Below are 56,313 nucleotides of genomic sequence, written 5' to 3'. Positions count from 1 at the left end.
ATCCGTGCGTCGGCATTCGCGCCGTACCGATCGCTGAGGCCATGCTGGCGATCGTTTTAATGGATCATTTTATGCGTCAGCGCGCGCAGAATGGCGACGTGACGACGACAATTCCACGCTGGTAACCATGAAAAACACCGTTATCGCCCTGTTGGCGCTGCTGGCCAGCGCCGGCAGCCTGGCCGCCACGCCATGGCAGAAGATATCCCAGCCAATCGGCGGCAGCGCGCAGTCGATTGGCGCGTTCTCCAATGGCTGTATCGTTGGCGCCGAGGCGCTGCCGCTGAACGCTGTCGGCTATCAGGTGATGCGTACCGATCAGCGGCGCTACTTCGGTCATCCGGATCTGATTCAGTTTATTCAGCGCCTGGGCAATCAGGTGCACAATAAAGGCATGGGGACCGTGCTGATTGGCGACATGGGGATGCCGGCAGGCGGCCGTTTTAACGGCGGCCACGCCAGCCATCAGACGGGCCTCGATGTCGATATCTTCCTCCAGCTGCCGCAGACGCGCTGGACATCGTCCCAGCTGCTGAAGCCTCAGGCCCTGGATCTGGTCGCCAGCGATGGCAAACGCGTGGTACCGTCGCTGTGGAGTCCGCAAATCAGCCAGCTGATCAAGCTGGCGGCGGAAGATAGCGAGGTGACCCGTATCTTCGTCAACCCGGCGATTAAACAGCAGCTGTGCCTGGACGCGGGAAGCGACCGCCAGTGGCTGCGCAAAGTTCGTCCCTGGTTCCAGCATCGCGCCCATATGCACGTCCGTCTGCGCTGCCCGGCAGGCAGCCTGGAGTGCGAAGATCAGGCGCCACCGCCGGCCGGCGATGGCTGCGGAGCGGAGCTGCAGAGCTGGTTCGAGCCACCTAAACCCGGGTCTACCCCACCTGTGAAGAAGACGCCGCCGCCGTTGCCGCCTTCCTGCCAGGCGCTACTGGATGAACATGTGCTGTAATGGATAGTTTTATCGAGTTGTTTTCCGTATCGCCGCTGGTGCTGGTGGTGCTTTTTTTTGTCGCCATCCTGGCCGGTTTTATTGATTCACTGGCCGGGGGCGGGGGCTTACTGACCGTGCCGGCGCTTATGGCGGCAGGCATGCCGCCGGCCCAGGCGCTGGCGACCAATAAGCTGCAGGCCTGCGGCGGATCGCTGTCGGCGACCCTCTACTTTGTCCGGCGCAAGGTGGTCAATCTCGCCGATCAGAAGCTGAATATTCTGATGACCTTTATCGGTTCAACCGCCGGCGCGCTGCTGGTCCAGCACGTGCAGTCCGATATTCTTAAGCAGATCCTGCCGTTGCTGGTGATCGGCATCGGTCTCTATTTTCTGCTGATGCCGAAACTGGGCGAAGCGGACCGGCAGCGTCGGCTCTACGGTCTGCCGTTTGCGCTGGTCGCTGGCGGCAGCGTCGGGTTTTACGACGGTTTTTTCGGCCCCGGCGCCGGTTCGTTTTATGCGCTGGCGTTTGTCACCCTCGCCGGGTTTAACCTGGCGAAGTCGACGGCCCACGCCAAACTGCTCAACGCCACCTCGAACGTCGGCGGCCTGCTGCTGTTTATTATCGGCGGGAAGGTTATCTGGGCCACCGGCTTTGTGATGATGGCCGGACAATTTATTGGCGCCCGCGCCGGCTCCCGGCTGGTGCTGAGTAAAGGGCAATCGCTGATCCGACCGATGATCGTTATCGTCTCGGCGGTGATGAGCGCGAAGCTTCTCTACGACAGCCACGGGGCGGAGATTTTGCAGTGGTTGGGAATTCATTAATGCAACAGCAACACCATTATCAGCAGCTGATCGATCTCTTCGATAGCTGCTTTGCCGCAGATTTTAATACTCGCCTGGTGAAAGGCGACGATGAGCCGATCTACCTTCCGGCAGACGATGGCACGCCATATCACCGTATCGTCTTCGCGCACGGTTTTTTTGCCAGCGCCCTGCACGAGATCTCCCACTGGTGTATCGCCGGCAAAGCCCGCCGCGAGCTGGTGGATTTCGGCTACTGGTACTGCCCGGACGGTCGCGATGCAATGACCCAAAGCCAGTTTGAGGACGTCGAGGTGAAACCGCAGGCCCTGGAGTGGCTGTTCTGCGTGGCGGCGGGATTTCCGTTTAACGTCAGCTGTGACAATCTGGAAGGTGACGTCGAACCCGATCGCATCGCCTTTCAGCGCCGGGTACATGCCCAGGTGATGACTCTGCTTGAACAAGGGATCCCCGAACGTCCGGCGCGTCTTATTCGCGCACTACAACACTATTATCAAACGCCGCCATTGACGGCAGAACACTTTCCGTGGCCGGAAGACCTGCACTAAGGCCACACATTACATGACAAGAGGTAAGACGATGATCGCGGAGTTTGAATCACGCATTCTGGCGCTGATTGACAACATGGTAGACCACGCCAGTGATGATGAACTGTTTGCCGGCGGTTATCTGCGCGGCCACCTGACGCTGGCGGTGGCTGAGCTGGAAGGTGAGGGCGAGCATTCAGCTGAAGCGATACACAGCAAAGTCAGCCATAGCCTGGAGAAAGCCATCGGCGCTGGCGAGCTGTCGCCGCCGGACCAAATTCTGGTGCAGGGCATGTGGGAAAACCTGTATCTGCAGGCAAAAAATCAGGCCTGAGCCATGTTGTAGCCCGGGTCAGGCGTCAGCCGTACCCGGGAAATTGCCTGCCCTCATGGTTTTATTTCACCGCTTTTCCCTTCAGCAGTTTTCTCACCCATAGCCGATTCGGATTCAGCGCCGCCAGGGTGTCGCTATCCAGCGGCAGTGGTTCAGCGCTCATCTGCGCCGCCAGTATCTCAGCGCTTAACGGCGCGGTGCAAATGCCTCGCGATCCGAGGGCGCCAAGCATAAACAGGTTATGAAAGACCGGCGCGCTACCGGCGCTATCCTGCCGTTCGTGGAGGTCGGCGTATTGCGTCAATGTCGCCGCATAGTCCGGGACGTTGCCGACCATCGGCAGATGATCGCGGGTGGCGCAGCGCACGCCGCAGCGGGCGTCACTGGCGCTGATATCCACGTCCTGCGGCCACTCCGCGCCCGGGAAGCAGTCGATCAGCCGTTGCCGGTTGTGCTGCTGATCTTCTTCGCTGAAGGTGGTGTCGGTTTTGCCGCGATGGTAGCTGGCGCCAATACAATGCTGCTGGTTTTGCGGATTCTGCGGCGTCAGGTAGCCATCGTAGCACAGCACCTGGCGCAAGGCGGAAAGCCGCGGGGTGGTGGGTATATGGCTGACCTGGCCACCCACGGGATAGACGGGCAACGGCGCGGTTTGCGCAAAATCCGCGATGCGGTGGCCGTTGGCCAGCACGACCGCCTGATGATAGCGCTGGTGGTTGAGCAGCCAGCCATCGCCTTCTGCACTCAGCGTCTCGACCTGATAACCATAATGCACGTGCAGACCGCGAGTTGCCGCCAGCGCCAGCAGCTCGGCGGTGAGCTGCTGTGGATACAGCCAACCGCCGGCCGGATAGGTTATGCCGCCGCAGCCGGTCTCGACGCCGGTCAGCTCCGCGGCCTGATCCGCCGTCACCGCGCAGGCGATATCAGGGGGCAACTCCAGGGCCAGCATCTGGGCGATTTTGTGCGCGCTTTTTTCATCCCAGCCAAGCTGGGTGACCCCGCACCATTGATGATCGAACAGCACCGGCAGCGCGTCGTAGGTGCGGCGGGCGAAGGTAAAGGCGGCCGGGAAAAAGCGCGCCAGCGCCGGATCGTGCTGGCTTAACAGCGGGTAGAGCGCGCCCTGGCGATTACCGGAGGCGCCCTGCGCCGGGGCGTCGTCCGCGCAGTAGAGGGTCACCTGCCAGCCGCGACGCAGCAGCGCCAGGGAGAGCAGGGCGCTGGCGATACCGCCGCCGACGATGGCCGCTTCGCGGGCCTCGCTGCCTCGGCGGGCGAACCAGGGCGCGCGCGCCGGAAAGGCCAGCGTTTGCGCCATCTCGCCGGTCAGCATCTCCCGTTTGCGGCCGAAGCCCTTGGTTTTACGCAGAGTAAATCCGGCTTCCTGCAGGCCGCGGCGGACAAAACCGGCGGAGGTAAAAGTGGCCAACGTTCCGCCGGGACGCGCCAGGCGCGCCATGGCATTGAACAGATCCTGGGTCCACATGTCGGGATTTTTCGCCGGGGCAAAGCCGTCGAGAAACCAGGCGTCCACCTGCTGATTCAGCGAATCATCCAGCTCTCTGGTCAGCTCGTTGATATCGCCAAACCACAGATCGAGCGTCACCCGTCCGCCGTCGAGCAGCAGACGATGGCACCCGGCGAAGGCCGAAGGCCATTGCGCCTGCAGCTGTTCTGCCCATGGGGCCAGCTCTGGCCAGCGCTGGTGCGCCAGGCGGAGATCTTCCGCCTTCAGCGGATATTTCTCAAAACTGATGAAATGTAACCTTTGCAGGGTAACGTCCGGGTTATCGCGAACAAAAACGTCAAACGCCTGCCAGAGAGTGAGGAAATTGAGCCCGGTGCCGAAGCCGCTCTCCGCGACGATCAACAGCGGGCGAGGGTGGCTGGAGAAGCGCTCCGGCAGGCGATTTCCGCCGAGAAAGACGTAGCGCGTCTCTTCCAGACCGTTGTCATTGGAAAAGTAAACATCGTCGAAATCTCGGGAAACAGGTGTACCCTCAGCATTGAATTCCAGGTTGGCGGGTTGTATAGCGTTTTGTTTCACGTAAGTTACTCGAATCACAAGGCGTAGCGCGATCTTAGCGATGTGTGCCTGAGGGCGCAAATTTATACACAAAATGTCTGATCGGACTTGTTCGGCGTACAAGTGTACGCTATTGTGCGACACGAAACTTAAAATAGTGAGACTTACAGAGGTATTTAATGAAACGTGCAGTGATTACTGGCTTGGGCATCGTTTCCAGCATCGGTAATAACCAGCAGGAAGTCCTGGCATCTCTGCGTGAAGGACGTTCAGGGATCACTTTCTCTCAGGAGCTTAAAGATTCAGGGATGCGCAGCCACGTATGGGGCAACGTCAAACTGGATACCACTGGCCTCATTGACCGCAAAGTAGTGCGCTTCATGAGCGACGCCTCCATCTATGCTTACCTGTCCATGGAACAGGCCGTTGCCGACGCAGGTCTGGCGCCGGAAGCATACCAGAATAACCCGCGTGTCGGCCTGATCGCAGGCTCCGGCGGCGGCTCCCCGAAATTCCAGGTCTTCGGCGCTGATGCCATGCGTAGCCCGCGTGGTCTGAAAGCCGTGGGTCCGTATGTGGTCACCAAAGCGATGGCTTCCGGCGTTTCCGCCTGCCTCGCCACGCCGTTTAAAATCCACGGCGTTAACTACTCCATCAGCTCCGCCTGCGCCACTTCCGCACACTGCATCGGTAATGCGGTAGAGCAGATTCAGCTGGGCAAACAGGATATCGTCTTTGCCGGCGGCGGCGAAGAGCTGTGCTGGGAAATGGCCTGCGAGTTCGACGCCATGGGCGCGCTGTCCACCAAATACAACGACACTCCAGAAAAAGCCTCCCGCACCTATGACGCCAACCGTGACGGCTTCGTTATCGCCGGCGGCGGCGGTATGGTCGTGGTGGAAGAGCTGGAACATGCTCTGGCGCGCGGCGCGCACATCTATGCCGAAATCGTCGGCTATGGCGCAACCTCCGATGGCGCAGACATGGTAGCTCCATCGGGTGAAGGCGCAGTGCGCTGTATGCAGATGGCGATGCACGGCGTGGATACCCCGATCGACTACCTGAACTCTCACGGCACCTCCACGCCGGTCGGCGACGTGAAAGAGCTGGGCGCGATCCGCGAAGTGTTCGGCGATAACAGCCCGGCTATCTCGGCGACCAAAGCGATGACCGGCCACTCGCTGGGCGCGGCGGGCGTACAGGAAGCTATCTACTCCCTGCTGATGCTGGAGCACGGCTTTATCGCGCCGAGCATCAACGTCGAAGAGCTGGACGAGCAGGCAGCCGGCCTGAACATCGTCACCAAACCGACTGACGCTAAGCTGACCACCGTGATGTCCAACAGCTTCGGCTTCGGCGGCACCAACGCCACGCTGGTGATGCGTAAATACAACGCCTAATCAGCACGCGATGCACTGAGGGGAGCCACCGGCTCCCCTTTTTTGTCATCTTGACAGGGTAAGGTCCCGCAGGCACACTGCTGGCGAATCCATTAGTCTCTCCACTAATGCGTAAGCGTTTAACGTCAACCAACGCGCCTTAACCCTGATAGTCAGGTGGAGGGGGCGTGTCGCTTTGCTCGCCTTACTCTGCGAATCTGGAGTAATGCATGTCCGCAGTCACTGAAACAACATCTCATTCTTCCGCGAATTTTTCGCTTTTTCGCATTACATTCGCCGTCTTTTTGACCTATATGACCGTCGGTTTGCCGCTGCCGGTGATCCCGCTGTTTGTCCATCAGGAGCTGGGATTTGGTAATACTGTGGTCGGCGTGGCGGTGGGGATCCAGTTCCTCGCCACCGTTCTGACCCGCGGCTACGCCGGGCGTCTGGCAGACCAGTACGGCGCCAAACGTTCCGTCCTGCAGGGGATGCTGGCCTGCGCCCTGGCCGGTGCGGCCTGGCTGGCCGCTGCGCTGCTGCCGCTGCCGGTGTTCGCGAAGCTGGGCCTGTTGCTGCTGGGCCGCCTGATCCTCGGGTTTGGCGAAAGCCAGCTGCTGACCGGCAACCTGAGCTGGGGGATGGGCCTGGTGGGGCCGGCCCGCTCCGGCAAAGTGATGTCATGGAACGGCATGGCGATGTACGGTTCGCTGGCGGTGGGCGCCCCGCTGGGATTGTTAATATATAGCCATTTTGGCGTGGCGGTCCTCGCCTGCGTCACCATGACACTGCCGCTCGTCGCCTGGCTCATCAACGGGACGGTGCGCAAAGTGGCGGCGCACGGAGGCGAGCGGCCTTCACTGTGGAGCGTCATCGGCATGATCTGGCGGCCGGGGATTGGTCTGGGCCTGCAGGGCGTCGGCTTTGCGGTGATCGGCACCTTCGTCTCCCTCTATTTTGCCAGCCATCACTGGCCGATGGCCGGCTTTACCCTGACGGCGTTTGGCGGCGCTTTTGTGCTGATGCGGGTGCTGTTCGGCTGGATGCCGGATCGGTTTGGCGGCGTTAAAGTGGCGATGGTCTCGCTGCTGATAGAGGCGGTCGGTCTGACGCTGCTGGGGCTGGCGTCGGGCGTCTGGGTAGCGCTGGCCGGCGCGGCGCTGACCGGATGCGGCTGTTCGCTTATTTTCCCGTCGCTTGGCGTGGAGGTGGTGAAGCGCGTCCCGGCGCAGGTGCGCGCACTGCGCTCGGCGGCTATGCGGCCTTTCAGGATATCTCTTATGGCCTGACCGGGCCGCTGACCGGTCTACTGGCCACTTCGCTGGGCTACTCGTCGGTATTTCTTGCCGGCGCCCTCTGCGCGGCGCTGGGGATCCTCGTCACCCTCATCTCATTTCGCCGCTAGGTTGTTGTCCGGCCTGAAACCGCTGTAGTCAACACCGTGGCGTTTGGCATGAAAGGGAGCCGTGAACGCCACCTGTGCCTGCTGGGCTACAGCAGGAGCCACAGCACCAGGAGCAGGACAACCGCGCCCAGCGCCAGCTGCCAGGGCTTAGCGGCCCATGTCCGCCTGGTCACGGGCTCCTCCTGCGGGATCGCCAGCGTCTCCTGGGCGCGGGCTACCCGCAGCACAAACACCTTGTTCAACAGCGCCAGGATCTGCGCCGGGCTCAGCGTGGTCTGCGGCGTAACCTGCCAGTTGCGACGGGCAAAGTCGACAATCTTCTGCCACTCTGCGGCCTCCAGCGGCTGCTTGAGCGCTCCCTGCAGCGAGGTCAGCGTCGGCGCGGTTTGCGCGCTGAGGGTCTGCCGCGCCTGTAGCCAGTAGGAAAGCGGCGTGAAGTGCGTCGCCGGGATCAGCTCCCCGGACTTGACGCCGCAAAGTTCCAGCATGGACTGCCAAATCAGCTTGCTTGGTTCGCCAGTGGCGGCCGCCAGCTTCGTCACCAGCTGATTGAGCGTGTTGTGCTCGGCTGGCAACAGCGGGCGGAGGGTCGGCGGGCGCTGCTGCGGCTGCGGGATAGACAGCTGACCACGCTGCAGCAGATGCAGAATGTGCTCCAGTTGCGTCTGGCTGAGGGCATGCAGCGCCGTTTGCCCATAATGCTGACGAATATAATCGCTCACCGCCTGGCGGTTATTGCCCTGGCCGAGCAGATCGCTGAGCTGCGCCAGGGTCTGGCGATGATGATGATTGTCCTGCGCGGCGGCTAAGCGCTGGTTGAGACTGGCCTCTGCGGCGCTGAAATGGCGGGCCAGCAGGGGCGTGTCGCCTTTTAGTCCGAGATCATGTTTGACGCAGGCCCACACTTCCGCATTCTGCTGCGAGGTCAGCGCCACCAGGCGCGTGATCAATCGCTCCAGGACGGTGCGTTGCTGCATGGAAAGCGAAGGTTCGCCGGTGGCGGCAGTGCCTGATGGGCCTCGCCCAGGAGGACGGTCTGGCATATCTGCAAGGGGGTGCGTCATGATTCATCCTTTCGATATCGCGGTACTGGAACCAGGTGATGAGTATGCCTGGCGGCCAGATTATGGCACACTTCCCCGGTTAACTCTCGTTCTCAGACAGGTACTGAACTGTGAAAATCCTCGTTGATGAAAATATGCCCTATGCCCGTGAGCTTTTTAGCCGTTTAGGCGACGTGCAGGCGATCCCGGGCCGCCCGGTTCCGGCCGATGCCCTGACCGATGCGGATGCCTTAATGGTGCGCTCGGTCACCCGGGTCAATGAAGCATTGCTTGCCGGCAAGGCCATCAGGTTCGTCGGCACCGCGACCGCAGGCACCGATCATGTCGATCAGGCGTGGCTGCAGCAGGCGGGGATTGGTTTCTCCGCGGCGCCCGGCTGCAACGCCATCGCGGTGGTGGAGTATGTCTTTTCAGCGCTGCTGATGCTGGCTGAACGTGACGGCTTCGCGCTGCGCGATCGCACCGTCGGGATCGTCGGCGTCGGTAACGTCGGCGGGCGGCTGCAAAAGCGCCTGGAGGCGTTGGGTATCAAAACCCTGCTTTGCGATCCCCCGCGTGCCGACCGCGGCGACGAAGGCGACTTCCGCTCCCTCGACGATCTGGTCCAGCAAGCTGATGTCATCACCTTCCATACCCCGCTGTATAAAGAAGGGCAATATAAAACCCTGCATCTGGCGGATGAGGCGCTGATTAGCCGCCTGAAGCCCGGAACGATTTTGATCAACGCCTGCCGCGGGCCGGTGGTGGATAACGCTGCGTTGCTGAAACGACTGGAAGCCGGTCAGTCCCTAAGCGTGGTGCTGGACGTTTGGGAGCCGGAGCCGGATCTCAACGTAGAGCTTCTTAAGCGAGTGGATATCGGCACGGCGCATATCGCCGGCTATACCCTTGAAGGGAAGGCGCGCGGGACGACGCAGGTGTTCGAAGCCTATAGCGCCTTTATCGGCCATCCGCAGCAGGTGGCGCTGGATACCCTGTTGCCGGCCCCGGAGTTTGGCCGCATCACCCTGCATGGCCCGCTCGATCAGCCGACGCTGAAAAGACTGGTTCATTTGGTGTATGATGTGCGCCGCGATGATGCGCCGCTGCGGAAGGTGGCGGGCGTCGCCGGTGAATTCGACAAGCTGCGTAAAAATTATCAGGAACGTCGCGAATGGTCTTCGCTGTACGTGCAGTGCAGCGATGAGCAGGCGGCGGCCCTGTTGCGCCAGCTCGGTTTTAACGCCGTGCATCATCCTGTTCGTTAATGTCTTCTTAATGCCCCTGCCGGATACTCCGGCAGGGCCGCTTTATTTCTGGAGTAAACCACCATGTCTGAAGGCTGGAATATTGCCGTACTGGGCGCAACGGGCGCCGTAGGCGAAGCCCTGCTCGAAACTCTTGCTGAACGCCAGTTCCCGGTGGGGGAGATTTTTGCTCTGGCGCGCAATGAAAGCGCGGGCGAACATCTGCGTTTTGGTGGCAAGTCGGTGATCGTCAAGGACGCCGCCGAGTTTGACTGGACCCAGGCCCAGCTGGCTTTCTTTGCCGCAGGCGCAGAAGCCAGTGCGGCGTATGTCGAAGATGCGACAAACGCCGGGTGTCTGGTTATCGATCTCAGCGGCCTGTTTGCGCTGGAGCCGGACGTACCGCTGGTGGTGCCGGACGTGAACCCGTTTGTGTTAGGCGATTACCGCAACCGCAATCTGATTGCGGTGCCCAACAGTCTGACCAGCCAGCTGCTGACGGCGCTCAAGCCGCTTATCGATCAGGGTGGACTGTCGCGCATTAGCGTCACTAACCTGCTCTCCGCCTCAGGGCAGGGGAAAAAAGCGGTGGATGCGCTGGCAGGGCAGAGCGCCAAGCTGTTGAACGGCATCCCCATCGATGAAGACGATTTCTTTGGCCGCCAGCTGGCGTTCAACATGCTGCCGCTGCTGCCGGATCTTGAAGGTAGCGTGCGCGAAGAGCGCCGTATCGTCGATGAAGCGCGCAAAATTCTGCAGGATGACGGGCTGATGATCTCCGCCAGCGTCGTCCAGTCGCCGGTCTTCTACGGCCATGCGCAGATGGTGAACTTTGAAGCAATGCGTCCGCTGGCGGCGGAAGAGGCGCGTGACGCCTTTACCCGCGGCGAGGAGATCGAACTGTCTGAAGAGGGCGAATTCCCCACTCAGGTTGGCGACGCCTCCGGTAACGCCCGTCTCTCCATCGGCTGCGTGCATAATGACTACGGCATGCCGGAGCAGGTCCAGTTCTGGTCGGTGGCGGATAACGTCCGCTTCGGCGGCGCGCTGATGGCGGTGAAGATCGCCGAGAAGCTGATTGAGGAGTACCTGTACTGATGTCTGAGATGGAGCAACAGCCGGTCTCTAAAATCGCGCTGGGCATCGAGTACGACGGTAGCAAATATTACGGCTGGCAGCGGCAAAACGAAGTGCGCAGCGTGCAGGAGAAGCTGGAAAAGGCGCTCTCGCAGGTGGCGAACGAACCGATTACCGTCTTTTGCGCCGGCCGCACCGACGCCGGTGTCCATGGCACCGGCCAGGTGGTGCATTTCGAAACCCGGGCGCAGCGTAAAGATGCCGCCTGGACGCTGGGGGTAAATGCGAATTTACCTGGTGACATCGCGGTGCGTTGGGTCAAACATGTACCGGCGGATTTTCATGCCCGGTTCAGCGCCACGGCGCGCCGCTATCGTTACGTCATCTATAATCATCGCCTGCGTCCGGCGGTATTGAGTCATGGCGTCACGCATTTTCACCAGCCGCTCGACGCCGCGCGCATGCAGCGCGCCGCGCAGTGTCTGCTGGGGGAGAATGACTTTACCTCGTTTCGCGCAGTGCAGTGCCAGTCGCGAACCCCGTGGCGCAACGTGATGCACATTAACGTTACCCGCTACGGCGCTTATGTGGTGGTGGATATCAAAGCGAATGCCTTTGTACATCATATGGTCAGGAATATTGTGGGCAGCCTGATGGAAATCGGCGCCGGAAACCAGCCGGAGAGCTGGATGGCAGAACTGCTGGCAGCAAAAGACAGGACGCTCGCTGCGGCAACGGCAAAAGCGGAAGGGTTGTATCTGGTGTCGGTGGATTACCCGGCCCATTATGATTTACCGGTGCTGCCAATGGGCCCGCTGTTTCTGGCGGACTAATAGGGTCATTAAGGGTAAAGACAAACATGGACTTGATTCATTTTTTAATTGATTTCATCCTGCATATTGATGTGCACCTGGCCGAGCTGGTCGCCCAGTACGGCGTCTGGGTTTATGCCATTCTGTTTTTGATTCTGTTCTGCGAAACCGGGCTGGTGGTGACGCCGTTTCTGCCGGGAGATTCCCTGCTGTTCGTCGCGGGCGCGCTCTCGGCCCTGCCCACCAACGATCTTAATGTCCATCTGATGGTATTGCTGATGGTCATCGCGGCTATCGTCGGCGATGCGGTCAACTACACCATTGGCCGGCTGTTCGGCGAAAAGCTGTTCAGCAATCCGAACTCGAAGATTTTCCGTCGCAGCTATCTGGATAAAACCCATAGCTTCTATGAACGTCACGGTGGAAAAACCATTATCCTCGCGCGCTTTGTGCCGATAGTCCGAACCTTCGCGCCGTTTGTGGCGGGAATGGGGCATATGTCCTATCGTCATTTTGCGGCCTATAACGTCGTCGGGGCGCTGCTGTGGGTGCTGCTGTTCACCTACGCCGGCTATCTGTTTGGCGATCTGCCGGTGGTGCAGGAGAACCTTAAGCTGTTGATCGTGGCGATCATCGTGCTTTCCGTCCTGCCGGGCGTGATTGAGATTATTCGCCATAAGCGGGCGGCGGCGAAGCAGGCGAAGTAGTTTAGCCTGTGTTGCGCGTGACGGTGCAGAGCGTCACGCGCAGCGGTTTGACCACTTTTTTATCCCATGTTCCGGGATGATATGATTTAATGTGCAACATTCATGGTCTGTAAGAGGCAAAAATGGCATTATGCGCCCCTTACGACAAAACTGGCATCGACCAGGTTCAGGCAGAAAGGTTATCAATGAGCTGGATTGAACGAATTAAAAGCAACATCACTCCCACCCGCAAGGCGAGCATTCCTGAGGGTGTATGGACCAAGTGCGACAGCTGCGGTCAGGTACTCTACCGCGCCGAGCTGGAGCGCAACCTGGAGGTTTGTCCTAAGTGCGATCACCATATGCGCATGTCGGCGCGTAATCGCCTGCATAGCCTGTTGGATGAAGGTTCTCTGGTGGAACTGGGAAGCGAACTTGAGCCAAAAGATGTGCTGAAGTTCCGCGATTCAAAAAAATACAAAGACCGCCTGGCGTCCGCTCAAAAAGAGACGGGCGAGAAAGACGCGCTGGTGGTAATGAAAGGTACGCTCTACGCGATGCCGGTTGTGGCCGCCGCCTTTGAGTTCTCCTTTATGGGGGGATCGATGGGTTCCGTCGTTGGCGCACGCTTTGTGCGCGCGGTGGAGCAGGCGCTGGAAGATAACTGCCCGCTGATCTGCTTCTCCGCCTCCGGTGGCGCCCGTATGCAGGAAGCGCTGATGTCGCTGATGCAGATGGCGAAAACCTCCGCGGCGCTGGCGAAAATGCAGGAGCGCGGATTACCGTACATCTCTGTGCTGACCGACCCGACCATGGGCGGCGTATCGGCGAGCTTTGCGATGCTGGGTGACCTGAACATTGCCGAGCCGAAAGCGCTGATCGGCTTTGCCGGTCCTCGCGTCATTGAGCAGACCGTACGTGAGAAGCTGCCGCCGGGATTCCAGCGCAGTGAGTTCCTGATTGAAAAAGGGGCGATCGATATGATCGTTCGCCGTCCGGAAATGCGTCTCAAGCTGGCCAGCATTCTGGCGAAGCTGATGAACCTGCCGGCGCCGGTTGCCGCTTCGGAAACGCCTCATGAAGGCGTGGTGGTGCCGCCGGCACCGGATCAGGAACCCGAGGCCTGATAAAGCAGAGGGCAGGGCCTGGCGGCGCTGCCCTTTTTTATTCATACGCGTTAACCGTCAATTCTTGCGGGCATCATGGAAAAAGATCCTATTCCTCAGGCCACGTCGCCCCTGGCTACGTGGCTTTCTTATCTGGAACATCTGCACAGTAAAACCATCGACCTGGGGCTGGCGCGCGTCAGCGAGGTCGCGCGGCAGATGGATATCGTCAAACCGGCGCCGTTCGTCTTTACGGTCGCGGGTACCAATGGCAAAGGCACCACCTGCCGCACGCTGGAAACCGTCCTGATGGCGGCCGGCTATAAAGTGGGGGTCTACAGCTCTCCGCATCTGGTGCGTTACACCGAACGCGTGCGCATTCAGGGAGCGGAACTGCCGGAGGCGGCGCATACGGCCTCGTTTGCGGAGATTGAAGCGGCGCGGGGCGACATCTCGCTGACCTACTTTGAGTACGGCACGCTCTCTGCGCTATGGTTGTTTAAGCAGGCGCAGCTGGATGTGGTGATCCTGGAGGTGGGGCTCGGCGGCCGTCTCGACGCCACTAATATCGTGGATGCCGATGTCGCCGTGGTTACCAGCATCGCTCTCGATCATACCGACTGGCTGGGACCGGATCGCGAAAGTATCGGCCGGGAGAAAGCCGGTATCTTCCGTGCCGGAAAACCGGCGGTAGTAGGGGAGCCGGATATGCCGCACACCATTGCTGAAGTGGCGAGCGAGAAGGGCGCCCTGCTCCAGCGCCGCGGCGTCGACTGGCGCTATGAGGTGGAAGGCGAGACATGGTCTTTCCGCGACGCGGGCGGGGCGTTAAGCCGCCTGCCTCTGCCTCAGGTGCCGTTGCCGAACGCCGCCACGGCCGTGGCGGCGCTGCGCGCCAGCGGACTTGCCGTGGATGACGCTATCCTGCGCGCGGGGATCCGCGACGCGATGCTGCCGGGACGCTTTCAGATAATCAGCGACGCCCCGCGGGTGATCCTCGATGTGGCGCATAACCCGCACGCGGCGGCTTATCTCGCCGGGCGTCTCAAAACGTTAGCGAAAACGGGACGCGTGCTGGCGGTTATTGGTATGCTGCATGATAAGGACATTGCCGGCACGTTGGCCAATCTGGCACCGGAAGTCGACGCCTGGTACTGCGCGCCGCTGGAAGGGCCGCGCGGGGCGACGGCGGAGCAGCTGGTGGAACATTTGCGTGGCGGCACAGTCTATAGCAGCGTGGCGCAGGCGTGGCATGCGGCCATGGCTGACGCTAAAGTGGAAGATACCGTGCTGGTGTGTGGTTCGTTTCACACGGTCGCACAGGTTATGGAAGAGATAGACGCGGGGAGAATCGGTGGCGAGTAAGTTTCAGAACCGTTTAGTCGGGACAATCGTGCTGGTAGCGCTGGGGGTGATTATCCTGCCAGGGCTGCTGGACGGGCAGAAAAAGCATTACCAGGATGAGTTTGCCGCGATCCCGCTGGTGCCGAAACCGGGCGATCGTGATGAACCGGATATGCTGCCGGCGGCGACTCAGGCGCTGCCTTCGCAGCCGCCGGAAGGGGCGGCGGAAGAGGTGCGGGCGGGCGATGCCGCCGCGCCATCGTTAGATCCGTCGCGTATCCCGGTGAACAGCAACAGCTTCGATGACGTTCAGGAGCCGGTAGTGGCCGCGAAACCCCAGCCTAAACCTCAGCCGAAGCCGCAGCCGCAACAGCAGGCCGCGACGCCAACGCCGCCGCCTGCTAAGCCACAGCAGCAACAACCGCAGCAGCAGGCGGCCCTGCCGGCGCCGACCGGCAAAGCCTATGTGGTTCAGCTGGGCGCGTTGAAGAACGCCGATAAGGTGAACGAGATCGTTGGTAAACTGCGGGCCTCGGGCTTCAAAGTCTATACGTCGCCTTCGACGCCGGTACAGGGTAAAATTACCCGTATCCTCGTCGGGCCGGATGCGTCAAAAGACAAGCTTAAGGGCCAGCTGGGCGATCTGCAACAGATCTCCGGGCTCAGCGGGGTAGTGATGGGCTTCACCCCGAACTGATTGTTTTTTCCGCGATGCGGAAAGAACGCGGCGGGGCTAAACGCCCCGTGAACCCTGTCTCAGCCGCCCTGAAGAGGCGAAAGACAGTCTGGCGTTGAATGTTTTTTCAGCGCCATTTTTATTTCTGTAGGGCAAGGAAATCCCTACGCAAACGTTTTCTTTTTCTGTTAGAATGCGCCCCGAACTGGACGACAGGGCGTAAAATCGTGGGACGTATATGGTCTGGATTGATTACGCCATTATGGCGGTGCTGGGTCTTTCTTGCCTGGTCAGCCTGATCCGCGGCTTCGTTCGCGAAGCTTTATCGTTAGTCACGTGGGGTTGCGCGTTTTATGTCGCCAGCCACTACTACGCTGATCTGTCTGTCTGGTTTACGGGCTTTGAGGATGAACGGGTTCGAAATGGGATTGCTATTGCGGCGCTGTTTATCGTGACGCTCATCGTTGGCGCTATCGTGAACTATGTGATAGGCCAGTTGGTGGAGAAGACCGGTTTGTCAGGTACCGACAGGGTATTGGGGATCTGCTTCGGCGCGCTACGTGGGGTGCTGATCATCGCCGCTATTCTGTTCTTCCTTGACACCTTTACCGGGATGGCGAAGAGCGATGACTGGCATCAGTCGCAGTTTATTCCCTATTTTACCCCCGTCATCAGATGGTTTTTTGAATACCTGCAAAGCTCGTCAAGTTTCTTGCCTAAAGTATAGACTTTAGGTCGTTGCTGAACGAGGAAAAGACGTATGTGCGGTATTGTCGGTATCGCCGGTGTTATGCCGGTTAACCAGTCGATTTATGATGCGCTAACGGTGCTCCAGCACCGTGGACAGGATGCCGCTGGCATCATCACCATTGATGCCAACAACTGCTTCCGGTTGCGTAAGGCTAACGGGCTGGTAAGCGACGTATTCGAAGCCCGCCATATGCAGCGTATGCAGGGCAATATGGGGATTGGCCACGTGCGTTACCCCACGGCGGGCAGCTCCAGCGCCTCCGAAGCGCAGCCGTTTTACGTCAACTCGCCGTATGGCATCACGTTGGCGCATAACGGCAACCTGACCAACGCCCATGAGCTGCGTAAAAAGCTGTTTGAAGAAAAACGCCGCCACATCAATACCACCTCAGATTCCGAAATCCTCCTCAATATTTTCGCCAGTGAGCTGGATAACTTCCGTCACTACCCACTGGAAGCGGATAACATCTTTGCCGCGATTGCGGCGACCAACCGCTTGATCCGCGGCGCGTACGCTTGCGTGGCGATGATCATCGGTCATGGCATGGTGGCCTTCCGCGACCCGAACGGCATTCGTCCGCTGGTGCTGGGCAAACGTGACGTAGGCGATGGCCGCACCGAGTATATGGTGGCCTCGGAAAGCGTGGCGCTTGACACCCTTGGCTTTGAATTCCTGCGCGATGTGGCGCCGGGCGAAGCGGTTTATATTACCGAGAAGGGCCAGCTGTTTACCCGTCAGTGCGCCGATAACCCGGTCAGCAACCCGTGCCTGTTCGAGTACGTCTATTTTGCCCGTCCGGACTCGTTTATCGACAAAATTTCCGTCTACAGCGCCCGCGTTAATATGGGGACCAAGCTGGGCGAGAAGATTGCCCGCGAGTGGGAAGATCTGGATATTGACGTCGTTATCCCGATCCCGGAGACCTCCTGCGATATCGCGCTGGAGATCGCCCGCATCCTCGACAAGCCTTATCGACAGGGCTTCGTGAAGAACCGCTACGTCGGCCGCACATTTATCATGCCTGGCCAGCAGCTGCGTCGTAAGTCTGTGCGCCGCAAGCTCAACGCCAACCGTGCGGAGTTCCGCGATAAGAACGTGCTGCTGGTGGACGATTCCATCGTTCGCGGCACCACCTCGGAGCAGATCATCGAGATGGCGCGCGAAGCAGGGGCGAAAAAAGTGTATCTGGCCTCAGCCGCGCCGGAAATTCGTTTCCCGAACGTGTACGGTATCGATATGCCGACCGCCAACGAACTTATCGCTCATGGCCGCGAAGTGGATGAGATCCGCCAGATCATCGGCGCCGATGGCCTGATTTTCCAGGATCTCAACGATCTGATCGAGGCGGTGCGCGCGGAAAATCCGGATATTCAGCAGTTTGAATGTTCTGTGTTCAACGGCGTGTACGTCACCCGGGATGTCGACCAGCAGTACCTCGACTACCTCGATTCCCTGCGTAACGATGATGCCAAAGCGGTTCAGCTGCAGAACGAAGTCGAAAACCTCGAGATGCACAACGAGGGTTAAGCCGTTCACGCGTCGCGGGCCCGCCGTTCCTGATGGACGGCGGGCCTTTTTTTCGCCCGGCAACGGTGCGTCAATGGTTGCGCCAACGGCTATAATCCGGCAAAGTCTGCGGCACGACGCGCAAGGGGTAACAGAACGTGAAACGACTGATTATTGGCATTTCCGGCGCCAGCGGCGCCATCTATGGCGTGCGGATGCTGCAGGTGCTGCGGGATGTGCCGGATATTGAAACCCATCTGATCCTCAGTCAGGCGGCGCGCCAGACGCTGGCGATGGAGACCGACTTTACCGTGCGTGAAGTGCAGGCGCTGGCTGATGTGGTGCATGATGCCCGCGACATCGCCGCCAGTATCTCCTCCGGCTCGTTTAAAACCGCCGGGATGGTGATTTTACCCTGCTCAATGAAAACGCTCTCGGGTATTGTCCATAGCTACACGGATGGTCTGCTGACGCGGGCGGCGGATGTGGTGCTGAAGGAGCGTCGTCCGCTGGTGCTCTGCGTGCGGGAGACTCCGTTCCATCTTGGCCATCTGCGACTGCTGGTGCAGGCTGCGGAGCTGGGGGCGGTGATTATGCCGCCGGTGCCGGCCTTCTACCATCGGCCGCAAAGCCTGGATGATGTTATCAACCAGACCGTCAACCGGGTACTCGATCAGTTCGACATTAGCCTGGAACAAGACTTATTTACGCGCTGGCAAGGGTCACAGGATTGCACCAACCAGGTGCGATAAATGTACGCTTGCGCTGCGCTGGTGCAAATTTGTCGTCCCGATCAAATCCTCGACATTTATTTCGTCTTTTTGCGCTCAGGCGCTGCGGTTTCGCCAGTAATGCTGGTATCTTCCCTTTTAAGACAATCCTGCAACTTTATTTTAACAAATTTAACCCTGTTCCCGGCACGCACCGGGAAGATGGCACAAAAACTGCAGGATTGATCGGCAATCACCATAACAAGCAACGCACCACATCACGACACTTAAGGGTACTGTATGAAGAAGACGATTCTGGCTCTCTCTTTACTCGTGGGAATGAGCAGCACGGCCAGTGTGTTTGCTGCTCTGCCGCAGAGCATTCGTATTGGCACTGACGCGACCTATGCGCCCTTTTCGTCGAAAGACGCGAAAGGGGACTTTGTTGGCTTTGATATCGATTTAGGCAATGAACTGTGCTCCCGTATTAAGGTGAAATGTACCTGGGTCGGCAGTGATTTTGACTCCCTGATCCCCTCCCTCAAGGCGAAGAAAATTGACGCCATCATCTCCTCGCTCTCCATCACCGAGAAGCGCCAGCAAGAGATCGCCTTCTCTGACAAGCTTTATGCCGCCGACTCCCGGCTGATCGCGGCCAAAGGCTCGCCGATCCAGCCGACGCTGGAGGCGCTGAAAGGTAAGCACGTCGGCGTGCTGCAGGGCTCCACGCAGGAAGCCTATGCTAACGATCGCTGGCGCAGCCAGGGCGTTGACGTGGTGGCATATCAGAACCAGGACCTGATCTATTCCGACCTCTCCGCTGGTCGTCTGGATGCGGCGCTGCAGGATGAAGTCGCCGCCAGCGAAGGCTTCCTGAAGCAGCCTGCCGGGAAAGATTTCGCCTTTGCCGGCCCGTCCGTTAAAGACAAAAAGTACTTTGGCGACGGCACCGGTATCGGCCTGCGTAAGGACGACGCCGAGCTGAAAGCCGCGTTTGATAAAGCGCTGGGCGAGATGCGCAAAGACGGCACCTACGACAAAATGGCGAAGAAATACTTCGATTTTAACGTCTACGGCGACTAAGACTGCCGCAGGCCCGCGCTATCGGGTGGGCCTGCCGCCATGCTCGTGTAAAAGCCCTGAAAAGGTGCATCGCCAGACGCTGTGGATCATTTTAGTGCAAAGGCAGGCGCTTTTGCGGCTAAAAAATGCATAGTTAAGCGTTTGTGATGCAAAAAAATGGCCTTTCTGGTGCATAAATCTTTGCCCTCAAGGGGCGAATAATGGCACGATAACTGGTGTTAATAGTTCTAATAAACCCGTTAGAATGACAGTCTGTCGAGGATAGTTATGAAAAAACTGGCGTTGTCTCTCTCTTTAGCGCTGGCCCTTTCCAGCGTTTCCACGGTCTTTGCCGCTATTCCGCAAAAAATTCGTATCGGTACCGATCCGACTTATGCTCCCTTCGAATCGAAGAATGCGCAGGGGGAATTGGTGGGTTTTGATATCGATCTGGCAAAAGAGCTGTGTAAGCGTATTAATACCCAATGTACCTTTGTGGAAAACCCGCTGGATGCGCTGATCCCCTCTTTAAAAGCGAAGAAAATCGACGCGATTATGTCTTCGCTGTCGATTACCGAAAAGCGTCAGCAGGAAATCGCTTTCACCGACAAACTGTATGCGGCTGATTCGCGTCTGGTGGTGAAAAAGGGCAGCCCGGTAACGCCGGATCTTGCCACCCTGAAGGGTAAGCGCGTGGGCGTGCTGCAGGGTACGACGCAGGAAACTTATGGTAATGAGCACTGGGCGCCGAAAGGTATCGAAATTGTCTCCTATCAGGGGCAGGACAATATCTATTCCGACCTGACCGCCGGCCGTATTGACGCCGCTTTCCAGGATGAGGTCGCGGCCAGCGAAGGGTTCCTGAAACAGCCTATCGGTAAAGATTATCAGTTTGGCGGTCCGTCGATTAAGGACGAAAAGCTGTTCGGCGTCGGCACCGGTATGGGGCTGCGTAAGGAAGACAACGAACTGCGCGAAGCGCTGAATAAAGCGTTTGCAGAGATGCGTAAGGACGGCACCTACGACAAGCTGGCGAAAAAATATTTCGATTTTAACGTATACGGCGAATAATTCTCACGCCTCACCATTGCGCGTCCGATTCACGCGCAATGGTGGATGACAGACAGGGTAGGCAGCATGCTGTATGGGTTTTCACAGGTTATTTTGCAGGGTGCGCTTGTCACCCTGGAGCTTGCGCTCAGCTCGGTCGTTCTCGCCGTCCTGATTGGGCTAGCGGGCGCTGGCGCAAAGCTATCGAGCAATCGTCCTCTGGCGCTGGTATTTGAAGGCTATACCACACTGATCCGCGGCGTCCCCGACCTGGTGCTGATGCTGTTGATTTTCTACGGCCTGCAGATTGCGCTTAACAGCGTTACCGACGCGCTGGGCATGGCGCAGTTTGATATTGACCCGATGATCGCCGGGATTATTACCCTTGGCTTTATCTATGGCGCCTATTTTACGGAAACCTTCCGCGGCGCCTACCTGGCGGTGCCGAAGGGGCATATCGAAGCGGCCACCGCCTTTGGCTTCAGCGGCGGGCAGACGTTCCGGCGCATCCTGTTCCCGGCGATGATGCGCTACGCGCTGCCGGGGATCGGCAACAACTGGCAGGTTATCCTCAAGGCGACGGCGCTGGTCTCGCTGCTGGGGCTGGAGGATGTGGTCAAAGCCACGCAGCTGGCGGGCAAAAGCACCTGGCAGCCGTTCTACTTCGCCATCGTCTGCGGCCTGATTTATCTGGTATTTACCACCCTTTCTAATGGCGTACTGCTGCTGCTCGAACGCCGCTATACCGTTGGCGTCAAGAGGGCTGACCTGTGATTGAAATTATTCAGGAATACTGGAAATCCCTGCTGTGGACCGACGGCTATCGCTTTACCGGCGTGGCGATTACCTTATGGTTGCTGATCTCTTCGGTGGTCATGGGGGGCATCCTGGCGGTCTTTCTGGCAATCGGCCGCGTTTCGAGCAATAAGTTCATCCAGTTTCCCATCTGGCTGTTTACTTACATATTTCGCGGCACGCCGCTGTATGTGCAGCTGTTGGTCTTTTACTCCGGTATGTACACCCTGGAAATCGTCAAAGGCACTGAACTGCTGAACGCCTTTTTCCGCAGCGGGCTAAACTGTACGGTGCTGGCGCTGACCCTGAACACCTGCGCTTATACCACCGAAATTTTCGCCGGCGCGATCCGCTCGGTACCGGCGGGCGAAATTGAAGCGGCGCGGGCCTACGGCTTCTCTTCGGTCAAACTGTACCGCTGCATCATCCTGCCTTCCGCGCTGCGGATTGCGCTGCCGGCCTACAGTAACGAAGTGATCCTGATGCTGCACTCGACGGCGCTGGCGTTTACCGCTACGGTGCCGGATCTGCTGAAAATCGCCCGCGATATCAACTCGGCCACCTATCAGCCGTTCACCGCCTTTGGCATCGCCGCGGTGCTCTATTTAATTATCTCGTATGTGCTGATTAGCTTGTTCCGCAAAGCGGAAAAGCGTTGGTTGCAGCATATCAAACCTTCTTCGACGCATTGAGAACGCCATGTCCGACAATAAATTAAACGTTATCGATCTGCATAAACGCTATGGGGAACACGAGGTGCTGAAGGGCGTCTCGCTGCAGGCGAAAGCCGGGGACGTTATCAGTATCATCGGTTCATCGGGTTCCGGGAAAAGTACCTTTCTACGCTGTATTAACTTCCTTGAAAAACCGAGCGAAGGCACGATCGTCGTCAGCGGCCAGAATATTGGCCTGGTACGGGACAAAGACGGTCAGCTGAAGGTGGCCGACAAGAACCAGCTGCGCCTGCTGCGCACCCGGTTGACCATGGTGTTTCAGCATTTCAATCTGTGGAGCCATATGACGGTGCTGGAGAACGTCATGGAGGCGCCGATTCAGGTGCTGGGCTTAAGCAAACAGGAAGCGCGCGAACGGGCGGTAAAATACCTGGCCAAGGTCGGGATAGACGAACGTCAGCAGGCGAAATACCCGGTGCATCTTTCCGGCGGCCAGCAGCAGCGTGTCTCTATTGCCCGCGCGCTGGCGATGGAGCCGGAAGTGCTGCTGTTCGATGAGCCGACCTCCGCGCTGGATCCGGAGCTGGTGGGCGAAGTGTTACGCATCATGCAGCAGTTGGCGGAAGAGGGGAAAACCATGGTGGTGGTGACCCACGAAATGGGCTTTGCCCGCCACGTCTCTTCGCATGTCATTTTCCTGCATCAGGGAAAAATCGAAGAGGAAGGGCATCCGGACGCGCTGTTCGGCGCGCCGAAAAGCCCGCGCCTGCAGCAGTTTCTGAAAGGTTCGCTGAAATAAACGGCTTACCCGGCGTCTGCGGGCGCCGGGTGGGATTCACGCTCCAGCCGGTAAATCCAGTCATCGTAATCGACGCCGTTCAGATGATAGGCTTTCTCCAGCACCTGCGTGCGCACAAAGCCTTGCTTCTCCAGCAGGCGCGATGATCCACGATTCTCTCCCAACACCCAGGCATTGATGGCCTGTACCCCCAGCGTGCTGAAACCATAATCGCAGATCGCCCGCAGCGCTTCGCTGGCATAGCCTTTTCCCTGAGCCTCGGGCAGCAGCGCATAGCCGACGTCGGCCTCGTGCGGATTTTTAGGGCTGATGCGAAGCCCAATATCGCCCAGCGCATCGCCGCGCTTATTACGCAGAACATACACGCCGGGATCGGCGCAGCGACTGGCGAACACGCTGCGCAACGCCTCCTCGCTTAACACTTCGCCCATAAAACGCATCACCTGCGGATCCTGGCGCAGGCGCAGAAAAAAGGGCCAGTCATCGGTAACAAAGCGGGTAAGCGAAAGGCGAGGCGTGGTGATGGTCGTCATAAAGCAGTCAATTCGAAGAAGGAAAGGCCTACCTTAGCACTTTGCTTCGCCAGGTAACACCGGCGAACCGGCCGGCTGGCGATGAACTCAGGCGCTTCAGGGCGCTGGCTGTCCGGGATATGGCGATGCTGCAGCGCCAGGCTGAGGCCATCCAGGCGTGGAGCATGAGCCAGCAGAATGGAATCAGGGGAGCCAATGCTCCCCTGTGTCAGCCATTAACTCAGCACATCCTTTAGCGCTTCGTCGAGATCGTACCAGCGGAAGGCGAAGCCGGCGGCTTCCAGTCGCTTAGGCAGCGCGCGCTGGCCGCCGAGCACCAGCACAGCGGATTCGCCCATCAGCAGGCGGATGGCGGCGGCGGGAACGCGGAAAATCGCCGGTCGATTGAGCGCATGACCCAGCGCGTGGGCGAACTGCTCGTTATGCACGGGATAGGGCGAAACCATATTGAATGGGCCGCGCAGATCGTTATCCAGCAGCCACAGAATGCCGTTAACCATATCGTCGATATGGATCCAGGCCAGGTACTGTCTGCCGCTGCCGATAGGCCCACCGAGGCCGAGCTTAAAGGCCGGGGTCATTTTGCCAAGAATACCGCCCCGCGGCGCCAGTACCACGCCGGTGCGCAGCAGACAGACGCGGGTGCGCTCGCTTTGCGCTTCGCAGGCAATTTGCTCCCAGCGGGCGCAGAGCTTATGGGTAAACTCATTGTGCGGCGGCTCTTCTTCAGTCACCACCACTTCGCCGAGGTCGCCGTAATAGCCGGTGGCTGACCCGCTGATCAGCACGGAGGGAGGGGTGTCGCTGGCGTGGATCAAGCCCACCAGCCGCTGAGTGAGATCCCAGCGACTATGGCATAAGCGCTGTTTCTGCTCGGCGGTCCAGCGTTTATCGGCGATGGGCTCGCCCGCCAGATTGATGACGGCATCGATGTCATTGAGGTGGTGATGGCCCTCGAAATCGCGCCACAGCGTGACGCGCGGATCGAGACGGGCGCGGGCGGTATCCGGATGTCGGGTGGAGACCGTGACGCTATGCCCAAGCTCCAGCAGTCTGGGTATCAGATGTCGGCCAATCAGGCCGGTACCACCAGTAAGCAGGATCTTCATACCACCTCCCTGACATGGTTAGCGCCGCCAGCTCATGGTCATGGATACCGAGTCGGCATAGCGCAGCGCGTGAAGTTTATCGATCTCCACTTCAGCATATGTGACCCAGTGATGTTCGCATGCGATATTCAGCACATCCTGAGTTAATTTTTCCAGCAGCGAGAAACGACCATTCTCAAGATGGCTAATGATGCGTTTGGTAATGGTGCGGTAGTTCAACGCATCATTAATGTCCTCGCTGTCGCGCGCTTTATCGGCAGGGTAGTGAATGGCCACATTCACTACCACATCCTGGCGGTTGGCGATCTCTTCCTCTTTAATACCAATAAAAGTACGCAGGCGCAGGTTCTTAATACGAATAATGGCGTCTGGTTGAGACATTGCAGGCTTCCTCCGTGGTTTAAGTCCTGCAATCATACAACAAAGCGCGACGGGCGAGCAGGGGGTTAATAAGGCTGAATTTTTAGCATCGCTTCCACCGTCGCCGGCCGCTGCTTAATGCGCTCATACCAGTTATGCACCGCCGGATAGTTCGCCAGATCGATCCGCTGGCGGACATGGCAGTTCACCCAGGGCCAGGCGGCGATGTCGGCGATGCTGTAGTGGTCCCCGCCCAGCCACGGGCTGGATCCCAGGCGATGATTCAGTACCCCATAGAGTCGCTGGGTTTCCACCTGAAAACGCTCAATCGCGTAGGGCACGGTTTGCGGCGCTGAGTGGGAAAAATGCTGATTTTGCCCCAGCATCGGCCCCAGGCCGCCGACCTGCCAGAACAGCCACTGCAGGGTGGTATAGCGCGCCCGCAGCTCCCCGCTCAGCAGCTTGCCGCTTTTTTCCGCCAGATAGAGCAGGATGGCGCCGGACTCGAAGACGCTCAACGGCGCGCCGCCGTCGGCAGGCATGTGGTCGACGATAGCTGGAATTTTGTTATTCGGCGAAATCGCCAGAAACTGCGGATGAAACTGCTCCCCTTTGCCAATATCGACCCGAATTAGCCGATAGGCCAGCTGCGCCTCTTCGAGAAACAGGGTGATTTTGTGGCCGTTTGGGGTGGGTGCATAGTAGAGATCGATCATAATATTTCCCGCCGTCGTGGGTCGCAAACTGATCGAGTATAGGTGAAGCTGCGCGACCCGGGAAAAAATCCGCGAGCGGGGCGCCAGCCACGCAGCGGACGAGCAGTGACATCGCCGGTAAGACAGGCTATGTTGGTTTATTGCCCTGTCTACCAACCCTGAGGAAGTTATGAGCCAGCCTGTGATTACCCTGTGGTCCGATGCCGATTTTTTCTCACCGTACGTGATGTCTGTTTATGTCGCGCTGCAGGAAAAGAGCCTGCCTTTTAGCCTTAAAACCATCGACCTGGGCAGCGGCGAACATCTGCAGGCCGGCTGGACGGGCTATACTGCCACCCGTCGCGTACCGCTGCTGGAGGTTGACGATTTCGCGCTGAGCGAGTCTTCGGCGATTACCGAATATCTGGATGAGCGTTTCGCGCCGCCTGAGTGGGAGCGCCTTTATCCACACGATCTGCAAAAGCGGGCCCGCGCTCGGCAGATCCAGGCCTGGCTACGCAGCGATCTGGTGCCCATTCGTGAAGAGCGATCCACCGCCGTGGTGTTTGGCGGGGTGAAAATGCCGGCGCTCAGCGAGGCAGGCAAGCGGTCGGCGGAAAAACTGTTTGCCACCGCTACCACGCTGCTGGCCCACGGCGGGCAAAATTTATTCGGCGAATGGTCTATTGCCGATGCCGACCTGGCGCTGATGCTCAATCGTCTGGTTCTCAATGGCGATGAGGTGCCGGAGGCGCTGGCGGATTATGCGACTTTCCAGTGGCAGCGGGGCTCAATCCAGCGTTACGCGGCGCTTTCCGCCAAACGCGGAGGCTGATAACCCGCCGCGCTTCCGCTATCATAGAGGCATCGTAACCAGTGGAGATGGAACCTATGAAGCTGATGTTTGCCTCCGATATTCATGGTTCGCTACCTGCGACGGAACGCGTGCTTGAGCGGTTCGCGCAAAGTGGCGCCAGGTGGCTGATCATCCTCGGCGATGTGCTTAATCACGGGCCACGCAACGCGCTGCCGGAAGGCTATGCGCCGGCGGAGGTGGCCGAGCGGCTGAACAGCGTGGCGGAGCGCATCATTGCGGTTCGCGGTAACTGCGACAGCGAAGTGGATCAAATGCTGCTTCGTTTTCCCATGACCGCGCCCTGGCAGCAGGTGCTTGGCGAAGGCTACCGCCTGTTTCTGACCCACGGTCATCTTTATAGCCCGGACAATTTGCCGCCACTTGCCGCTGGCGATGTCCTGGCGTATGGCCATACTCATATTCCGGTTGCTGAAAAACGCGGGGCGTTCTCTCTGTTTAATCCAGGCTCAGTGAGTATCCCAAAAGGGGGATATTCCGCCAGCTATGGGCTACTGGATGAGGGGCGTCTGCAGGTTTTAGCACTCAATGATAATCAGGTTATTGCAGAGGTCGCAATTTACCCGTAATTTAGCCCTCAATCATAAAGACGCGCCGCAAGAGCGCTTTTAAAGTAAGGTTTCCTGATGGCGGAACAGAATCATTTGGCAAGCACAGAATGGGTCGATATTGTTAATGAAAACAATGAGGTGATAGCACAGTCCAGCCGCGAGCAGATGCGCGCGCAGTGCCTGCGCCACCGGGCGACCTATATCGTCGTTCACGACGGAATGGGGAAAATTCTGGTGCAGCGACGCACCGAGACAAAAGACTTTCATCCGGGCATGCTGGATGCCACCGCCGGCGGCGTCGTGCAGGCTGATGAGCAGCTGCTGGAGTCGGCCCGTCGCGAGGCAGAAGAGGAGTTAGGCATCGCCGGGGTGCCGTTTGCCGATCACGGCCAGTTCTACTACGAAGATAAATTCTGCCGCGTCTGGGGAAGCCTGTTCAGCTGCGTCTCCCACGGGCCGTTTGCCCTGCAGGAAGAGGAGGTGAGCGAGGTGTGCTGGTTAACGCCGGAAGAGATCACCGCCCGCTGCGATGAGTTCACGCCCGACTCGCTGAAAGCGCTGGCGCTGTGGATGACCCGTAACGCCGGCAACGAGTATGATGACGAGGAAGAGAGCGAGCGCGAATAAACGCGCTAACGCGTGGCAGCAACTGCTGTTCGCCTCCTGACAAAAAAGGCAGCCATCTGGCTGCCTTTTGCTTTCTCTCAGCGGGCGATTACTTCTGCTGCTGAGCTGACTGGATCGCGGTCAGTGCGATGGTGTAGACGATATCGTCAACCAGCGCGCCACGAGACAGATCGTTGACCGGCTTGCGCATACCCTGCAGCATCGGCCCGATGGAGATCAGGTCGGCAGAGCGCTGTACCGCTTTGTAAGTGGTGTTACCGGTGTTCAGATCCGGGAAGATGAACACGGTCGCGCGGCCAGCTACCGGCGAGTTCGGCGCTTTGGATTTCGCGACGTCAGCCATCACCGCGGCGTCATACTGCAGCGGGCCGTCGATCATCAGGTCAGGACGTTTTTCCTGCGCCAGACGGGTCGCTTCGCGGACTTTTTCTACATCGCTACCCGCGCCGGAAGTACCGGTGGAGTAGGAGAGCATCGCCACGCGCGGTTCGATGCCGAAGGCAATCGCGGAGTCAGCGGACTGAATCGCGATTTCCGCCAGCTGCTCTGCGGTCGGATCCGGGTTGATCGCGCAGTCGCCGTAAACATAAACTTGTTCCGGCAGCAGCATGAAGAACACGGAAGAGACCAGCGAGCTGCCCGGTGCGGTTTTGATCAGCTGCAGCGGCGGACGAATGGTGTTGGCGGTGGTGTGTACCGCGCCGGACACCAGGCCATCGACTTCGTCCTGTTCCAGCATCAGGGTGCCGAGAACCACGTTATCTTCCAGCTGCTCGCGGGCGACGGCTTCGGTCATGCCCTTGTTCTTACGCAGTTCGACCAGGCGAGCCACGTAGCTTTCGCGCACCACTTCCGGGTCGACGATTTCGATACCGGCGCCCAGCTCAACGCCCTGCGCTGCTGCAACGCGGTTAATCTCATCCGGGTTGCCCAGCAGCACACAGGTGGCGATCCCGCGTTCGGCGCAGATGGCTGCGGCTTTCACGGTACGCGGCTCGTCGCCTTCCGGCAGAACGACGCGTTTGCCGGCTTTGCGCGCCAGCTCGGTCAGCTGGTAGCGGAAGGCTGGCGGAGAGAGACGACGGCTGCGCTCGGAGGTCGCGGTCAGCGATTCGATCCAGTCGGCGTTGATGTAGTTGGCAACGTATTCCTGAACTTTCTCAATGCGCTCGTGATCGTCAACCGGTACTTCCAGGTTGAAGCTCTGCAGGCTCAGGGAGGTCTGCCAGGTGTTGGTGTTGACCATAAACACCGGCAGGCCGGTGGCGAAGGCGCGTTCGCACAGCTTGCTGATGCGCGCGTCCATTTCATAGCCGCCGGTCAGCAGGATGGCGCCGATTTCCACGCCGTTCATCGCTGCCAGGCAGGCGGCAACCAGCACGTCAGGACGATCTGCGGAAGTAACCAGCAGCGAACCTGCGCGGAAGTGCTCCAGCATGTGCGGGATGCTGCGCGCGCAGAAGGTCACGGATTTCACGCGGCGGGTGTTGATATCGCCTTCGTTGATGATGGTCGCATTCAGGTGATGGGCCATGTCGATCGCACGGGTGGCGATCAGATCGAAGCTCCACGGTACGGCGCCCAGCACCGGCAGCGCGCTGCCTTTTTGCAGCTGAGCCGGGTCGATCTTCACGACTTTCGCTTTGGATGAGTCGTCGAAAATTTCCGACAGGTCAGGACGGGTACGGCCCTGCTCGTCGACCGGCGCGTTCAGTTTGTTGATGATAACGCCGGTGATGCTGGTGTTTTTCGCGCCGCCAAAGCTGTTACGGGTCAGTTCAATACGCTCGTTCAGCTGTTCTGGCGTATCGGTGCCTTGCGACATGACGAAGACGATTTCCGCGTTCAGGGTTTTGGCTATTTCAAAGTTCAGCGCCTGGGCGAACTGATGCTTACGGGTCGGCACCAGGCCTTCCACCAGCACCACTTCCGCGTCCTGGGTGTTCGCGTGATAGTTGGCGATGATCTCTTCCATCAGCACATCTTTCTGATTGCTGGAGAGCAGAGATTCAACGTGGTTCATCTTCAGCGGTTCAGCAGCGGTGGTGGTGGAGGAGCTGGCGCGAACGATGGTGGTGGTCTGGTCCGGGGCATCGCCGCCGGAGCGCGGCTGGGCGATAGGTTTAAAGACGCTCAGACGAACGCCTTTGCGTTCCATAGCGCGGATCACACCGAGGCTGACGCTGGTCAGACCTACGCTGGTACCGGTAGGAATTAACATGATAGTACGGGACACGGTATATCCTCTTTCGTTACCGCCAGTATCAGGCGGGATACAAAACAGCACCACCAGCGACCCGTCATACTCCACGTTGCACGTGCGTTGGCTCTACTTGCTCACCCCGGTCGCGTATGCGCCGGGGATCTGCTGTGTCGCCGCCTTCCTGCAGCGCGAAGTATTGCGGGTCAGGGCTGGCGGTGTGGAATTATGCGGTCAGACGGCTGGCGTCTTGCGCGATGACCAGCTCTTCGTTGGTCGGGATAACCACGGCAGGACGGGTGCCTTCTTTGTTGATGAAGCCAGACTTGCCGAAGCGGGCAGCCAGGTTACGCTCATGGTCAACTTCGAAGCCCAGTACGCCCAGTTTGCCCAGCGACAGCTCACGCACCATCGCGGCGTTTTCACCAATGCCACCGGTGAAGACCACGGCGTCGAGACGGCCGTCCATCAGCGCGGTGTAGGAGCCGATGTATTTCGCCAGGCGGTGGCAGTAGACGTCCATCGCGCGTTTAGCGTCGGCTTTTTCCTGGTAGTTGTCTTCCACGTAGCGGCAGTCGCTGGTGACTTCGGTCAGGCCCAGCAGGCCGGACTCTTTGGTCAGCATTTTGTTGATGGCGTCAACGCTCATGCCCAGGGTGTCGTGCAGATGGAAGATGATTGCCGGATCGATATCGCCGGAGCGGGTACCCATCACCAGGCCTTCCAGCGGGGTCAGACCCATGGAGGTGTCAACGCATTTGCCGTTACGAATAGCGGAAACCGAACCACCGTTGCCAAGGTGGCAGGTGATGATGTTCAGCTCTTCAACCGGCTTGTTCAGGATCTTAGCGGCTTCCTGAGTCACGTAGAAGTGGCTGGTGCCGTGTGCGCCGTAACGACGAACGCCGTGCTCTTTGTACAGGCTGTACGGCAGGGCGTAGAGATAGGATTCTTCCGGCATGGTCTGGTGGAACGCCGTATCGAATACTGCCACGTTTTTGTCTTTCAGGTGCGGGAAGGATTTCAGCGCTTCAGCGATGCCGATCAGATGTGCCGGATTGTGCAGCGGTGCGAAGGACGCCGCGTCTTTAATGCCCTGAATCACGGACTCGTCGATGACGACGGAGCTGGTGTATTTTTCACCGCCGTGGACGATACGGTGGCCAATTGCGGTCAGCTGAGCAGACAGTTCTGGTTTTTGTGCCAGAATAGTGTTAACGATAAAGTTCAGTGCTTCGCTGTGCGCGGCGCCCGCGCCTAATTCGGCTTCTTGTTTGCCGCCGTCAATTTTCCATTTGATACGGGCTTCTGGCAGGTGGAAGCATTCCGCTAAACCGGACAGGTATTCGTCGCCGTTAACGGCGTCAAGGATAGCAAATTTCAGAGAGGAGCTACCGCAGTTCAGAACCAGTACTAACTTACTCGACATGGAAGTACCTTTTTATGATACGTGGCTAAAAAAACGTCAGTGTGTCATTAGCGTAGCGCAGGATGACCTCGACATTTATGATTAACATCATGCCTTGTTCTGTTTTCAGGCACGATGAGATAAGTACATTTGATTTTATGCCATTTTGCATAATTTTCAGCCAATGGCAGAATATGCGATAATTTGACTAGCCTGGCAAAAGAGTCTATCCGCCCTTTCAGGCGGGCACAGGATACCTGATTGCGGCATCCTTTGCCAAAATCTTTTGAACGATGTCATGCATAGTTGGTGTTTTGCACGAATTTTTTAAGTTTTATATGTAAAGTTGAGGTAAAGCCATGTCGACCCCTGAGAAACGCCCCGTTAGCTTCTTTAGCTTGTTCAACCGCGGGCAGCACTACGCGAAGACCTGGCCTCTCGACAAGCGCCTCGCGCCGGTATTTATTGAAAACCGCATCATTCGTGCCACCCGCTACGCCATCCGCATCATGCCGCCGATCGCCATTTTCACCCTCTGCTGGCAGATAGCGCTGGGCGGCCAGCTGGGGCCCGCCGTGGCCACTGCGCTGTTTGCACTGAGCCTGCCGATGCAGGGGTTATGGTGGTTGGGTAAACGTTCAGTGACGCCGCTGCCGCCTTCCATTCTTAACTGGTTCTACGAAGTACGCGGCAAACTGCAGGAGGCGGGGCAGGCGCTGGCGCCTGTCGAAGGCAAGCCCGATTATCAGGCGTTGGCTGACACGCTTAAGCGCGCCTTCAAACAACTCGATAAAACTTTCCTTGATGATTTGTAATTCACTACGGAAAACGCATATAAAAGAAGGCGCATGATTTATGCGCCTTCTTTATTTCACGCCCTACCGTGCTACAGGAGTCACAACATGGAAATGACCAATGCGCAGCGTCTGATTTTATCCAATCAGTACAAGATGATGACGATGCTCGACCCGGACAATGCGGAGCGCTACCGTCGTCTGCAAACCATCATTGAGCGTGGGTATGGGCTGCAGATGCGTGAACTGGACCGCGAGTTCGGCCAGCTGACGGAAGAAACCTGCCGTACCGTAATCGACATCATGGAGATGTACCACGCGCTACACGTCTCCTGGACCAACCTGAAAGATGCGGCGGGTATCGACGAGCGTCGGGTCACCTTCCTCGGATTTGATGCCGCCACCGAAGCGCGTTTTCTCGGCTACGTGCGCTTTATGGTCAACGTTGAAGGCCGTTACAGCCACTTTGACGCCGGCACCCATGGCTTTAACTCGCAGACCCCGATGTGGGAGAAATATCAGCGGATGCTGAGCGTCTGGCACGCCTGCCCACGCCAGTATCATCTGAGCAGTAACGAAATTAACCAAATCATCAATGCCTGAGGGAGGTGCCCGTGCAGTGTAAAGGTTTCCTGTTCGATTTAGACGGGACGCTGGTGGATTCCTTGCCGGTGGTGGAGCGTTCATGGTGCAAATGGGGGGATCGTTTCGCCATTGACCATGATGAAATTCTCAGTTTTATTCACGGCAAGCAGGCCATTACCTCCATTCGCCATTTTATGCCGGGTCGCAGCGAGGAGGATATCCAGGCCGAATTCCGTTATCTCGAGCAGATGGAAGCCACTGATATCGAAGGCATCGTCGCTCTACCGGGGGCGTTAGCCCTGCTGAATACGCTCAATGAGGCCGGGATCCCGTGGGCGATTGTCACCTCCGGCTCGATTCCGGTTGCCCATGCGCGTCACCGCGCGGCGGGCCTGCCGATGCCGGAGGTGTTTGTCACCGCTGAGCAGGTGAAGCATGGCAAGCCGGCGCCGGACGCCTATCTGCTGGGCGCCGAGCGGCTGGGTCTGCCTGCCGGGGAGTGCGCGGTGGTGGAAGACGCGCCGGCGGGGCTCCTCTCCGGACTGGCGGCCGGCTGTCGCACTATCGCGGTCAACGTGCCCGCCGATGCCCCCCGTCGGGATGAAGCCGACCTCGTGCTGAGCAGCCTGGAAGATCTGGTGGTTGAACGCCAGACTGACGGCGTGGTAAATGTGCGTCTTAAAGCGTAAACCCATGATTTCGCCCCGCGTCGTCGGGGCTTTTTTATGCCACTATGTCGACTCCCACTTGTGACAAGGAAACGTTGTGAACGGTGAATTGATTTGGGTTTTATCCCTCCTGGCCATCGCGGTTGTGCTGTTTGCTACCGGTAAGGTGCGCATGGATGCTATCGCCCTGATGGTCATTGTCGCCTTTGTCCTCAGCGGCACGCTGACGCTGACTGAAGCTTTTTCCGGGTTCAGCGATCCTAACGTGATCCTGATTGCCGCCCTGTTTATTATCGGCGACGGCCTGGTGCGTACCGGGGTGGCCACCAAGATGGGCGCCTGGCTGGTGAGCGTGGCAGGCAACAGCGAAACCAAAATGCTGATCTACCTGATGCTCACCGTCGCCGGGTTGGGCGCGTTTATGAGCTCCACCGGCGTGGTCGCCATTTTCATTCCGGTGGTCCTTAGCGTCTCGGCGCGGATGAATACCTCACCCTCGCGGCTGATGATGCCGCTGAGCTTCGCCGGGCTTATCAGCGGGATGATGACCCTGGTGGCGACACCGCCCAACCTGGTGGTCAACAGTGAACTGCTGCGCGAAGGACTGCACGGCTTCAGTTTTTTCAGCGTCACGCCGATTGGCCTGGTGGTGCTGATCCTGGGCATCGTCTATATGCTGGCGGTGCGCTTTATGCTGAAGACGGATAATGGCGATTCCGCGCGCGATGGGCGAAAAAGAAGTACCTTTCGCGATTTGATCCGCGAATATCACCTCACCGGCCGCGCTCGCCGGCTGGCGATCCGACCCGGTTCGCCGATGATCGGTCAGCGGCTGGATGATTTAAAGCTGCGTGAGCGCTACTGTGCCAACGTCATCGGCGTTGAGCGCTGGCGGCGGTTCCGCCGGGTGATTGTTAACGTCAATGGGGTCTCGGAATTTCGCGCCCGCGACGTCCTGCTGATCGATATGTCTGCCTCCGATGTCGACTTGCGCCAGTTCTGCGGCGAGCAAATGCTCGAGCCGATGGTGCTGCGCGGGGAGTATTTTGCCGATCAGGCGCTGGATGTGGGGATGGCGGAGGTGGCGCTGATCCCGGATTCAGAGATGATAGGCAAAACGGTGCGTGAGATAGCCTTCCGCACCCGGTTTGGTCTCAATATCGTCGGCATGAAGCGCGATGGCAAAGCGATGGATGGTTCCGTGGTCGATGAGCCTCTGCAGCTCGGCGATATTCTGCTGGTGGTCGGCAACTGGCGGCAAATTGCCCTGCTGGCGAAGCGCGGCCGGGATTTCGTGGTGCTCAATATGCCGGTTGAGGTCGATGACGCTTCGCCGGCCCACAGCCAGGCTCCGCACGCGATTTTCTGTCTGGTGCTGATGGTGGCCCTGATGCTGACGGATGAAATCCCCAACCCCATCGCCGCGATCATCGCCTGTCTGCTGATGGGCAAATTCCGCTGTATCAACGCCGAAAGCGCCTACAAGGCGATCCACTGGCCGAGCATCATTCTGATTGTCGGGATGATGCCGTTCGCCCTGGCGTTGCAGAAAACCGGTGGGGTGGATCTGGTGGTTAAGGGACTAATGGACGTCGCCGGAGGCGAGGGGCCTTATCTGATGCTCGGCTGCCTGTTTGTGATGTGCGCGGCGATAGGCCTGTTTATCTCTAACACGGCCACCGCGGTGCTGATGGCGCCTATTGCCCTGGCGGCGGCGAAGTCGATGGGTGTGTCGCCTTATCCCTTTGCCATGGTGGTGGCGATGGCGGCTTCGGCGGCGTTTATGACCCCGGTCTCTTCGCCGGTTAATACTCTGGTGCTTGGCCCGGGTAAGTACTCATTTAGCGATTTTGTCAAAATCGGCGTGCCCTTTACCGTGCTGGTGATGGTGGTCTGCGTTCTGCTGATCCCGGTGCTCTTCCCGTTTTAAGATATGCAGGCCGGGTAGGGGGCGACCGCTGCCCGGCCTGAAAAATTACAGCGGCGAATCCTGGCTGATTTCATCCAGCGACAGCTGGAAGCTCGGGACAAACACCTGCATAAAGTAATCCATCTCCGCGCTGCGCCGCGACGCCAGCGTTTTTTCCAGACGGCCTTTGGCCAGCAGAAATTCGTTGTTGCCCGCCGACAGCTCTTCGAGGCATTTCAGGTAGGCGCAGAGAGCGTCAGCCTGTTTGACGATCGACTGCTCTTCCTCACTGTAATGATGCTCGTCAATCAGCGGTTCGAAAATATCGCGCAGCTCGTCGGGCACCATATCCACCAGCTTCTGCTGGGCGATTTTCTCAATCGCCTTATATTCCTGAGCAATCTGTGAATTAAAATATTTCACCGGGGTAGGGAGATCACCGGTTAAAACCTCGGAGGCGTCGTGGTACATCGCCAGCAGGGCGATACGCTCTGGGTTGACCTGGCCGCCAAATTTGCGGTTTTTAATCGCCGCCAGCGCGTGGGCGACCATCGCCACCTGCAGGCTGTGCTCGGAGACATTTTCGGTGCGCACGTTGCGCATCAGCGGCCAGCGGTTAATCAGTTTCAGACGGGAGAGGTGGGCAAAGAAATGACTCTGACTCATAGGAACCCTTAATCAGTGACAACATCGGGTTCCATTGTGCGCAGGGATCGCCGCCGGATGCAAATGCCGGCGGCAGCACGACTAAAGCTGATGGTAGCCGGAGAGGAAGCGGCCAAAGCGGGAGATCGCCATCTCCAGGTCGTCTTCGCGAGGCAGGGTCACAATACGCACGTGATCCGGCCACGGCCAGTTAAAGGCAGTACCCTGCACCAGCAGCACTTTCTCCTGCAGCAGGAAATCGAGCACCATTTTCTGGTCGTCGTGAATATTGAAGCGTTTGGCGTCAATTTTCGGGAACATGTACAGCGCGCCTTTTGGCTTCATGCAGGAGACGCCCGGAATATCGTTGATCAGCTCCCAGGCGCGGTTGCGTTGTTCATACAGACGCCCGCCGGGAATGATGAATTCGCTGATACTCTGGTAGCCGCCCAGCGCGGTCTGGATAGCATGCTGGGCCGGCACGTTGGCGCACAGACGCATTGAGGCCAGCATTTCCAGTCCTTCGATATAGCCTTTCGCGTGTTTTTTCGGGCCATTCAGCACCATCCAGCCCTGACGGAAGCCGGCGACGCGGTAAGTTTTCGACAGTCCGTTGAAGGTCACCGTCAGCAGATCCGGCGCCAGAGCGGCAATCGAGTGATGCTGGGCTTCGTCGTAGAGGATCTTGTCGTAGATCTCATCGGCGAAAATAATCAGGTTGTGCTGGCGGGCGATCTCCACGATCTCCTGCAGCAGCTCTTTGGAGTAGACCGCGCCGGTGGGGTTGTTGGGGTTGATGATCACGATCCCGCGGGTGCGAGGCGTGATTTTGGCGCGGATATCGTCAAGATCCGGAAACCAGTCAGAGGATTCGTCACACAGATAGTGCACCGCTTTACCACTGGAAAGAGACACCGCCGCCGTCCACAGCGGGTAGTCCGGAGCGGGAACCAGCATCTCATCGCCACTGTTTAACAGCGCCTGCATCGCCTGCACAATCAGCTCGGACACGCCGTTGCCGATGTAAATATCTTCCACGGTGACATCGCGCATTCCCCGCGCCTGGTAATGCTGCATGATAGCTTTACGCGCCGAGTACAATCCTTTCGAATCGCAGTATCCCTGGGCGGTAGGCAGATTGCGGATGACGTCGACGAGGATCTCGTCAGGGGCCTCGAAGCCGAAGGGTGCCGGGTTGCCGATGTTCAGTTTCAGAACCTTATTGCCTTCTTCTTCAAGACGTTTCGCTTCTTTCAGAACCGGTCCGCGGATGTCATAACAGACGTTCTCTAACTTGCTGGATTTTTCGATGGGGGACATGAATCTTGACCTTTTAGCTGTTATCGCCACTCCCTGCCGTGGAAGTCAGCACGGAACAATGTACTCCGCCTCCCCGCTGTTTTGAAGGCTTTGCAGGAGAAGATTTTGCTAATGCAGGATTTTAAGCGTAATTGATTTATCTGTTGGTTGCTGGTTTTTCCTATTGTTTATGCCTTTTCATGGCATTTTTTCGGTCGTCTATGTTGATGTAGTGCCTTTTTTACCATCATTTATCTGGTTTGTTGGTTAGGTAAACGGGGCGCTGGAGAATGGGGGGCGGCTAGAAAACGCTATTCTTAATCTCATAGCGGTTGATTTGTAATTTTGATGTTAAATAATTTTAATAAAAAACTGCGCGTAAGCGCATTATTATTATTTTTGACAGGTAATAATCTGAGGTTTGTTAATTTATATAAAATGTTGAAAAAAATTTAAAATTATCTCAGTTAATCCTTATTAAGGCTTATAAAAAGGATGGGAATCGGTTAGAATATCGCCGTTAATATCAGTGGTAGTCGGCATGAATTATGGCTGAATTGATATTTAATATATTGTTATTACAGGATTTTATTGTTCGTTGTTCGCCAAAAAGAAGTCCGGCGAAAGAGAGGCTTTCTCACCACTACTGCGCGATTTTCCGGGGCGACGTAAGACGCCTGGCTGGCCGTGGTAATAAATAATAATGAGAAATACGAACAATATATTACTCCGGTGTTCTGCGCATTTGCTCAGACGAGTACTTTGGCATGTAATAACGTTCGTCCAGTTGTTTATCCGCCATCAGACGGTGAGCACGAGGCTCAGGGAATAGCCGGAAACCTGGCGTAAAGCATCAACAAGGCAGGTCAGCGTTAGCCACCTGTAAGTGAAGAAAGATGATTAATACAACACGTCCGATACTCAACCTCGATCTCGATCTGCTGCGCACCTTTGTAGCAGTCGCTGATTTGAACACCTTCGCCGCCGCCGCCGCCGCAGTGTGTCGTACCCAGTCCGCGGTCAGCCAGCAAATGCAACGCCTGGAGCAACTGGTTGGCAAGGAGCTTTTCGCTCGTCACGGACGCAATAAACTGCTGACCGAGCAGGGCATCCAGCTGCTGGGCTATGCCCGCAAAATCCTGCGCTTTAACGATGAAGCCTGCATGTCGCTGATGTATGGCAGCCTGCAGGGGGGACTGACCATCGGCGCGTCGGAAGAAACCGCTGATACTATCCTGCCGTTTCTGTTAAACCGCATCGGCTGCTTCTATCCCAGAATGACGCTGGAGATTAAAGTCCATCCCCATGCCGTCATCATGGCGATGCTGAGCGCGGGAGAGGTCGATCTGGCATTAACCACCCATCAGCTTCCCGGTTTTACCGCTTTCACGCTGAGAACGTCGCCTACCCTCTGGTACTGTGCAGCGGACTACGTGCTGGCGAAAGGGGAATCGATCCCCCTCATCTTGCTCGAAGAGCCTGGCCCGTTCCGTGAGGACATCATCGCCGCGCTGGAGGCTGCCCGCGTCTCCTGGCATCTGGCCCACGGCGCCTCGTCGCTCTCCGGGGTGAAAGCGGCGGTGAAAGCCGGGCTGGGGGTCACCGCGCGTCCGGTCGAAATGATGAGCCCGGATTTGCGCGTGGCCGGTATCAGCGATGGCCTGCCGGTCCTGCCGGATACCCGGTACGTCGTTAGCTGCAATCCGCAGACGGTGGGCGAACTACCGCAGGCGATTTTTCAATCACTGAGCCAGGAGAGCGATCCCTGGCGCGCCGGGCCGGCACTTACTCCGGAAGAGGGAGGAAGCACCTTTATTTTGTGAGGTTATTTTGCTAACAAAGATCACAAAAACTGGTAACAGAATGTAAGTGCCCAAAAAGAGCCTCAAGGGTGGGTTTCCCGTCTGGTGGCTCTTTTTTTTGCACTATTATTGATGTTTTGAATCTTTTTTTTATTTCTTTGCAAGAAAATCAGCATATTGGCGTGACATGGCGCTCACCTTGCCGACTTTTCCCAGCACTTTCAACACTTCCTGCTAATGTTAAAAAACCGGATGGATTGTTGCCGATTTCCTGGGGTAATTAACAAAACCGTGTCGCAGATCAAGAAAATACCCCTCTTTGGGGGGAGGAATCGAGGCTAAATCCTGTCAAAATAGCAGGGATTTTTGATTTACGACGGAAACGGACACGATTCAACAACACTAAAACCGAACAGTATGCAAGGTTATTTCGCATAAAAGGGCATTTAATGTTAATGAAAAGATTCCAATGTAAATTAATGTTATGAAAACTTTTGTTAAAGTTGACAAAAGGTTAAAGAAAGGGGTAAAAAGCCACGGCATCTGGGCTTCTCACATCTTCCAGGGACGCTTTTTTGCACGGTTATTTTTTATTCCTCCCGTGAAACGCTGTGGCGTTCATCTGCCAGTAAGAGCAGAGGGTTTTGGCGCTACACTTTTTTGGTTAAGCAATGCGTATGTCAACATCCACTGAAGTCATCGCTCATCACTGGGCATTCGCTATATTTCTCATCATCGCTATCGGCCTGTGCTGCCTGATGCTCGTCGGCGGCTGGTACCTTGGCGGTCGCGCGCGCGCGCGTAGCAAAAACACGCCGTTTGAATCGGGGATCGACTCCGTTGGTTCGGCCCGCTTACGTCTTTCTGCGAAGTTTTATCTGGTTGCCATGTTCTTCGTTATCTTCGACGTGGAAGCCCTGTATCTCTACGCATGGTCGACCTCTATCCGCGAGAGCGGTTGGGTCGGCTTTGTGGAAGCCGCAATTTTCATTTTAGTGCTACTGGCTGGTCTGGTTTATCTCGTTCGCATCGGCGCACTGGACTGGACGCCTGCGCGTTCCCGTCGCACGCTGGTTAACCCGGAAACAGACAGTCCCACTAACCGTCATATGCAGTAAAAGCGAGGCAATAAGATGGATTATACGCTCACCCGCATAGATCCTAACGGTGAGAACGACCGTTACCCCCTGCAGAAACAGGAGATCGTTACCGACCCCCTGGAGCAGGAAGTCAACAAAAGCGTGTATATGGGGAAACTCGAACACGCGCTGCATGACATGGTGAACTGGGGCCGTAAGAACTCAATTTGGCCGTATAACTTCGGCCTTTCTTGCTGTTATGTGGAAATGGTGACGTCATTCACTGCGGTGCATGACGTTGCGCGCTTTGGGGCCGAAGTTCTGCGCGCCTCTCCGCGTCAGGCGGACCTGATGGTGGTCGCCGGAACCTGCTTCACCAAAATGGCGCCGGTGATTCAGCGTCTCTATGATCAGATGCTGGAGCCGAAGTGGGTGATTTCCATGGGCGCCTGCGCGAACTCCGGCGGCATGTACGACATCTATTCCGTCGTCCAGGGCGTGGATAAATTCATCCCGGTCGATGTGTACATCCCGGGCTGCCCGCCGCGTCCGGAGGCCTATATGCAGGCGCTGATGCTGCTGCAGGAGTCCATTGGTAAAGAACGTCGTCCGCTCTCATGGGTGGTTGGCGATCAGGGCGTCTATCGCGCCAATATGCAGTCGGAACGCGAGCGTAAACGCGGCGAACGTATTGCAGTGACCAATCTGCGGACGCCGGACGAGATTTAATTTGCGCCTGCGGGCGGGAGAAACACTTCGCAAATCAATCTACAACAGCGCGAAGTCTCGCCCGGCAGTCACCACGGACCTTTTGCAATGGTGAACAATATGACCGATTTAACCGCGCATGACGCCGCACCAGCCTGGCAAACCCGCGATCACCTTGATGACCCGGTGATCGGCGAACTGCGCAACCGCTTTGGGCCGGATGCCTTTACCGTTCAGCCAACCCGCACCGGCGTACCGGTGGTATGGGTCAAGCGCGAGCAGCTGCTTGAGGTGGGTGATTTCCTGAAGAAATTGCCGAAGCCTTACGTGATGCTGTTTGACCTGCACGGTATGGACGAACGTCTGCGCACGCACCGCGATGGCCTGCCCGCCGCGGATTTTTCCGTTTTCTATCACCTGATTTCCATCGACCGCAACCGCGACATCATGCTCAAGGTGGCGCTGTCTGAAAACGATCTGCATCTGCCAACCTTCACCAAACTGTTCCCCAACGCCAACTGGTATGAACGTGAAACCTGGGAAATGTTTGGTATTACCTTCGATGGCCACCCAAATCTGCGTCGCATCATGATGCCGCCGACCTGGGAAGGCCACCCGCTGCGTAAAGACTACCCGGCGCGCGCCACCGAATTCGATCCGTTTGAGCTGACCAAAGCCAAACAGGATCTGGAGATGGAAGCGCTGACTTTCAAACCGGAAGAGTGGGGCATGAAACGCGGCACCGACAACGAGGACTTCATGTTCCTCAACCTCGGTCCGAACCACCCGTCCGCGCACGGTGCCTTCCGCATTATTCTGCAGCTGGATGGCGAAGAGATCGTCGACTGCGTGCCGGATATCGGTTACCACCACCGCGGCGCCGAGAAGATGGGCGAGCGCCAGTCCTGGCACAGCTACATCCCGTACACCGACCGTATCGAATACCTTGGCGGCTGCGTCAACGAGATGCCGTACGTGCTGGCCGTAGAAAAACTGGCCGGGATCACCGTGCCGGATCGCGTCAACGTGATCCGCGTGATGCTCTCCGAACTGTTCCGCATCAACAGCCACCTGCTGTATATCTCAACCTTTATTCAGGACGTCGGCGCGATGACGCCGGTCTTCTTCGCCTTTACCGATCGGCAGAAAATCTACGATCTGGTGGAAGCGATCACCGGTTTCCGTATGCACCCGGCGTGGTTCCGCATCGGCGGCGTCGCGCACGATCTGCCGCGCGGCTGGGATCGTCTGCTGCGTGAGTTCCTCGAGTGGATGCCGAAGCGTCTGGACTCCTATGAAAAAGCCGCCCTGCGCAACACCATTCTGAAGGGCCGTTCCGTCGGCGTGGCAGCCTATACCGCTAAAGAGGCGCTGGAGTGGGGCACCACCGGCGCAGGCCTGCGCGCCACCGGTATCGGCTTCGACGTGCGTAAATGGCGTCCTTATTCTGGCTACGAAAATTTCGACTTCGAAGTCCCGACCGGTGGCGGCGTTTCTGACTGCTACACCCGCGTGATGCTGAAAGTCGAAGAGCTGCGCCAGAGCCTGCGCATTCTTCAGCAGTGCCTCGACAATATGCCGGAAGGGCCGTTCAAAGCGGATCACCCGCTGACCACGCCGCCGCCGAAAGAGCGCACGCTGCAGCATATCGAAACCCTGATCACCCACTTCCTGCAGGTATCGTGGGGCCCGGTCATGCCGGCCAACGAATCCTTCCAGATGATTGAGGCGACCAAGGGGATTAACAGTTACTACCTGACCAGCGACGGCAGCACCATGAGCTACCGTACCCGCGTCCGCACGCCGAGCTTTGCGCACCTGCAGCAGATCCCGTCGGCGATCCGCGGCAGCCTGGTATCCGACCTGATCGTCTATCTGGGTAGTATCGATTTTGTTATGTCAGACGTGGACCGCTAATTATGCACGAGAATCAACAACCACAAACCGAGGCTTTTGAGCTGAGTGCGGCAGAGCGTGAGGCTATTGAGCACGAGAAGCACCACTACGAAGACCCGCGTGCGGCGTCCATCGAAGCGCTGAAAATCGTTCAGAAACAGCGCGGCTGGGTGCCGGATGGCGCGATCTACGCCATTGCCGATGTGCTGGGCATCCCGGCCAGCGACGTCGAAGGCGTGGCGACGTTCTATAGCCAAATTTTCCGCCAGCCGGTTGGCCGTCACGTGATCCGCTACTGCGACAGCGTGGTGTGTCACATTACCGGCTATCAGGGGATTCAGGCCGCCATCGAGAAGAAGCTGAACATCAAGCCAGGGCAGACCACCTTTGATGGCCGCTTTACCCTGCTGCCGACCTGCTGCCTGGGCAACTGCGACAAGGGACCGACCATGATGATTGATGAGGACACTCACAGCCATCTGACGCCGGAGGCAATTCCTGACCTGCTGGAGCAGTACAAATGAAAACCGTAATTCGTACTGCGGAAACGCATCCGCTCACCTGGCGCCTGCGCGACGACAAGCAGCCGGTCTGGCTGGACGAGTATCGCAGCAAAAATGGCTATGAAGGGGCGCGAAAAGCGCTGACCGGCATGGCGCCGGACGAGATCGTCACGGCGGTAAAAGACGCTGGCCTGAAAGGGCGCGGCGGCGCGGGCTTCTCCACCGGTCTGAAGTGGAGCCTGATGCCGAAAGACGAATCCATGAACATCCGTTACCTGCTGTGTAACGCCGATGAGATGGAGCCGGGCACCTATAAAGACCGCCTGCTGATGGAGCAGCTCCCGCACCTGCTGGTGGAAGGCATGCTGATCTCCGCCTTTGCGCTGAAGGCTTATCGCGGCTACATCTTCCTGCGCGGAGAGTATATCGAAGCGGCCCAGCATCTGCGCCGCGCGATTGCCGAAGCCACCGAGGCGGGCCTGCTGGGGAAAAATATCCTCGGCACTGGTTTTGACTTCGAGCTGTTTGTCCACACCGGGGCAGGACGCTATATCTGCGGCGAAGAGACGGCGCTGATCAACTCCCTGGAAGGCCGCCGCGCTAACCCGCGCTCCAAGCCGCCGTTCCCGGCGAGCTCCGGCGTGTGGGGTAAGCCGACCTGCGTCAACAACGTGGAAACCCTGTGCAACGTGCCGGCGATTCTGGCTAACGGCGTCGAGTGGTACCAGAACATCTCCACCAGTAAAGATGCCGGCACCAAGCTGATGGGCTTCTCCGGCCGCGTGAAGAACCCGGGCGTCTGGGAGCTGCCGTTCGGCACCACGGCCCGCGAGATCCTTGAAGATTACGCCGGCGGTATGCGCGATGGCCTGAAGTTTAAAGCCTGGCAGCCGGGTGGGGCAGGGACCGACTTCCTCACCGAAGCGCACCTCGATCTGCCGATGGAGTTCGAAAGCATTGGTAAAGCGGGCAGCCGTCTGGGCACCTCGCTGGCGATGGCCGTTGACCACGAGATCAACATGGTCTCGCTGGTGCGCAACCTCGAAGAGTTCTTTGCCCGCGAGTCCTGTGGCTGGTGTACGCCGTGCCGCGATGGTCTGCCGTGGAGCGTGAAGATCCTGCGCGCCCTGGAGCGCGGCGAAGGTCAGCCTGGCGATATCGAAACGCTTGAGCAACTGTGTCGATTCCTGGGCCCAGGGAAAACCTTCTGCGCGCACGCGCCGGGCGCGGTTGAGCCGCTGCAGAGCGCGATTAAATATTTCCGCGAAGAATTCGAGGCTGGCATTAAGCAGCAGTTCAGCAATACCCATGCAATCAACGGGATTCAGCCGAACCTGCTTAAGACGCGCTGGTAATCTAAAGGTTTTTTTATTTTTGGAAGCACGCTAATGGCTACGATTCATGTAGACGGCAAAGAATACGAGGTCAACGGAGCGGACAACCTGCTGGAGGCTTGTCTCTCTCTTGGGCTTGATATTCCCTACTTTTGCTGGCATCCGGCGCTAGGGAGCGTCGGTGCTTGCCGCCAGTGTGCGGTGAAGCAATATCAGAACGCGGAAGACACGCGTGGTCGCCTGGTGATGTCCTGTATGACTCCGGCATCCGACGGCACCTTTATTTCTATCGACGACGGCGAAGCGAAGCAGTTCCGCGAAAGCGTGGTGGAGTGGCTGATGACCAACCACCCGCACGACTGCCCGGTCTGCGAAGAGGGCGGCAACTGCCACCTGCAGGATATGACGGTGATGACCGGCCATAGCTTCCGCCGCTATCGTTTTACCAAGCGTACCCACCGCAACCAGGATCTGGGGCCGTTTATTTCTCACGAAATGAACCGCTGCATCGCCTGCTACCGCTGCGTGCGCTACTACAAAGATTATGCCGACGGCACCGATCTGGGCGTCTATGGCGCCCACGACAACGTCTACTTCGGCCGCCCGGAAGATGGCACCCTGGAAAGCGAATTCTCCGGCAACCTGGTGGAAGTCTGCCCGACCGGCGTCTTCACTGATAAAACGCACTCTGAGCGTTATAACCGTAAGTGGGACATGCAGTTTGCGCCGAGCATCTGCCAGCAGTGTTCCATTGGCTGCAACATCAGCCCGGGCGAACGCTATGGCGAGCTGCGTCGTATCGAAAACCGCTATAACGGTACCGTTAACCGCTACTTCCTCTGCGACCGCGGTCGTTTCGGCTATGGCTACGTAAACCTCAAAGATCGTCCGCGTCAGCCGGTTCAGCGCCGCGGCGACGATCTGATCGCGCTCAACGCCGAACAGGCGATGCAGGGGGCGGCGGATATCCTGCGCCAGTCGAAGAAAGTGATCGGCATCGGCTCCCCGCGCGCCAGCATTGAAAGCAACTTCGCGCTGCGCGAGCTGGTGGGTGCCGACAACTTCTATACCGGCATCGCCAAAGGCGAACAAGCGCGCCTGCAGATGATGCTGAAAGTGCTGCGCGAAGGTGGGATCCACACCCCAAGCCTGCGCGATATCGAATCCTACGACGCGGTACTGGTGCTGGGCGAAGACATTACCCAGACCGGCGCGCGCGTCGCGCTGGCGGTGCGTCAGGCGGTGAAAGGGAAAGCACGCGAAATGGCGGCGGCACAGAAAGTGGCCGACTGGCAGATTGCGGCGATCCTCAACATCGGCCAGCGCGCCAAGCACCCGCTATTCGTCACCAACATCGATGACACCCGCCTGGATGACATCGCCGCGTGGACCTACCGCGCGCCGGTAGAAGATCAGGCGCGTCTCGGCTTCGCCATCGCCCATGCGCTGGACGACAGCGCGCCGGTGGTTGACGGCCTGAGCCGCGAACTGCAGGGTAAAGTCGATGTCATCGTCCAGGCGCTGGCCGGGGCGAAAAAACCACTGATTATTTCCGGGACCAACGCCGGCAGCATGGAGATCATCCAGGCCGCTGCTAACGTGGCGAAAGCCCTGAAAGGCCGTGGCGCCGACGTCGGCGTGACCATGGTTGCCCGCGCGGTGAACAGCGTCGGTCTGGGTATGATCGGCGGCGGCTCGCTTGAGGAGGCGCTCGACGAACTGGAAAGCGGCGCCGCAGACGCAGTTATCGTGCTGGAAAACGACCTTCACCGTCATGCTTCCGCCGCCCGCGTCGACGCAGCGCTCTCCAAAGCGCCGCTGGTGATGGTGGTTGACCATCAGCGCACGGCGATTATGGACAAAGCGCACCTGGTGCTCTCCGCGGCAAGCTTTGCGGAAAGCGACGGTACCGTGGTGAACAACGAAGGCCGCGCCCAGCGTTTCTTCCAGGTCTACGACCCGGCCTACTACGACGCGAAAACCGTGATGCTGGAAAGCTGGCGCTGGCTGCATTCTCTGCACAGCACCGTTAACAACCGTCAGGTTGACTGGACGCAGCTGGACCACGTTATCGATGCCGCGATTGCCGCACTGCCGCAGCTGGCGGGCATAAAAGATGCCGCGCCGGATGCGACCTTCCGCATTCGTGGGCAGAAACTGGCGCGTGAACCGCACCGCTACAGCGGCCGCACGGCGATGCGCGCTAACATCAGCGTCCACGAGCCGCGTCAGCCGCAGGATAAAGACACGATGTTCGCCTTCTCCATGGAAGGGAACAACCAGCCGTCTGCCCCGCGTTCGCAGATCCCGTTCGCCTGGGCGCCGGGCTGGAACTCCCCGCAGGCATGGAACAAGTTCCAGGATGAAGTGGGCGGGAAACTGCGCCATGGCGATCCGGGCGTCCGCCTGTTTGAAGCTTCCGCCAGCGGGCTGGAATACTTCACGGCGGTGCCGGCCAGCTTCCAGGCGGAAGAGGGGAAATGGCGTATCGCACCTTATTATCACCTGTTTGGCAGCGATGAGTTGTCACAGCGCGCGCCGGTGTTCCAGAGCCGGATGCCTGAGCCGTACATCAAGCTGAACCCGGCGGATGCCGCGAAGCTTGGCGTCAACGCCGGGGCGATGCTCTCCTTTAGCGTGGAAGGCCAGACCCTGCGTCTGCCGCTGGTTATCTCTGAAGGTCTGACCGCAGGGCAGGTTGGCTTACCGATGGGCATGCCGGGCATTGCGCCGGTACTGACCGGATCGCGTATTGATTCACTGCAGGAGGCGAAAGCATGAGCTGGTTAACGCCGGATCTTATCGACATTCTGTTAAGCATCCTGAAGGCCGTGGTCATTCTGCTGGTGGTGGTCACCTGCGGCGCGTTCATGAGCTTCGGCGAGCGTCGTCTGCTCGGTCTGTTCCAGAACCGCTACGGGCCAAACCGGGTGGGCTGGGGCGGTTCGCTGCAGCTGGTCGCCGACATGATCAAGATGTTCTTTAAAGAGGACTGGATCCCGCGCTTTTCCGATCGCGTGATCTTTACTCTGGCGCCGGTTATCGCCTTTACCTCGCTGCTGCTGGCCTTCGCTATCGTGCCGGTCAGCCCGACATGGGTGGTGGCTGACCTGAACATCGGGATCCTGTTCTTCCTGATGATGGCAGGCCTGGCGGTTTACGCGGTGCTGTTCGCCGGTTGGTCGAGCAACAACAAATACTCCCTGCTGGGGGCGATGCGTGCTTCCGCGCAGACCCTAAGCTACGAAGTGTTCCTCGGCCTCTCCCTGATGGGCGTGGTGGCGCAGGCGGGGTCATTCAATATGACCGATATCGTCAACAACCAGGCGCATCTGTGGAACGTTATCCCGCAGTTCTTCGGCTTCGTGACGTTCGCCATCGCCGGCGTGGCGGTGTGTCACCGTCACCCGTTCGACCAGCCGGAAGCGGAGCAGGAGCTGGCCGATGGTTACCACATTGAATACTCCGGCATGAAGTTCGGTCTGTTCTTCGTGGGTGAATACATCGGTATCGTCACCGTTTCAGCGCTGATCGTCACGCTGTTCTTCGGCGGCTGGAATGGCCCGTGGTTACCTCCTTTCATCTGGTTCGCGCTGAAAACCGCGTTCTTCATGATGATGTTCATTTTGATCCGCGCATCATTACCGCGTCCGCGCTATGACCAGGTAATGTCCTTTGGCTGGAAGGTATGCCTGCCATTAACGCTGGTCAACTTGTTGGTAACGGCGGCTGTCATTCTCTGGCAGGCGCAATAAGGGGTGAATTGAACATGACCTTAAAAGAATTATTGGTGGGGTTCGGCACCCAGGTCCGGAGTATCTGGATGATTGGCCTGCATGCCTTCGCCAAACGTGAAACCCGGATGTACCCGGAAGAGCCGGTCTATTTGCCGCCGCGTTATCGCGGCCGCATCGTGCTGACGCGCGATCCGGACGGTGCAGAGCGCTGCGTCGCCTGTAACCTGTGTGCGGTAGCTTGCCCGGTGGGCTGTATTTCGCTGCAGAAAGCAGAGACGGTAGACGGCCGCTGGTACCCTGAGTTCTTCCGCATCAACTTCTCACGCTGCATCTTCTGCGGTCTGTGCGAAGAAGCGTGCCCGACCACGGCGATCCAGTTGACCCCTGACTTCGAGCTGGGTGAATACAAACGTCAGGATCTGGTGTACGAAAAAGAGGATCTGCTGATTTCCGGTCCGGGCAAATACCCGGAATATAACTTCTACCGGATGGCGGGTATGGCAATCGACGGCAAAGATAAGGGCGAAGCGGAAAACGAAGCTAAGCCGATCGACGTCAAGAGCCTGTTACCGTAAGGAGAGGGCAATGGAATTCGCTTTTTATATCTGTGGCCTGATCGCCATCCTCGCAACCTTGCGGGTCGTCACCCACACCAATCCGGTGCATGCGTTGCTGTACCTGATCATTTCGCTGTTAGCGATTGCCGGGGTGTTCTTCTCGCTGGGCGCGTACTTCGCCGGGGCGCTGGAGATTATCGTCTACGCTGGGGCCATTATGGTGCTGTTCGTCTTCGTGGTGATGATGCTCAACCTGGGCGGCAGCGAAATCGAACAGGAACGCAAATGGCTGCAGCCGGGGATCTGGATTGGCCCGGCCATCCTCTCCGCAGTGCTGCTGGTGGTTATCGTTTACGCCATTCTGGGGATTAACGACCAGGGTATCGACGGCGCGGCAATCAACGCTAAAGAAGTGGGTATTGCGCTGTTTGGGCCGTACGTCCTGGCGGTGGAGCTGGCCTCCATGCTGCTGCTGGCGGGCCTGGTGGTCGCCTTCCACATCGGTCGCGAAGAGCGCGCCGGCGAGGTGCTGAGCAACCGCGTGAACGACAGCGACAAAAGAAAAACGGAGGAACACGCATGATCCCCTTAACACATGGACTGATCCTCGCGGCCATCCTGTTTGTGCTTGGTCTGACGGGGCTGGTGATCCGCCGCAATCTGCTGTTTATGTTGATCAGCCTGGAAATCATGATTAACGCCGCCGCGCTGGCCTTTGTGGTGGCGGGCAGCTACTGGGGCCAGGCAGATGGTCAGATTATGTATATCCTCGCCATCAGCCTTGCGGCTGCGGAAGCGAGTATCGGTCTGGCGCTGCTGCTGCAGCTCCATCGTCGCCGCCAGAACCTGAACATCGATTCAGTAAGTGAGTTGCGTGGATGAACATGCTTGCCTTAACCATTCTTTTGCCATTGATTGGCTTTGTGCTGCTGGCCTTCTCCCGCGGGCGCTGGTCGGAAAACCTTTCCGCCACCGTTGGCATGGGCTCGGTAGGCCTGGCGGCGTTGGTCACCGCCTATGTCGGCGTCGACTTTTTCGCTAACGGCAAACAGGCGGTCAGCGTGCCGCTGTGGACCTGGATGTCGGTAGGGGATTTCAACATCGGCTTCAACCTGGTGCTGGACGGCCTGTCGCTGACCATGCTCTCCGTGGTGACCGGCGTCGGCTTCCTGATCCACATGTTCGCCTCCTGGTATATGCGCGGTGAAGAGGGCTACTCCCGCTTCTTCGCCTACACCAACCTGTTTATCGCCAGCATGGTGGTTCTGGTACTGGCCGACAACCTGCTGCTGATGTACCTGGGTTGGGAAGGGGTGGGTCTTTGCTCTTACCTGCTGATCGGCTTCTACTACACCGATCCGAAGAACGGCGCCGCAGCGATGAAAGCGTTTGTGGTGACCCGCGTCGGCGACGTGTTCCTCGCCTTCGCGCTGTTCATCCTCTACAACGAACTGGGTACCCTCAACTTCCGCGAAATGGTTGAGCTGGCGCCGCAGCACTTTGCTAACGGCAGCACCACGCTGCAGTGGGCGACGCTGATGCTGCTCGGCGGCGCGGTCGGTAAATCCGCCCAGCTGCCGCTGCAAACGTGGCTTGCCGATGCGATGGCGGGTCCGACGCCGGTTTCCGCGCTGATCCACGCCGCGACCATGGTCACCGCCGGCGTCTACCTGATCGCCCGTACCCACGGTCTGTTCCTGATGACGCCGGAAGTGCTGCATCTGGTCGGGATCGTCGGGGCGGTTACCCTGGTGCTGGCGGGCTTCGCCGCGCTGGTGCAGACCGACATTAAACGCGTTCTCGCTTACTCCACCATGAGCCAGATTGGCTACATGTTCCTCGCGCTGGGCGTGCAGGCATGGGACGCGGCGATTTTCCATCTGATGACTCACGCGTTCTTTAAAGCGCTGCTGTTCCTGTCGTCTGGTTCGGTGATTCTCGCCTGCCATCACGAACAGAACATCTTCAAGATGGGCGGCCTGCGCAAATCTATTCCGCTGGTGTACGTCTGCTTCCTGGTGGGGGGCGCGGCGCTGTCCGCTCTGCCGCTCATTACCGCAGGCTTCTTCAGTAAGGATGAGATTCTGGCGGGGGCGATGGCCAACGGCCATATCAACCTGATGGTGGCGGGCCTGGTCGGCGCCTTTATGACCTCGCTGTACACCTTCCGCATGATTTTCATTGTGTTCCACGGTAAAGAGCAAATTCACGCGCACGCAGGGAAGGGGATCACCCATCATCTGCCGCTGATTGTGCTGCTGGTGCTGTCCACCTTCGTTGGCGCGCTGATCGTGCCGCCGCTGGACGGCGTCTTACCGCAGACCACTGAACTGGCGCACGGCAGCGTGATGACGCTGGAGATTGCCTCCGGGATCATCGCTATTGCCGGCATCCTGATCGCCGCATGGCTGTGGCTGGGCAAACGCACCCTGGTGACCTCTATCGCCAACAGCGCGCCTGGCCGCTTCTTCGGTACCTGGTGGTTCCATGCCTGGGGCTTCGACTGGTTATACGACAAAGTATTCGTTAAGCCATTCCTCGGCATTGCCTGGCTGCTGAAGAGCGATCCGCTGAACTCGTTGATGAACATCCCGGCGCTCCTCTCCCGCTTCGCAGGTAAAGGCCTGCTGGTGAGCGAGAACGGCTATCTGCGCTGGTATGTGGCGTCAATGAGCATTGGCGCGGTGGTGGTGCTGGCGCTGCTGATGGTATTGCGTTGAGTTTGAGAACGATTGTGTTGCCCGGCGGCGCGGTGCTTGCCGGGCCTACGGGAGCGTAGGTCGGGTAAGCGTTAGCGCCACCCGACAAAACAAGCCTCAAACCGAAGTGAATTTTCTGTGAGAATTCGTTGAAAATCAGGTCGTAAAGGACAGGCGTTATCGGCGAAGTCAAAGTGGACGCCGCCTGCGCGGGGCAATCGGAGCGTACTAAAGTACGTGAGGATTGTGAGCACAGCCGGAGTTCGTTATGACGAGTAAGATAGCCTGAACCGGACTTAAATAAGGAATAAAAATCACCATGTTATTGCCTTGGTTGATATTAATCCCCTTTATCGGCGGCTTCCTGTGCTGGCAGACCGAACGCTTTGGCGTGAAAGTGCCGCGCTGGATCGCGCTGATTACCATGGGACTGACGCTGGTGCTTGGCCTGCAGCTGTGGATGCAGGGCGGCTATTCTCTGACGCAATCCGCGGGTATTCCGCAGTGGCAGTCTGAGTTCGTGCTGCCGTGGATCCCACGCTTCGGCATTAGCATTCATCTGGCGATCGACGGCCTGTCGCTGCTGATGGTAGTGCTGACCGGCCTGCTCGGCGTGCTGGCGGTGCTCTGTTCCTGGCGCGAAATCGAAAAATACCAGGGCTTCTTCCACCTCAACCTGATGTGGATCCTGGGCGGCGTCATCGGCGTGTTCCTCGCCATCGACATGTTCCTGTTCTTCTTCTTCTGGGAAATGATGTTGGTGCCGATGTACTTCCTGATTGCGCTGTGGGGCCACAAAGCCTCTGATGGTAAAACGCGTATCACGGCGGCCACCAAGTTCTTCATCTATACCCAGGCGAGCGGCCTGGTGATGCTGATTGCCATTCTGGCGCTGGCATTCGTCCACTTCAACGCCACCGGCGTGTGGACTTTCAACTATGAAGAGCTACTGAAAACCCCGATGTCCCACGGCGTGGAATATCTGCTGATGCTCGGCTTCTTCATCGCCTTCGCGGTGAAAATGCCGGTGGTGCCGCTGCACGGCTGGCTGCCGGACGCCCACTCCCAGGCGCCGACCGCCGGTTCCGTCGACCTTGCGGGGATCCTGCTGAAAACTGCGGCCTACGGTCTGCTGCGCTTTGCGCTGCCGCTGTTCCCGAACGCCTCCGCCGAGTTTGCGCCTATCGCCATGTGGCTGGGCGTGATCGGGATCTTCTACGGCGCGTGGATGGCCTTTGCCCAGACTGATATCAAACGTCTTATCGCCTACACCTCCGTGTCCCACATGGGCTTCGTGCTGATTGCTATCTACACCGGCAGCCAGCTGGCGTATCAGGGGGCGGTGATCCAGATGATTGCTCACGGTCTCTCCGCGGCGGGTTTGTTTATTCTCTGCGGCCAGCTGTACGAACGTCTACATACCCGTGACATGCGTCAGATGGGCGGTCTGTGGAGCAAAATTAAATGGCTGCCGGCGATGTCGATGTTCTTCGCCGTCGCCACCCTGGGGATGCCGGGCACCGGTAACTTCGTCGGCGAATTTATGATCCTGTTCGGCAGCTATAAAGTGGTGCCGGTGATCACCGTGATCTCGACCTTTGGTCTGGTATTCGCGTCCGTTTACTCGCTGTCGATGCTGCATCGCGCTTACTTCGGTAAAGCGAAAAGCGAAATCGCGGCGAAAGCGCTGCCGGGGATGTCCCTGCGTGAACTGTCTATCATCCTGCTGCTGGTGGTGCTGCTGGTGCTGTTGGGCTTCTTCCCACAGCCGATCCTCGACACCTCGCATGCTGCGATGAGCAACATTCAGCAGTGGTTTGTTAATTCTGTTTCTACTACAAGGCCGTAATTCGCCATGACAATAACTCCACAACAACTGATCGCACTGCTACCGCTGCTGATCGTCGGCTTGACGGTGGTGGTTGTGATGCTCTCCATTGCGTGGCGACGCAATCATTTTCTCAATGCCACGCTGTCGGTTCTCGGGCTTAATGCCGCGCTGGTCTCGCTCTGGTTCGTCGGCCAGAATGGGGCAATGGACGTCACGCCGCTGATCCGCGTTGACGGCTACGCGATGCTCTACACTGGGCTGGTGCTGCTGGCGAGTCTCGCCACCTGTACTTTCGCCTATCCGTGGCTTGAGGGTTACAAGGACAACAAAGAAGAGTTCTACCTGCTGGTGCTGATCGCCGCCCTGGGCGGCATTCTGCTGGCCGGTGCGAATCATCTGGCGGCGCTGTTCCTCGGCATTGAGTTAATCTCGCTGCCGCTGTTCGGCCTGGTCGGCTACGCCTTCCGCCAGAAGCGTTCGCTGGAAGCGAGCATCAAATACACCATCCTCTCCGCGGCAGCCTCCTCTTTCCTGCTGTTCGGTATGGCGCTGGTGTATGCGAACTCCGGCAACCTGTCCTTCCTTGCGCTGGGCAAGAGCCTGGCGGACAACACGCTGCACGAGCCGCTGCTGCTGGCGGGTCTCGGCCTGATGATCGTCGGTCTTGGCTTTAAGCTGTCGCTGGTGCCGTTCCACCTGTGGACGCCGGACGTTTACCAGGGGGCGCCTGCGCCGGTCTCCACCTTCCTGGCGACCGCCAGCAAGATCGCCATCTTCGGCGTGGTGATGCGTCTGTTCCTGTACATGCCGGTGGGCAACAGCGAAGCGGTGCGCGTGGTGCTGGGGCTGATCGCCTTCGCCTCTATCATCTTCGGTAACCTGATGGCGCTGAGCCAGACCAATATCAAACGTCTGCTCGGTTATTCTTCTATCTCCCACCTCGGCTATCTGCTGGTGGCGCTGATCGCCCTGCAAAGCGGCGAAATGTCGATGGAAGCCGTTGGCGTCTACCTGGCCGGCTACCTGTTCAGCAGCCTCGGCGCGTTCGGCGTGGTCAGCCTGATGTCCAGCCCATACCGTGGCCCGGACGCGGACTCGCTGTTCTCCTACCGCGGTCTGTTCTGGCACCGTCCGATCCTGTCGGCGGTGATGACGGTGATGATGCTCTCCCTGGCCGGTATCCCAATGACTCTCGGCTTTATCGGTAAGTTCTACGTGCTGGCCGTCGGTGTTCACGCCCATCTGTGGTGGCTGGTTGCCGCGGTGGTTGTCGGCTCGGCGATCGGTCTCTACTACTACCTGCGCGTGGCGGTGAGCCTGTACCTGAGCGCGCCGGAGCAGCTGAACCGTGATGCGCCGTCGAACTGGCAGTACAGCGCTGGCGGTATCGTGGTGCTGATCTCTGCCCTGCTGGTGCTGGTGCTCGGTATCTGGCCGCAGCCGCTGATTAGCATCGTGCAGCTGGCGACGCCGCTGATGTAAGTGGATTGACTCAATAAAAAAACCGCCGGAATGGCGGTTTTTTTATGCCCGGAATGTTACGCCACCGTGTAAACCATAAAGTCTTCCGCCAGCAGGGTGTCCGGGAAAATCTCCCGGCATTCCGCCAGCATCCGCAGGCAGCCCTCGGCATCGTAGCGTGAGCTAAAGTGGGTGGCGATAAGCGTGCCGACGCCTGCCTCTTTAGCCAGCGTCGCGGTCTGCTGACTGGAGGAGTGGCCGCGGCTATTGGCTTTCTCCGCCATCGCCTGCTCCAGGGTGGTCTCGTGGACCATCACATCCGCGCCGCGCGCCATCTCCAGCGCCTGCGGGCAGGGAGCGGTATCGCCAAAGATGGCCAGCGTTTTACCCGGCGTGGCGGGCCCCAGGTAGCGGCTGCCGTCGATCACCCGGCCATCCGCCAGCGTCACCCGTTCACCGCGCTTAAGGCGGTGAAACAGCGGCCCGGGAGGCACGCCGTCGGCAATCAGCTGGGCGGCGTCGAGGGCGCCGGGCTTGTCGTGTTGCTCAATGCGATACCCGTAGCACTCCACCGGATGGCTAAGCGGGAACGCGGTGACCCGATAGCCCTCTTCGTCGAACACCAGACCGGGGCCGACTTCGATGATGGTCAGAGGATAGTCGGTCCACGAGCCGCTGAGGCGCAGCGCGGTGTCAATGAATTCTTTTATTCCTGTTGGTCCGTAGACCGTCAGCGGCAGCGAATTCCCCTGCATCGAGCGGCTGCACAGCAGCCCGGGCAGGCCGAACAGATGGTCGCCGTGCAAATGGGTAATAAAGATCTTATTCAGTTTGCCAGGATGATGGGGCGTATGCAGAAACTGATGCTGGGTCCCTTCGCCGCAGTCAAACAACCACATTTCGGCGCGGGTTGGCTGTTGCAAATTGAGTATTATCGACGTCATATTACGCGTGCGGGTCGGCACCCCGGCGGATGTCCCCAAAAAAGTTAATTCCATCGTCCAGTGTCCTCAGGGCGAGTCGCAAAACATCAGTATATCAATAAGGAGCAGCAGATGATGACCTGGCAGGATCTCCATCATAGTGAACTCACCGTTCCCCAGCTGTATGCGCTGCTGAAGCTGCGCAGCGAAGTCTTTGTCGTGGAGCAGCAGTGCGCCTATCAGGATGTCGACGGCGATGATTTGGTCGGGGAAAATCGCCATCTGCTCGGCTGGCGCGATGGCGAACTGGTGGCTTATGCGCGGATCCTTAAAAGCGAAGAGATGTACGATCCGGTGGTGATTGGCCGGGTTATCGTCAGCCCCGCCGCGCGCGGCGAAAAGCTCGGTCATCAGCTGATGGCGCAGGCGCTGGCCAGCTGTCAGCGGCACTGGCCGCAAAAGTCGATTTACCTTGGGGCGCAGGCGCACCTGCAAACTTTTTACGCCCACTTCGGTTTTACGCCGGTGACTGAGGTCTATGATGAGGATGGCATTCCGCACATCGGCATGGCGCGGGAAAGCCGCGCTGTTTGACCCCTCAACACTCACATTCCAACCCTGTTCCGGGCCGGCGAGCAGGTGAGATAAAACCCGCTCCCTCGTCATGGGTACTGCTATTCCGCCGTCGAACCCCTTATAATGTGGGGTTTTACTACCGTGGAGGTTTGCGTGCTGTCTGTTTCCACTGCGCTG

The 56,313-nt window shown here is 58.4% G+C and carries 57 protein-coding genes and 1 pseudogene (2 of these 58 only partly in view); 46 read left to right on the top strand and 12 right to left on the bottom strand.

The window, feature by feature from the left end:
* The 5 genes in view from aroC to CE636_RS07960 are tightly spaced (at most 31 nt apart) and all read left to right on the top strand, a layout consistent with a single transcriptional unit that may run on beyond the window.
* Positions 1-125: the final stretch of a chorismate synthase gene (aroC, locus tag CE636_RS07980; RefSeq protein ID WP_017899506.1), read on the top strand. 961 nt of this gene lie to the left of the window's left edge; the window shows 125 of its 1,086 coding nt (coding positions 962-1,086); its start codon lies beyond the left edge, outside the window; its stop codon occupies positions 123-125.
* Positions 126-127: 2 nt separating this feature from the next.
* Entirely contained in the window at positions 128-952 is an 825-nt protein-coding gene (mepA, locus tag CE636_RS07975) for a penicillin-insensitive murein endopeptidase (protein ID WP_017899507.1), read from the top strand.
* The gene (locus CE636_RS07970) at positions 952-1,761 is read left to right on the top strand and encodes a sulfite exporter TauE/SafE family protein (RefSeq protein WP_004201787.1); all 810 of its coding nucleotides are present in this window, start codon (positions 952-954) and stop codon (positions 1,759-1,761) included. Before mepA ends, CE636_RS07970 begins: the two co-directional genes overlap by 1 nt.
* Positions 1,761-2,309: an elongation factor P hydroxylase gene (locus CE636_RS07965; protein ID WP_017899508.1), complete on the top strand. Its 549-nt coding sequence runs from the start codon at positions 1,761-1,763 to the stop codon at positions 2,307-2,309. The genes CE636_RS07970 and CE636_RS07965 overlap by 1 nt, the downstream gene beginning before the upstream one ends.
* A 31-nt stretch (positions 2,310-2,340) precedes the next feature.
* A complete protein-coding gene (locus CE636_RS07960; RefSeq protein WP_017899509.1) occupies positions 2,341-2,622 on the top strand; it encodes a YfcL family protein in 282 nt (93 codons plus the stop codon).
* Positions 2,623-2,683: 61 nt separating this feature from the next.
* Here CE636_RS07960 and mnmC read toward each other — a convergent pair whose 3' ends face one another.
* Positions 2,684-4,672, bottom strand: coding sequence for a bifunctional tRNA (5-methylaminomethyl-2-thiouridine)(34)-methyltransferase MnmD/FAD-dependent 5-carboxymethylaminomethyl-2-thiouridine(34) oxidoreductase MnmC (gene mnmC / locus CE636_RS07955; protein ID WP_025999169.1), 1,989 nt, complete (start codon positions 4,670-4,672; stop codon positions 2,684-2,686).
* A gap of 158 nt (positions 4,673-4,830) precedes the next feature.
* On the opposite strand from mnmC, the gene fabB reads away from it, so the two are divergent.
* Both fabB and CE636_RS07945 read left to right on the top strand, forming a co-directional pair.
* Positions 4,831-6,051, top strand: coding sequence for a beta-ketoacyl-ACP synthase I (fabB, locus tag CE636_RS07950; protein WP_002913291.1), 1,221 nt, complete (start codon positions 4,831-4,833; stop codon positions 6,049-6,051).
* A 209-nt stretch (positions 6,052-6,260) separates the two neighbouring features.
* Positions 6,261-7,435, top strand: a pseudogene (locus tag CE636_RS07945) (MFS transporter).
* Between the two features lie 86 nt (positions 7,436-7,521).
* Here the strand turns inward: CE636_RS07945 and flk are convergent.
* Positions 7,522-8,499, bottom strand: coding sequence for a flagella biosynthesis regulator Flk (gene flk, locus CE636_RS07940; protein WP_017899511.1), 978 nt, complete (start codon positions 8,497-8,499; stop codon positions 7,522-7,524).
* Between the two features lie 110 nt (positions 8,500-8,609).
* Here flk and pdxB point away from each other — a divergent pair, with 110 nt between their 5' ends.
* From pdxB to CE636_RS07890, 10 genes are all read left to right on the top strand, one after another.
* Entirely contained in the window at positions 8,610-9,746 is a 1,137-nt protein-coding gene (pdxB, locus tag CE636_RS07935) for a 4-phosphoerythronate dehydrogenase PdxB (RefSeq protein WP_004201779.1), read from the top strand.
* A 63-nt stretch (positions 9,747-9,809) separates the two neighbouring features.
* Positions 9,810-10,823 (top strand): aspartate-semialdehyde dehydrogenase, encoded by a 1,014-nt coding sequence (locus CE636_RS07930; protein ID WP_017899512.1) that lies wholly within the window; start codon positions 9,810-9,812, stop codon positions 10,821-10,823.
* Positions 10,823-11,635, top strand: a complete 813-nt coding sequence (truA, locus tag CE636_RS07925; protein ID WP_017899513.1) for a tRNA pseudouridine(38-40) synthase TruA — start codon at positions 10,823-10,825, stop codon at positions 11,633-11,635. The genes CE636_RS07930 and truA overlap by 1 nt, the downstream gene beginning before the upstream one ends.
* Before the next feature lie 26 nt (positions 11,636-11,661).
* On the top strand, positions 11,662-12,321 hold the full coding sequence (locus CE636_RS07920) for a DedA family protein (RefSeq protein WP_002913221.1): 660 nt from the start codon (positions 11,662-11,664) through the stop codon (positions 12,319-12,321).
* Positions 12,322-12,506: 185 nt separating this feature from the next.
* Entirely contained in the window at positions 12,507-13,427 is a 921-nt protein-coding gene (accD, locus tag CE636_RS07915) for an acetyl-CoA carboxylase, carboxyltransferase subunit beta (protein WP_004201773.1), read from the top strand.
* 75 nt (positions 13,428-13,502) lie between these two features.
* On the top strand, positions 13,503-14,771 hold the full coding sequence (folC, locus tag CE636_RS07910) for a bifunctional tetrahydrofolate synthase/dihydrofolate synthase (RefSeq protein ID WP_017899514.1): 1,269 nt from the start codon (positions 13,503-13,505) through the stop codon (positions 14,769-14,771).
* Positions 14,761-15,447 carry a cell division protein DedD gene (gene dedD, locus CE636_RS07905; RefSeq protein ID WP_004201770.1) on the top strand — a complete coding sequence of 229 codons (687 nt, stop codon included), beginning with the start codon at positions 14,761-14,763 and terminating at the stop codon, positions 15,445-15,447. Before folC ends, dedD begins: the two co-directional genes overlap by 11 nt.
* Before the next feature lie 217 nt (positions 15,448-15,664).
* Positions 15,665-16,153: a colicin V production protein gene (gene cvpA / locus CE636_RS07900; protein ID WP_002913214.1), complete on the top strand. Its 489-nt coding sequence runs from the start codon at positions 15,665-15,667 to the stop codon at positions 16,151-16,153.
* A gap of 33 nt (positions 16,154-16,186) precedes the next feature.
* Positions 16,187-17,704 (top strand): amidophosphoribosyltransferase, encoded by a 1,518-nt coding sequence (gene purF / locus CE636_RS07895; protein ID WP_004180758.1) that lies wholly within the window; start codon positions 16,187-16,189, stop codon positions 17,702-17,704.
* A gap of 137 nt (positions 17,705-17,841) precedes the next feature.
* Positions 17,842-18,435 carry a UbiX family flavin prenyltransferase gene (locus tag CE636_RS07890; protein ID WP_017899515.1) on the top strand — a complete coding sequence of 198 codons (594 nt, stop codon included), beginning with the start codon at positions 17,842-17,844 and terminating at the stop codon, positions 18,433-18,435.
* Between the two features lie 56 nt (positions 18,436-18,491).
* On the opposite strand, the gene CE636_RS28610 is transcribed toward CE636_RS07890, so the two are convergent.
* Entirely contained in the window at positions 18,492-18,653 is a 162-nt protein-coding gene (locus tag CE636_RS28610) for a hypothetical protein (RefSeq protein WP_004140952.1), read from the bottom strand.
* A gap of 40 nt (positions 18,654-18,693) precedes the next feature.
* Here CE636_RS28610 and argT point away from each other — a divergent pair, with 40 nt between their 5' ends.
* The 5 genes from argT (at position 18,694) to hisP (ending at position 22,773) form a co-directional block, all read left to right on the top strand.
* Complete coding sequence (argT, locus tag CE636_RS07885; RefSeq protein ID WP_004180753.1) at positions 18,694-19,476, top strand: lysine/arginine/ornithine ABC transporter substrate-binding protein ArgT; 783 nt, start codon at positions 18,694-18,696, stop codon at positions 19,474-19,476.
* A 267-nt stretch (positions 19,477-19,743) separates the two neighbouring features.
* Positions 19,744-20,526, top strand: coding sequence for a histidine ABC transporter substrate-binding protein HisJ (gene hisJ / locus CE636_RS07880; RefSeq protein WP_002913209.1), 783 nt, complete (start codon positions 19,744-19,746; stop codon positions 20,524-20,526).
* A gap of 66 nt (positions 20,527-20,592) precedes the next feature.
* Complete coding sequence (locus CE636_RS07875) at positions 20,593-21,279, top strand: histidine ABC transporter permease HisQ (RefSeq protein WP_004201769.1); 687 nt, start codon at positions 20,593-20,595, stop codon at positions 21,277-21,279.
* Positions 21,276-21,992 carry a histidine ABC transporter permease HisM gene (hisM, locus tag CE636_RS07870; protein WP_002913207.1) on the top strand — a complete coding sequence of 239 codons (717 nt, stop codon included), beginning with the start codon at positions 21,276-21,278 and terminating at the stop codon, positions 21,990-21,992. The genes CE636_RS07875 and hisM overlap by 4 nt, the downstream gene beginning before the upstream one ends.
* A 7-nt stretch (positions 21,993-21,999) precedes the next feature.
* The gene (gene hisP, locus CE636_RS07865; RefSeq protein WP_002913206.1) at positions 22,000-22,773 is read left to right on the top strand and encodes a histidine ABC transporter ATP-binding protein HisP; all 774 of its coding nucleotides are present in this window, start codon (positions 22,000-22,002) and stop codon (positions 22,771-22,773) included.
* Between the two features lie 5 nt (positions 22,774-22,778).
* Here the strand turns inward: hisP and CE636_RS07860 are convergent, their stop codons facing one another.
* Positions 22,779-23,306: a GNAT family N-acetyltransferase gene (locus CE636_RS07860; protein WP_017899517.1), complete on the bottom strand. Its 528-nt coding sequence runs from the start codon at positions 23,304-23,306 to the stop codon at positions 22,779-22,781.
* A 119-nt stretch (positions 23,307-23,425) separates the two neighbouring features.
* Between CE636_RS07860 and CE636_RS28605 the strand changes: the two genes are divergently transcribed.
* Positions 23,426-23,542, top strand: a complete 117-nt coding sequence (locus CE636_RS28605; RefSeq protein ID WP_032425776.1) for a hypothetical protein — start codon at positions 23,426-23,428, stop codon at positions 23,540-23,542.
* Here the strand turns inward: CE636_RS28605 and CE636_RS07855 are convergent.
* From CE636_RS07855 to yfcG, 3 genes are all read right to left on the bottom strand, one after another.
* Positions 23,522-24,415 (bottom strand): TIGR01777 family oxidoreductase, encoded by an 894-nt coding sequence (locus CE636_RS07855; RefSeq protein WP_017899519.1) that lies wholly within the window; start codon positions 24,413-24,415, stop codon positions 23,522-23,524. The two genes, CE636_RS28605 and CE636_RS07855, sit on opposite strands and share 21 nt — an antisense overlap.
* 18 nt (positions 24,416-24,433) lie before the next feature.
* Positions 24,434-24,796 (bottom strand): dihydroneopterin triphosphate 2'-epimerase, encoded by a 363-nt coding sequence (folX, locus tag CE636_RS07850; protein ID WP_002913200.1) that lies wholly within the window; start codon positions 24,794-24,796, stop codon positions 24,434-24,436.
* A gap of 65 nt (positions 24,797-24,861) precedes the next feature.
* On the bottom strand, positions 24,862-25,491 hold the full coding sequence (gene yfcG, locus CE636_RS07845) for a GSH-dependent disulfide bond oxidoreductase (RefSeq protein ID WP_004201763.1): 630 nt from the start codon (positions 25,489-25,491) through the stop codon (positions 24,862-24,864).
* A gap of 169 nt (positions 25,492-25,660) precedes the next feature.
* On the opposite strand from yfcG, the gene yfcF reads away from it, so the two are divergent.
* Genes yfcF through yfcD form a run of 3 tightly spaced genes read left to right on the top strand, consistent with a single transcriptional unit; the run spans position 25,661 to position 27,522 of the window.
* Positions 25,661-26,305, top strand: a complete 645-nt coding sequence (yfcF, locus tag CE636_RS07840; protein ID WP_017899520.1) for a glutathione transferase — start codon at positions 25,661-25,663, stop codon at positions 26,303-26,305.
* 56 nt (positions 26,306-26,361) lie between these two features.
* Positions 26,362-26,913: a phosphodiesterase gene (yfcE, locus tag CE636_RS07835; RefSeq protein WP_004201761.1), complete on the top strand. Its 552-nt coding sequence runs from the start codon at positions 26,362-26,364 to the stop codon at positions 26,911-26,913.
* A gap of 57 nt (positions 26,914-26,970) precedes the next feature.
* Positions 26,971-27,522: an NUDIX hydrolase YfcD gene (gene yfcD / locus CE636_RS07830; RefSeq protein WP_017899521.1), complete on the top strand. Its 552-nt coding sequence runs from the start codon at positions 26,971-26,973 to the stop codon at positions 27,520-27,522.
* 88 nt (positions 27,523-27,610) lie between these two features.
* On the opposite strand, the gene pta is transcribed toward yfcD, so the two are convergent.
* Both pta and ackA read right to left on the bottom strand, forming a co-directional pair.
* On the bottom strand, positions 27,611-29,758 hold the full coding sequence (pta, locus tag CE636_RS07825) for a phosphate acetyltransferase (protein ID WP_004201759.1): 2,148 nt from the start codon (positions 29,756-29,758) through the stop codon (positions 27,611-27,613).
* A 190-nt stretch (positions 29,759-29,948) separates the two neighbouring features.
* Complete coding sequence (gene ackA / locus CE636_RS07820) at positions 29,949-31,151, bottom strand: acetate kinase (RefSeq protein WP_004201756.1); 1,203 nt, start codon at positions 31,149-31,151, stop codon at positions 29,949-29,951.
* Between the two features lie 338 nt (positions 31,152-31,489).
* Between ackA and yfbV the strand changes: the two genes are divergently transcribed.
* From yfbV to CE636_RS07800, 4 genes are all read left to right on the top strand, one after another.
* The gene (yfbV, locus tag CE636_RS07815) at positions 31,490-31,945 is read left to right on the top strand and encodes a terminus macrodomain insulation protein YfbV (protein WP_002913194.1); all 456 of its coding nucleotides are present in this window, start codon (positions 31,490-31,492) and stop codon (positions 31,943-31,945) included.
* A gap of 87 nt (positions 31,946-32,032) precedes the next feature.
* On the top strand, positions 32,033-32,527 hold the full coding sequence (locus CE636_RS07810) for a YfbU family protein (protein ID WP_004201754.1): 495 nt from the start codon (positions 32,033-32,035) through the stop codon (positions 32,525-32,527).
* An 11-nt stretch (positions 32,528-32,538) separates the two neighbouring features.
* Positions 32,539-33,198: a sugar phosphatase gene (locus CE636_RS07805; RefSeq protein ID WP_004201751.1), complete on the top strand. Its 660-nt coding sequence runs from the start codon at positions 32,539-32,541 to the stop codon at positions 33,196-33,198.
* 76 nt (positions 33,199-33,274) lie between these two features.
* Positions 33,275-35,107, top strand: coding sequence for an SLC13 family permease (locus CE636_RS07800; RefSeq protein WP_004201750.1), 1,833 nt, complete (start codon positions 33,275-33,277; stop codon positions 35,105-35,107).
* Positions 35,108-35,152: 45 nt separating this feature from the next.
* On the opposite strand, the gene yfbR is transcribed toward CE636_RS07800, so the two are convergent.
* Positions 35,153-35,752 (bottom strand): 5'-deoxynucleotidase, encoded by a 600-nt coding sequence (yfbR, locus tag CE636_RS07795; RefSeq protein ID WP_004201749.1) that lies wholly within the window; start codon positions 35,750-35,752, stop codon positions 35,153-35,155.
* Positions 35,753-35,833: 81 nt separating this feature from the next.
* Positions 35,834-37,051 carry an alanine transaminase AlaA gene (alaA, locus tag CE636_RS07790; RefSeq protein ID WP_004201748.1) on the bottom strand — a complete coding sequence of 406 codons (1,218 nt, stop codon included), beginning with the start codon at positions 37,049-37,051 and terminating at the stop codon, positions 35,834-35,836.
* Between the two features lie 875 nt (positions 37,052-37,926).
* On the opposite strand from alaA, the gene CE636_RS07785 reads away from it, so the two are divergent.
* The 14 genes from CE636_RS07785 (at position 37,927) to nuoN (ending at position 54,658) form a co-directional block, all read left to right on the top strand.
* Positions 37,927-38,853, top strand: coding sequence for a LysR family transcriptional regulator (locus tag CE636_RS07785; RefSeq protein WP_004201747.1), 927 nt, complete (start codon positions 37,927-37,929; stop codon positions 38,851-38,853).
* Between the two features lie 650 nt (positions 38,854-39,503).
* Positions 39,504-39,950 carry an NADH-quinone oxidoreductase subunit NuoA gene (nuoA, locus tag CE636_RS07770; RefSeq protein WP_002913181.1) on the top strand — a complete coding sequence of 149 codons (447 nt, stop codon included), beginning with the start codon at positions 39,504-39,506 and terminating at the stop codon, positions 39,948-39,950.
* Between the two features lie 15 nt (positions 39,951-39,965).
* Positions 39,966-40,640 (top strand): NADH-quinone oxidoreductase subunit NuoB, encoded by a 675-nt coding sequence (nuoB, locus tag CE636_RS07765; protein ID WP_002913178.1) that lies wholly within the window; start codon positions 39,966-39,968, stop codon positions 40,638-40,640.
* A gap of 87 nt (positions 40,641-40,727) precedes the next feature.
* Complete coding sequence (nuoC, locus tag CE636_RS07760; RefSeq protein WP_004201746.1) at positions 40,728-42,536, top strand: NADH-quinone oxidoreductase subunit C/D; 1,809 nt, start codon at positions 40,728-40,730, stop codon at positions 42,534-42,536.
* A 2-nt stretch (positions 42,537-42,538) separates the two neighbouring features.
* Entirely contained in the window at positions 42,539-43,039 is a 501-nt protein-coding gene (gene nuoE / locus CE636_RS07755; protein WP_002913160.1) for an NADH-quinone oxidoreductase subunit NuoE, read from the top strand.
* The gene (gene nuoF / locus CE636_RS07750) at positions 43,036-44,373 is read left to right on the top strand and encodes an NADH-quinone oxidoreductase subunit NuoF (protein WP_002913158.1); all 1,338 of its coding nucleotides are present in this window, start codon (positions 43,036-43,038) and stop codon (positions 44,371-44,373) included. The genes nuoE and nuoF overlap by 4 nt, the downstream gene beginning before the upstream one ends.
* Positions 44,374-44,406: 33 nt before the next feature.
* Positions 44,407-47,133 (top strand): NADH-quinone oxidoreductase subunit NuoG, encoded by a 2,727-nt coding sequence (gene nuoG / locus CE636_RS07745; RefSeq protein WP_017899275.1) that lies wholly within the window; start codon positions 44,407-44,409, stop codon positions 47,131-47,133.
* Positions 47,130-48,107, top strand: a complete 978-nt coding sequence (gene nuoH / locus CE636_RS07740) for an NADH-quinone oxidoreductase subunit NuoH (RefSeq protein ID WP_002913156.1) — start codon at positions 47,130-47,132, stop codon at positions 48,105-48,107. Before nuoG ends, nuoH begins: the two co-directional genes overlap by 4 nt.
* Positions 48,108-48,121: 14 nt before the next feature.
* Positions 48,122-48,664 carry an NADH-quinone oxidoreductase subunit NuoI gene (gene nuoI, locus CE636_RS07735; RefSeq protein ID WP_002913152.1) on the top strand — a complete coding sequence of 181 codons (543 nt, stop codon included), beginning with the start codon at positions 48,122-48,124 and terminating at the stop codon, positions 48,662-48,664.
* A 10-nt stretch (positions 48,665-48,674) separates the two neighbouring features.
* Complete coding sequence (nuoJ, locus tag CE636_RS07730) at positions 48,675-49,229, top strand: NADH-quinone oxidoreductase subunit J (RefSeq protein ID WP_004201743.1); 555 nt, start codon at positions 48,675-48,677, stop codon at positions 49,227-49,229.
* Positions 49,226-49,528 carry an NADH-quinone oxidoreductase subunit NuoK gene (nuoK, locus tag CE636_RS07725; protein WP_002913148.1) on the top strand — a complete coding sequence of 101 codons (303 nt, stop codon included), beginning with the start codon at positions 49,226-49,228 and terminating at the stop codon, positions 49,526-49,528. The genes nuoJ and nuoK overlap by 4 nt, the downstream gene beginning before the upstream one ends.
* Positions 49,525-51,366: an NADH-quinone oxidoreductase subunit L gene (gene nuoL, locus CE636_RS07720; RefSeq protein ID WP_017899276.1), complete on the top strand. Its 1,842-nt coding sequence runs from the start codon at positions 49,525-49,527 to the stop codon at positions 51,364-51,366. Before nuoK ends, nuoL begins: the two co-directional genes overlap by 4 nt.
* A gap of 298 nt (positions 51,367-51,664) precedes the next feature.
* A complete protein-coding gene (gene nuoM / locus CE636_RS07715; RefSeq protein ID WP_004201738.1) occupies positions 51,665-53,194 on the top strand; it encodes an NADH-quinone oxidoreductase subunit M in 1,530 nt (509 codons plus the stop codon).
* Between the two features lie 6 nt (positions 53,195-53,200).
* On the top strand, positions 53,201-54,658 hold the full coding sequence (nuoN, locus tag CE636_RS07710) for an NADH-quinone oxidoreductase subunit NuoN (protein ID WP_004201737.1): 1,458 nt from the start codon (positions 53,201-53,203) through the stop codon (positions 54,656-54,658).
* Between the two features lie 56 nt (positions 54,659-54,714).
* Here nuoN and rnz read toward each other — a convergent pair whose 3' ends face one another.
* Positions 54,715-55,635, bottom strand: coding sequence for a ribonuclease Z (gene rnz / locus CE636_RS07705; protein WP_017899277.1), 921 nt, complete (start codon positions 55,633-55,635; stop codon positions 54,715-54,717).
* Between the two features lie 57 nt (positions 55,636-55,692).
* Here rnz and CE636_RS07700 point away from each other — a divergent pair, with 57 nt between their 5' ends.
* Positions 55,693-56,154 (top strand): GNAT family N-acetyltransferase, encoded by a 462-nt coding sequence (locus CE636_RS07700; RefSeq protein WP_017899278.1) that lies wholly within the window; start codon positions 55,693-55,695, stop codon positions 56,152-56,154.
* A gap of 135 nt (positions 56,155-56,289) precedes the next feature.
* A protein-coding gene (gene menF / locus CE636_RS07695) for an isochorismate synthase MenF (RefSeq protein WP_017899279.1) crosses the window boundary here: on the top strand, positions 56,290-56,313 show its 5' portion. The gene runs 1,266 nt beyond the window's last position; the window shows 24 of its 1,290 coding nt (coding positions 1-24); it begins with the start codon at positions 56,290-56,292; its stop codon lies off the right edge, out of view.

The sequence above is a fragment of the Klebsiella sp. LY genome (assembly GCF_004010915.1).
In the GTDB taxonomy this organism is placed as follows: domain Bacteria; phylum Pseudomonadota; class Gammaproteobacteria; order Enterobacterales; family Enterobacteriaceae; genus Klebsiella; species Klebsiella quasipneumoniae.
This window is presented reverse-complemented; position numbering and strand designations above follow the sequence as displayed.

Excerpts from the sequence above, each read along its gene's own strand:
- mepA (WP_017899507.1), top strand. The coding sequence starts at position 128 with ATGAAAAACACCGTTATCGCCCTGTTGGCGCTGCTGGCCAGCGCCGGC.
- CE636_RS07970 (WP_004201787.1), top strand. The coding sequence starts at position 952 with ATGGATAGTTTTATCGAGTTGTTTTCCGTATCGCCGCTGGTGCTGGTG.
- CE636_RS07965 (WP_017899508.1), top strand. The coding sequence starts at position 1,761 with ATGCAACAGCAACACCATTATCAGCAGCTGATCGATCTCTTCGATAGC.
- CE636_RS07960 (WP_017899509.1), top strand. The coding sequence starts at position 2,341 with ATGATCGCGGAGTTTGAATCACGCATTCTGGCGCTGATTGACAACATG.
- fabB (WP_002913291.1), top strand. The coding sequence starts at position 4,831 with ATGAAACGTGCAGTGATTACTGGCTTGGGCATCGTTTCCAGCATCGGT.
- flk (WP_017899511.1), bottom strand. The coding sequence starts at position 8,499 with ATGACGCACCCCCTTGCAGATATGCCAGACCGTCCTCCTGGGCGAGGC.
- CE636_RS07930 (WP_017899512.1), top strand. The coding sequence starts at position 9,810 with ATGTCTGAAGGCTGGAATATTGCCGTACTGGGCGCAACGGGCGCCGTA.
- truA (WP_017899513.1), top strand. The coding sequence starts at position 10,823 with ATGTCTGAGATGGAGCAACAGCCGGTCTCTAAAATCGCGCTGGGCATC.
- CE636_RS07920 (WP_002913221.1), top strand. The coding sequence starts at position 11,662 with ATGGACTTGATTCATTTTTTAATTGATTTCATCCTGCATATTGATGTG.
- accD (WP_004201773.1), top strand. The coding sequence starts at position 12,507 with ATGAGCTGGATTGAACGAATTAAAAGCAACATCACTCCCACCCGCAAG.
- folC (WP_017899514.1), top strand. The coding sequence starts at position 13,503 with ATGGAAAAAGATCCTATTCCTCAGGCCACGTCGCCCCTGGCTACGTGG.
- cvpA (WP_002913214.1), top strand. The coding sequence starts at position 15,665 with ATGGTCTGGATTGATTACGCCATTATGGCGGTGCTGGGTCTTTCTTGC.
- purF (WP_004180758.1), top strand. The coding sequence starts at position 16,187 with ATGTGCGGTATTGTCGGTATCGCCGGTGTTATGCCGGTTAACCAGTCG.
- CE636_RS28610 (WP_004140952.1), bottom strand. The coding sequence starts at position 18,653 with ATGGTGATTGCCGATCAATCCTGCAGTTTTTGTGCCATCTTCCCGGTG.
- argT (WP_004180753.1), top strand. The coding sequence starts at position 18,694 with ATGAAGAAGACGATTCTGGCTCTCTCTTTACTCGTGGGAATGAGCAGC.
- hisJ (WP_002913209.1), top strand. The coding sequence starts at position 19,744 with ATGAAAAAACTGGCGTTGTCTCTCTCTTTAGCGCTGGCCCTTTCCAGC.
- CE636_RS07875 (WP_004201769.1), top strand. The coding sequence starts at position 20,593 with ATGCTGTATGGGTTTTCACAGGTTATTTTGCAGGGTGCGCTTGTCACC.
- hisP (WP_002913206.1), top strand. The coding sequence starts at position 22,000 with ATGTCCGACAATAAATTAAACGTTATCGATCTGCATAAACGCTATGGG.
- CE636_RS07860 (WP_017899517.1), bottom strand. The coding sequence starts at position 23,306 with ATGACGACCATCACCACGCCTCGCCTTTCGCTTACCCGCTTTGTTACC.
- CE636_RS28605 (WP_032425776.1), top strand. The coding sequence starts at position 23,426 with ATGGCGATGCTGCAGCGCCAGGCTGAGGCCATCCAGGCGTGGAGCATG.
- CE636_RS07855 (WP_017899519.1), bottom strand. The coding sequence starts at position 24,415 with ATGAAGATCCTGCTTACTGGTGGTACCGGCCTGATTGGCCGACATCTG.
- folX (WP_002913200.1), bottom strand. The coding sequence starts at position 24,796 with ATGTCTCAACCAGACGCCATTATTCGTATTAAGAACCTGCGCCTGCGT.
- yfcG (WP_004201763.1), bottom strand. The coding sequence starts at position 25,491 with ATGATCGATCTCTACTATGCACCCACCCCAAACGGCCACAAAATCACC.
- yfcF (WP_017899520.1), top strand. The coding sequence starts at position 25,661 with ATGAGCCAGCCTGTGATTACCCTGTGGTCCGATGCCGATTTTTTCTCA.
- yfcE (WP_004201761.1), top strand. The coding sequence starts at position 26,362 with ATGAAGCTGATGTTTGCCTCCGATATTCATGGTTCGCTACCTGCGACG.
- yfcD (WP_017899521.1), top strand. The coding sequence starts at position 26,971 with ATGGCGGAACAGAATCATTTGGCAAGCACAGAATGGGTCGATATTGTT.
- ackA (WP_004201756.1), bottom strand. The coding sequence starts at position 31,151 with ATGTCGAGTAAGTTAGTACTGGTTCTGAACTGCGGTAGCTCCTCTCTG.
- yfbV (WP_002913194.1), top strand. The coding sequence starts at position 31,490 with ATGTCGACCCCTGAGAAACGCCCCGTTAGCTTCTTTAGCTTGTTCAAC.
- CE636_RS07810 (WP_004201754.1), top strand. The coding sequence starts at position 32,033 with ATGGAAATGACCAATGCGCAGCGTCTGATTTTATCCAATCAGTACAAG.
- yfbR (WP_004201749.1), bottom strand. The coding sequence starts at position 35,752 with ATGAGTCAGAGTCATTTCTTTGCCCACCTCTCCCGTCTGAAACTGATT.
- alaA (WP_004201748.1), bottom strand. The coding sequence starts at position 37,051 with ATGTCCCCCATCGAAAAATCCAGCAAGTTAGAGAACGTCTGTTATGAC.
- CE636_RS07785 (WP_004201747.1), top strand. The coding sequence starts at position 37,927 with ATGATTAATACAACACGTCCGATACTCAACCTCGATCTCGATCTGCTG.
- nuoA (WP_002913181.1), top strand. The coding sequence starts at position 39,504 with ATGCGTATGTCAACATCCACTGAAGTCATCGCTCATCACTGGGCATTC.
- nuoB (WP_002913178.1), top strand. The coding sequence starts at position 39,966 with ATGGATTATACGCTCACCCGCATAGATCCTAACGGTGAGAACGACCGT.
- nuoC (WP_004201746.1), top strand. The coding sequence starts at position 40,728 with ATGGTGAACAATATGACCGATTTAACCGCGCATGACGCCGCACCAGCC.
- nuoE (WP_002913160.1), top strand. The coding sequence starts at position 42,539 with ATGCACGAGAATCAACAACCACAAACCGAGGCTTTTGAGCTGAGTGCG.
- nuoF (WP_002913158.1), top strand. The coding sequence starts at position 43,036 with ATGAAAACCGTAATTCGTACTGCGGAAACGCATCCGCTCACCTGGCGC.
- nuoG (WP_017899275.1), top strand. The coding sequence starts at position 44,407 with ATGGCTACGATTCATGTAGACGGCAAAGAATACGAGGTCAACGGAGCG.
- nuoH (WP_002913156.1), top strand. The coding sequence starts at position 47,130 with ATGAGCTGGTTAACGCCGGATCTTATCGACATTCTGTTAAGCATCCTG.
- nuoI (WP_002913152.1), top strand. The coding sequence starts at position 48,122 with ATGACCTTAAAAGAATTATTGGTGGGGTTCGGCACCCAGGTCCGGAGT.
- nuoJ (WP_004201743.1), top strand. The coding sequence starts at position 48,675 with ATGGAATTCGCTTTTTATATCTGTGGCCTGATCGCCATCCTCGCAACC.
- nuoK (WP_002913148.1), top strand. The coding sequence starts at position 49,226 with ATGATCCCCTTAACACATGGACTGATCCTCGCGGCCATCCTGTTTGTG.
- nuoL (WP_017899276.1), top strand. The coding sequence starts at position 49,525 with ATGAACATGCTTGCCTTAACCATTCTTTTGCCATTGATTGGCTTTGTG.
- nuoM (WP_004201738.1), top strand. The coding sequence starts at position 51,665 with ATGTTATTGCCTTGGTTGATATTAATCCCCTTTATCGGCGGCTTCCTG.
- nuoN (WP_004201737.1), top strand. The coding sequence starts at position 53,201 with ATGACAATAACTCCACAACAACTGATCGCACTGCTACCGCTGCTGATC.
- rnz (WP_017899277.1), bottom strand. The coding sequence starts at position 55,635 with ATGGAATTAACTTTTTTGGGGACATCCGCCGGGGTGCCGACCCGCACG.
- CE636_RS07700 (WP_017899278.1), top strand. The coding sequence starts at position 55,693 with ATGATGACCTGGCAGGATCTCCATCATAGTGAACTCACCGTTCCCCAG.